Source organism: Nocardia sp. JMUB6875, assembly GCF_041154655.1.
In the GTDB taxonomy this organism is placed as follows: Bacteria; Actinomycetota; Actinomycetes; order Mycobacteriales; family Mycobacteriaceae; genus Nocardia.
The window spans coordinates 1-43,993 of the sequence record NZ_BAAFGR010000054.1; the positions used below are offsets into that span (position 1 = coordinate 1).

Here is a 43,993-nt window from a genome sequence, read left to right on the forward strand (position 1 = left end):
GTGGCTAGGCGGAGCCAGGTGGTGTGGAGCCAGGATTCGTAGGGGGTGGGGGTCCAGTTGAGGGTGCGGACGCCTAGGTTGTAGGTGTCGGCTTGGCCCAGGGGGCCGACCGTGGTGATGATCCAGTCGAGGTCGGCTTCGGGGTGAAGTAGGTTGTCGGCGCGCATTTTTCGCCAGATGTCGGCGATGTGCTGCTGGGTGGCGGCGCGGCCTGCCTGGGCTGCTTCGGCGATGAGGGGCTCGCTGGGCTCGGCTGCCGCCGCGACGGCGATCAGCGGGGCGGCGCGGGCCATCAGTTGGCTTGCGCCTCGGGCGTAGGCGGTGATCCGTTCCTCGAGGGTGGGGGCGGTGGCGGCGCGGACATGCCAGTCGCGGTGGGCCAGGTCGATGTCTTGGGTGTCGCCGACGATCGCGACGTCGATGGCGCGTTTGAGCAGTTCGGCCTTGGTGCCGAAGCGGAGGTAGACGGTGCGGGACCCGACCTCGGCGGCCTCGGCGACGGCGGCGAGGGAGGTGGCGGCGTAGCCGTCGGACAGGAACAGGCGGGTCGCGGCGTCGAGGATCTTCCGCTCGGTCTCGGCCTTGCGGGCGTCCCATAGGGGCGATGACTTCTTGACACCGCGGCTCATTCGCTGCATCCTTACTGCATCACTACAGTGATGCTGCACTATTACATCGGTACTGCAGAGGATACCAGCAATGATCCCCACTCTGTCCGGGGTACATCACCTCAAGCTTCCCGTTTCCGATCTGACCCGCTCCAGCGACTGGTACCGCACGCGGCTCGAGTACACGGTCGGGGTCGAATTCACCGAGCAGGGCGTCCTGAGGGGTGTCGCCCTGCATCATTCGAACGGCGGCCCCATGCTCGGGCTGCGCCTGGATCCTGAAAGGGCCGCGGCCACAGCAGGATTCGACTTCTTCTCGATCGGCGTGCCGGACCGCGCGGCCCTGGAGGCGCTCGCAGCGCACCTCACCGGCCTGGGTGAATCCCACGCCGGCGTGCACCGGGCCTCGCTCGGCTGGATCCTGCCCCACCTGCACGATCCCGACGGCCACGAAGTCCACTTCTACACAGAGGAATCCCACACCGAGCTCGGAGAAGATCCGCTCACCATCGACAACCCGCGCGAGACCGCAGCGGCCCGCGAGCGCGAAGAGGCGCGCTGACGCGCCGGTAGACTCGGAGTCATGACCGAGCGCAAACCGCCCGGAATGACCTACGAATCGTGGATCGACAAACAGGTTCGTGAAGCCACCGAGCGCGGCGAATTCGACAACCTGAAGGGTGCGGGGCAACCCATTCCGCCCGGCGCGGCCGATGAGGACTCCTGGCTGCGCGGCTATTTGAAACGCGAGGGCGCGAGCGCCGACGCTCTGTTGCCCGAATCCATCGTGCTGCGGCGAGAACGCGAACGTATGCCCGAGACCGTGCGAGACATGGTGTCGGAGAGGGAAGTTCGCGCCGCGGTTACCGACCTGAACGACCGCATCGTGCAATGGCTGCGTATGCCTTCGGGGCCGTACGTCCCTATCGGTCCGCTGAAAGTGGACGAGGTCGTCGAGAACTGGCGCGCGGAACGGGAGGCCGCCCGAGCCGCCCGCAAGCCGGTCCCGCCGCCACCTTCCGATCCTGAGCCCGCCGAACGCCCCTGGTGGCGGCGGATTTTCGGACGCTGACCCGGCCGCTGTCCATTCGAGGTCCCTTCGTTCGTCGCTTCGGTGACCGACGAAAGGGACTCCCGTGGATATCACCGACATTCAACCGAGGGCCGAGAAAGCCGGGCGGCGCGCATGGCTGGGACTGGCCGCGCTCGCGCTGCCCGTGCTGGTCATCTCGATCGACTTCAGCGTCCTGAACCTGGCGCTGCCGAAACTCGCGACGGACCTGTCGCCCACCAGCGCCGAACAGCTGTGGATCCTGGACATCTACGGCTTCATGATCGCCGGATTCCTGGTCACCATGGGAACACTCGGGGATCGGATCGGGCATCGCAGGCTGCTGCTGGCGGGCGCGGCGGCGTTCGCGGGGAGTTCGGTGCTGGCCGCGTTCGCGGTGAATCCGGCCATGCTGATCCTCGCGCGCGCCCTGCTGGGCATCGCCGGGGCGACGCTGGCGCCGTCGGGGCTGGCGCTGGTCACCGCCATGTTCCCGGACCCGGCCCAGCGGGCGGGTGCGGTAGCGGCGTTCACCGGCTGCTTCATGGGCGGAGCCATTCTCGGGCCGATCGCGGGTGGGCTGCTGCTCGCGCACTTCTGGTGGGGATCGGTGTTCCTGCTGGCCGTGCCGGTCATGGTGATGCTGCTGATCGCGGGGCCGATTCTCTTGCCGGAGAGCAGAACTCGTGACGCGGGGCGGCCGGACCCGATCAGTGTCGTCCTCTCGTTGGCCGCCGTGCTGCCCGCCGTCTACGGAATCACCGAATTGGCGCGCGACGGACGTAACCCTGGCGCGTGGGTGGCGCTCGTGGTCGGGGCTGTCGCCGGATTCGCGTTCGTGCGCCGCCAGCGCCGTCTGCCCGATCCGCTGATAGACGTGAGCCTGTTCGGCAATCGGATCTTTCGCGGCGCGTTCGGGTCCAGCCTGGTCACCGGCATGATGCAGGGCGGGGCGATCCTGATGATCAACCTGTTCCTGCAGTCGGTGCTGGGCCTGTCCACCCTGCGCGCCGGACTCTGGCTGGTCCCGCCCGCGCTCGCCATGCTCGTGACCATCGGCGCATCACCGGTCCTGGCACAGCGATTCCGACCCGCCTACATCATCGCCACCGGGATGGTGGTCTCGGCCGTCGGTTACGCCACCCTCACACTGGTCACGGCTGACGGCGGATTGCCTTTACTGGTAACCGGTTTCGCCGTCGCCATGGCGGGCATCGGCCCCGGCCTGGCCCTCGGCTACGACCTGGTGCTCGGAGCCGCGCCGCCCGAGCGAGCGGGTGCGGCCTCGGGGACGATGGAATCCGGCGGCCAGTTCGGCGTCGCCGCCGGGGTCGCGGTGCTCGGCAGTATCGGTGCGGCCGTGTACCGCAACGAGATTCAGTTACCGGACGGCCTGCCACCGGAAGCCGCCGCCCACGCGGGCGACAGCGTCACGGGTGCCGCCGCCGTGACGCCCGGCCTGCCGTCCGTGCTGGCCGACGGTGTGCGGTCCGCCGCGGACGCGGCCTTCACCGTCGGCCTGCACACCGTATCGGCCATCAGCGCAGTGGCTTTCGTGCTCCTCGCGGTGGTCGCCGTCGTCGCGTTCCGGGAGGTCGGGCCCCGCAAATAGTCAGCGCTCTGCCGCAAATAGTCAGCGCTGTGCCGCAACGGGAACGGGCTCGGCCTCGGGAATCTCGCAGCCGTGCAACGAAGTTCCCGCCGTCTCCCGCAGGAACGCGCAGGCGATCAGCCCGATCATGGAGGCCGCCACCATATAGGCCGCCGGGAACAGCGACCAGCCCGTCCGCTCGATCACCGCCTCGTTGACCAGCGGGGCGGTGCCGCCGAACAGGGCGGTGGATACGTTGTAGCCCAACGCGAATCCCGCGTAGCGCACATGGGTCGGGAAGATTGCCGGGAAGGTCGCGCTGATGGTCGACAGCTGCGGCACGTACAGCAGACCCAGCACGATGAATCCGATGACGGCCCACACGATGCCGCGCCCCATCAGCCAGTACATGGGTATCGCGAGCGCAGCCAGCCCGATCAGCGAGACCAGCCACATCGGCCGCCGCCCGACCCGATCGGAGAGCCGCCCGAAGAACGGCAGCGACACCATCATCACCACCTGGCCGATCAACATCATTGCGGTGGTGGTGGATTCGCCGACGTGCAGGGTGCGCTGCAGGTAGGTGGGTTGATAGGTGAGCAGCGTGTAGTTCACCACGTTGAGCGCCACCACCAGTCCGACCAGCGTGAGCACCTCACGCCGATAGGTGGTGAGCACCTCGCGCAACCCCGCCGGCGGAGTATCGCGATCACCCTGCTCGGACAGTTCGGTGAACACCGGCGACTCGTCCAGCTTGGCGCGCAGATACCACCCGGTCAGCCCAAGCGGCACGGCCAGCAGGAACGGAATTCGCCAGCCCCAGTCGTACATGGCTTCCGACCCGAGAATTACCTGGCAAGCCAGCACCACGGCCGATCCGCCGACAAACCCTGCCAGCGTGCCGAATTCTAGGAAACTACCCAGAAAACCGCGCTTGCGATCGCCCGCGCATTCCGCGAGATAAGTTGCCGCACCGCCATATTCACCACCTGTAGAGAACCCCTGCACAACCCGCAGCAGAATGAGTAGCACCGGCGCCAACACTCCGGCGGTGGCATGCGTCGGCAGAATCCCGATCGCCCCGGTAGCGGCCGACATCAACAGAATCGTGGTCGCCAGCACCGCCTTTCGCCCGATCCGGTCACCCAGCGGTCCCCACACCATCCCACCCAGCGGACGCAACACGAACGAAACCGCAAAGCCCAGCATGGTGCCGAGGGTGCCCAACTCACCCGGGAAAAAGGCAGATGTGAGGTATCCGGCCGTGGCGGCGTATACGCCGTAGTCGAACCACTCGGTGGCATTGCCCATCGCACTAGCGGCGACCGACCTCCGCAAAGGAAATTCGGCCCTGTCCGATTCCAACGAATCTCGCATGGAATAAATCGGTACCCATGCTCACGATTCGCAAACAGCGGCGCTCCCGCACGGGCCCGTCGGCACCCACTCCCACCAGTGCGGACAACCCGATTGTGAGCGTGGTCACAAACGTGGATAGCGGTCGGTTTGTGGGATGCTGACGCATAGCGCCGCGAGGGAGAGCACAAGGAACAGGATCTGGTGAATATGGTCCTTGGCCGGGGGCAGGTTGGCCAGAAAGTGGGTGAGCCAGAACGCGGGGTAGAACCAGAGGGCCCACCACGCCCAGGGTTGCCGGGCACGGAAGGCGAAGAGGCTGATCAGGAGGCCGAACAGGCCGGTGCCGATGGTGGCGAGGGAGTCGGCTCGCCAGAGGCCTCGATCGCCTGACGGGGGCGCGATCAGGGTTATGAGGCCGAAGGCGAGGGTGGCCGCGCCTATGGCGGACAAGGTGATCCACGACAGGCGGAACAGAGTGGGGTGGGTGTTCATGGCGTGGGGTGGGGTATCGAGGAGAGCTGGGAGTGGCAGGCGGACCAGGCGGCGGGGGTCAGGTGGGGGCGAACCCGGGTGAACAAGCCGTAGAGGGGTGCGCCGTGTTGGGTAGCCAGGTCGGAGTTCTGGGCCATGACATCGAGTTCGTTCGCGGCCGTGAGTTCCAGGAAGGCACGGAAGTCGGAGTCGTCGGGTTCGAACTCGTCGCCGGTGAAACGGTCCCGGAAAACGAGTGGGGTGGCGTCGATTCGGGGGTAGAGGGCCGTTCGATCGCAGGAGGCGTAGAAGTAGATCAGCGACTCGGCGCGCGGGCCGAGTAGATCGATAACCGTTGGGCGGTCGGATAGTTCGACGAGATAACGGTCGAAGCCGTCGGTGCCGTAGACGGCGTGGGCCAGACCGGCCAGTTGGAGATCCTCGTCGTGGCCCCAGGCGGCCAACACGTCGGCCACTCGGCGGAGGTGGGCGAGCAGGGTGCCGCCGGGGTGGTCGATGGTGTCCGCGCCGCGATCCCGCAGGAACCGCTCGACGCGGGTCCTGCGGGAGGCGAGGGAATCGGTGTCGGTCACCCTTCCAGTGTGGCGCGGCTCTGATGGCGGCGCAGGACCGTCGAGGCGAGCGAGCCCGCCAGCGAGAGGGCGGCCAGGGCCGCGAAGGCCAGCTGGTAGCCGGAGGTCAGGGACCAGTCGGATGCCGTTGCGCGGGAGAGGATTACGGCCACCAGCGCGACACCGACCGCGCCGCCGATGCGCTGCATGATGTTCACCAGGGCGGTGGCGTCGGGCAGCTGGTCACGGCGGACCGAGGCGTAGGCGGCCGAGGCCAGCGGCATCGCGGCCACACCCGTCGCCATACCCGCCACGAACAGCAGCAGCTGGATCAGCAGGCCGTTGGCGTCGGCGGCCAGGAAGGCGAACGGCAGGACCGCGGCCGCGACGGCGAGATTGCCGATCACCGCGACCCGTCCGCCGCCGAACCGGTCGGTGAGGCGGCCGCCCAGCGGGAGCATCACGATCCCGCCCAGCCCGTAGAGGAGCAGGTCGACGCCGGTACGGATGAGCCCGGTGCCGTGCAGGACCTGAAAGTACAAGGGCAGCAACACCATCACTCCGAACATGGCCCCGCCGGAGAAGAACCCGGCGATGTTCGCGGCCCGGAAGCTGGGGTTGCCGAACAGCCGCACATCCAGCACCGATCGCTCGGATCGCAGTGTGCGGGTGAGGAATCCGGCCAGCGCGGTCAGCCCCAGCACCACCGGCAGCCACACCGACGGCGAGGTCACCGACCCGGTCGTCCCGATCTCCGACAACCCGTAAACCACCGCGGACACACCGCCACCGGCGAGCACCACGCCGAGCACATCCAACCGCTCCATCGGCGTGCCGCTGGTCCGCGGCAGATACCGCAGCCCCAGCGCCAATCCCATCAGTCCGAACGGAATATTGATGAGGAACAACCACTCCCAGCTCCAGTGCGCCAGCATCAGCCCGCCGATGGTCGGCCCGATCGCGGGCGCGCCGACCACCGCGATGCCGACCACGCCCATGACGCGACCCATGCGCTGCGGCCCGGCCGCCTGACCCAGAATGGTCTGCCCGGCCGGAATCATGAGTCCGGCCGCGAGCCCTTGCAGGATGCGCATCGCGATCAGCCAGCCCGCGGTCGGCGCGAACGCACACGCCACCGAGGTCAGCGTGAACGCGACCAGCGCTCCCAACCACAGCCGCGTCACGCCGACCCGCCGCGCGAGCCACCCGCACACGGTCAGCGAAACCCCGAGCGCCAGCAGATAAGCGCTGGCCACCCACTGGATCGTCGCCAGTGACGCGCCCAGATCCGCGCCGATCGTGCGCAGCCCGATATTCACCAGCGAGGTGTCGAGCATCCCCATGACCGCGCCGAACACCACCACTCCGGCGGTGCGCCAGACATGCGCGGGAATTTTCTCGGAAGCAGCGGGCGCGGCGGGCACTCCCCCGCTGCCGGATACCTGTGTGTCCGAACGCATTTGCGTCACCGGACTCTCCTTCGATAGTTGATGAGCAACTCAATTGCAGACAGTATCAATGATTGAGCTACTCAACAATAGATATAATCAGCGGGTGACCGACGAACCGTGCACGACGGGCGACTTCCACCCCGCCGGCCTGCTGCGACACCCCACCTACGCGCTCGGCAAGCTGCACAAGGCCGTGCACGCGAAGATGGAAACCCCCCTGCGCGAGCACTGGGTGCTGACCTACCTCGCCGAGACCAGCGAGGTCTCCCAGCAGGACATGGCCAATGCCATGGACATCGATCGCAGCGAGGTGGTCCGGCTCATCGACAGCCTGGAGAAGGCGGGTCTGGTCACCCGCACCCGCGATCCCGAGGACCGCCGGAAATACCGTCTGGCTATCACCGCGGCGGGCAATCGCCTGCGCGAGGAGACCGACGCCAAGATCTTCGCCGCCACCGATAACCTGCTCGCTCGCCTCACGCCGGCGGAACGCGAGACGCTGCATCGTCTTTCGCTCAAGGCCCTCGGTTACGACGCCGACGAGATTTGACCCACACGACCTTCGTAATAGGCCACACAATCGGTCGTAACCAGTCGCGCGTCACGTCCCGCTCGGGCGACGGGCTAGGGTTGGGTCCGTGCCATCTCGCCCGCGTCTACCTCGCCTGCCCCAGCTCAACCCGCCCCTGGATGCCCGCCGCGGCTACTCCCAGCAGGAGATTCTCGGTGAATTGCGCCGGATGATCCTGGAGGGGAACCTGCCCCCGGGCACCGGTCTGCCGCTGGGTGAGATCGCGCGCGCGTTCACGGTGAGCGCGATTCCGGTGCGCGAGTCGCTGCAGACGCTGATCGGCGAGGGCCTGGTCGAGCATCGGCCCAACTTCGGCTACCAGGTCACCATGCTGACCGCCGACGAGCTGCGCGAGCTGTACGTCGTGCGCGAGCGGCTGGAGTCGGTGGCCATGGCCGCGGCCGTGCACAATGCCACCGAGGCCGATCACCAGCTGCTGCGCGAGATCCACGCCCGTCTCGAGCAGGCGGTGCTGACCGAGAACGCGGTGGCCTACCACCGCGAGACCCGCAATTTCCATCTCGCCCTGGTGCGCCCGTCGGGCATGCCGCGCGTGGTGCACATGCTCGAGTACGCGTGGAACATCACCGAGCCGGTGCAGCCCATGGTGCATGTGACGACCATGGACCGCGTGGTGCTGCACGCCGACCACAGCAAGCAGCTGCAGGCCTTCCTCGCGAGGGATGCTGAAGGTTTGCTGGCGGCCAGCGAGGGGCATCACGCACGGCTCAACGGTGTTCTGGAACACCTACCCACCGATACCGGTTTGTTCGCCGAACCCGCAGGTGAAGAAGATATATAACCGCTGAGCCAGGGGCTTTCGAACATATACGGTTCCAGCAACCCCGGAACTATTTCTGTTCGATAGCGTGGTCTCATGCGGATCCGGGTCATCAATCCCAACACCACCGCCGCGATGACGGCACTGATCGGGGAGAGCGCGCGTCTGGTCGCGGCCCCCGGCACGGTGATCGACGCCGTCAACCCCACGATGGGCCCGGCCTCCATCGAGAGCCACTACGACGAGGCGCTGTCGGTGCCCGGCCTGCTGGCCGAGATCGCCCGCGGCGAGGCCGAGGGCGTCGACGGCTACGTGATCGCCTGCTTCGGCGATCCCGGCCTGGACGCCGCGCGGGAACTGGCGCGCGGCCCGGTCATCGGCATCGCCGAGGCGGCCATGCAGTACGCCAGCCACCTGGGCCGCCGGTTCAGCGTCGTGACCACGCTCGGCCGCACCGCGGGCCGCGCCTGGGAGCTGGCGGAACGCTATGGGATGGAACGCTTCTGCGCGAACGTCCACGCCTGCGAGATCCCGGTGCTCGAGCTCGAGGATCCCAAGGCGCGCCAGACCATCGCCGACGCCTGCCGCGAGGCCGTGGCCGCCGACGATTCCGACGCCGTCGTGCTCGGCTGCGCCGGGATGGCGGATCTGTGTGAATTCCTGACCGAGGAGGTCGGGGTACCCGTGGTGGACGGCGTCGCCGCCGCCACGCTGACCGTGCAGTCGCTGGTCACCATGAAGTTGCGTAAGTCCGGCCGCGGGGAATTCGCGGCCCCACTACCGAAGAAGTACGTGGGATTGCTCGCCGATTTCGGCATCGAGGAACAGGAGGGCCAGGCGTGACGCTGGCACCGGAGACATTGAACGGGATCGAATCCCGTTTGCAGGCTGTGGATTCGGAGCTGTCGCGGCTCTACCCGGGTGACCGTCCCGGCCAGCCGATTCACACCGCGTACGTATCCGGCGCGGACGCCTCCGTCGACACCCCGCGCGAATGGGGTTCGGCCGCACTGGAACTCGCCGAGAATCAGCGTGAGCTGCTGGTGGAACTCGCCGGTGAGGAGACCGTGAACCGGGTCTTCGAGACCCTGCGCGAGCGCCCCATCCAGGACCTGCGCTTCGACTTCGAGGACGGCTACGGCACCCGCGGCGACGAGGTCGAGGACGCCGCCGCCCTCAACGCCGGTGCGGTGCTCAAAGCCCTTCCGGCCGAGGTCCGTTCGCGCGGCATCCGCACCAAGGGCCTGACCACCCTGGAGTGGGCGCGCGCCATCCGCACCCTGGAGAAGGTCCTCGAGGGCGCGGGCGGCGTGCCCGAGGGCTTCGTGTTCACCGTGCCCAAGATCCGCCACGTCGAGCAGGCCGATCTGACCGTGAACCTGTGCGAGGCACTGGAATCCGCGCACGGGCTGCCCGCCGGATCGCTGAAGTTCGAGCTGCAGATCGAATCCCCGCAGGCCATCATCGCCGCCGACGGCAGCTCCCCGGTGTCGCAGCTGATCCAGCGTTCGGCCGGGCGCGCCACCGGATTGCACTACGGCACTTACGATTACAGCGCCGCACTGGGCATCGCCCCGAAGTTCCAGTCGCTGGAGCACCCGGTCGCCGACCACGCCAAGGCCGTCATGCAGGCCGCGGCCGCCACCACCGGCGTGTGGGTGTGCGACGGCTCCACCCAGGTGCTGCCCATCGGCACCGAAGCCGAAGTGCGCGCGGCGGTTTCGCGGCACTTCCGCCTGGTCACCCGCTCGCTCGAGCGCGGCTACTACCAGGGCTGGGACATGGGCGCGGGCCACCTGGTCACCCGCTGGCTGGCCACCTTCGCCTTCTTCCGCGAGGGCCTGGGCGTGGCCGCCCCGCGCATCGGCCGCTACCTGGATCGCCAGGGCGGCGCGGTCATGGACGAACCCGCCACCGCGCAGGCGCTCGCGACCGTGGTGCTGCGCGGCCTGGAGTGCGGCGCGTTCGATCCCGCCGATGTCACCGCCATCGCCCCCAAAGCCTCTGTCGACGTACTGCATCAACTGCGAGAAAGGAAGATTCCGGCGCTATGAGCGACGACTTCACGCTGCTTCCGGACCTGGCCGTGCGCACCCTGGGTGGCGCCGTGCTGTGGGCCAACGACGAGTCCTTCGCCGAGCGGGAGAACCTGATCCGCCCGCAGGCGGCGACCTACTCCCCCGCCACCTTCGGCCACAAGGGCCAGGTGTACGACGGCTGGGAGACCCGCCGTCGCCGCGGTGAGAACGGCGATCACCCCGCCGGCGACGACCACGATTCGGCCATCATCCGCCTGGGCGTGCCCGGTGTGATCAAGGGCGTGGTCGTGGACACCGCCTGGTTCAAGGGCAACTACCCGCCCGAGGTCTCGGTGGAAGCCATTGCGGTGGAAGGCCATCCGTCGACCGAGGAACTGGTCGCCGCCGAGGGCTGGACCACCATCGTCGAGCGCGCCAAGGTCAACGGCGATTCCAAGAACCCGTTCGCGGTGGACTCGCCCAAGCGCTGGACCCACGTGCGGCTGCGCATGTTCCCCGACGGCGGCGTCGCCCGGCTGCGCGTGCACGGCATCGCCAAGCCGGATCTGGCCTGGCTGGAGTCGGGCCCGTTCGATCTGGCCGCGATCGAGAACGGCGGCCTGGTCGCCGACTGCTCGAACATCTTCTTCTCGCACCCGCAGAACATCCTGATGCCGGGCCGCGCCGCCAGCATGGGCGACGGCTGGGAGACCGCGCGCGGTCGCGACAAGTCCGTGAACGACTGGGTGCTGGTGCAGCTGGCCGCCGAGGGCGTCGTCACCGCCGCGGAGATCGACACCTCGTACTTCCTGTTCAACGCCCCGGGTGCGGGCGCGCTGACCGGTATCCGCGCCGACGGCTCCGAGGTGGAGTTGCTGCCGCGCACCCGCCTGCAGCCCGACACCCGCCACCGCTTCCTCATCGATGCCGCCGAGGCGGTCGTGCGGGTGCGCTTCGACGCCTACCCCGATGGCGGCATGGCGCGGCTGCGGCTGTTCGGCACCCTGACCGACGAAGCCCGGGCGCAGCTGCGCAACGAGCTGGAAAATGAACTGGCATGAGCGATTTCGACCTGAACTACCCGCGGGACATGGTTGGGTACGGCCCCAACCCGCCGCATCCCCACTGGCCCGGTGATGCGAACATCGCCATCAACTTCGTGCTCAACTACGAAGAGGGCGGCGAGAACAACCCGCTCGACGGCGACGAGGGCTCCGAGGCGTTCCTGACCCCGGATATCGTTCCGGGCGCGGCCTTCCCGAACCGGCACCAGAGTGTCGAGACCATGTACGAGTACGGCTCGCGGGCCGGACTCTGGCGGATCCTGCGGCTGTTCGAGCAGCGCGATATCCCGCTCACCATCTTCGGTGTGGCGCGGGCGCTGGAACGCAACCCGGAGGCTGTGGCGGCGTTCAAGCGGCTGGGCTACGACATCTGCTCGCACGGGCTGCGCTGGTTCACCTATCAGCTGGTGGACAAGGAGACCGAGCGAGCGCACATGGAAGAGGCCGTGCGCATCATCACCAAGCTCTTCGGTGAGGCGCCCAAGGGCTGGTACACCGGCCGCGATTCGCCCAACACCCGCGACCTGGTCGTGGAGCACGGCGGCTTCGTGTACGACTCGGACTCCTACGGCGACGACCTGCCCTACTGGGTGAAGGTCGGTGACAAGGACCAGCTGGTGCTGCCGTACACGTTGGAGACCAACGATATGCGGTTCGCCTCCCCCGCCGGGTTCGCCAATGGCGAGGAGTTCTTCTCGTACCTGAAGGACGCCTTCGACGTGCTCTACGCCGAGGGTGCCGCGGGTGCGCCGAAGATGCTGTCGATCGGCCTGCACAACCGCATCATCGGCAAGCCCGCCCGCTTCAAGTCCCTGGAGCGCTTCGTGGACTACGTGCAGTCGCACGACAAGGTGTGGCTGGCGCGGCGCATCGACATCGCCGAGCACTGGAAGAGCGTGCATCCCGCACCCTGATCCTCGGTGCATCACGAAAGCGGCCCGGAACCACCAGGTTCCGGGCCGCTTTTCGTTGTTCCGGTCGTAATCGCCTCAGAGCGTGCCGTTTTCGATGTCTTCCTTGACCGCCGCCTGCGACGCGCGGTGCGCGGCGACGCCATTGGTGACGGTGAAATCGATCAGCGGCTGATCGGCGAGGAAGGTCAGATGCTCGTTGACCGTGGTGGTGCCATCGCCATTGTCGGTGAACGTGATCAGCTGGTGGGTAGTGACATTCGGGACGTCCCAGCTGTCGGTCTCGTAGTAGTACTGACCCGGATGCAGCCGCGTCTCGGCCTGGGTGTGGCCGGGGAAGGTCGCCGATCCCATCGGAATGTCTTCCAGCGCGGTGAAATCGGTGATCTGCACCCCGTCCGCGTCACAGAGGCGATGCACGATGACGTCCTTGAGGAACGAGTGTCGTCCGATGCCGTTGCGGACGTCGGTGTACACCGACCACACCTTGTCGATCGGGGCGTCGATGGTGATCGGCAGATCCACCTCGGTCACCGCGCGCGCATCGACCGGATTCTGCTGCTCGGCCTGATAGACCGCCCAGCTGGCCTGCCATTCCAGCTTGTAGTCGTTCTCGAATTCCACGCAGGACGGCCCGGCCTCGGCGCGCGAAATCGGGGACTCCGCCCGTGCCACAGTCGATCCCGCCGCGGGTGACCCCATTGTCGCGCAGGCGATCGCCAGCGCGTAACCCACCATGAACTTCACCGGGCGGACTTTACTCCCGCTAAGAGTTACCGGCAGGTTTGTAGCGAAACCAGGGTTACTGTTTGCCCGAGCGCTCGCGGCGCTCCAATTCCACTGCGCGCTTCATCATTTCGCGGGCGCGGGTGCGGTCGCCCGCGTAGTCGTAGGCGCGGGCGGCGCGGTAGTTGCTGCGCCAGTTGTCCGGGTCGGCCTCGAACTCCTGCTTCACCTGCTCGAAAAGCGCGTCGGCGGCAGCCTTTTCGATGCGACCCGAGGCGCGGCGGGGCAGGTCGGAGGTGTCCAGCTCACCGCCCTCCTCGTGCATGCGGCGGGCCAGGTGCTGGTGGGCGAACGCCGCGCGGACGCTGGTCACGACCGCCCAGGCCCCCAGCAGCGGCAGGATGAGCACGCCGAGGCCGAGGGCGGCTCCGGCGGGTGTGCCGGAGGCGATGAGGCCGAGTCCGATGGTGCCCAGCAACGCGAAATAGAAGCAGAGGATCAGGACCAGGGCGGCGATGAAACCGACCCGCTTGTAGACCTCGCGGGCATTGTTCTCGGCTGGCGCGCTCACAGGTCGAGCAGCGGGTCGATGCCCACGGTCAGCCCGGGGCGCAGCGGGGTCTTGCGCACGCCCAGCAGCACGCCCGGCACGAACGAGGTGCGATCCAGGGAATCGTGGCGGATGGTCAGGGTCTCGCCCTGGGTGCCGAACAGCACCTCCTGGTGCGCGACCAGACCGGCCAGGCGGATCGAGTGCACGCGCACGCCGTCCACATCCGCGCCGCGCGCGCCCTCCAGCTCCTGGCTGGTGGCGTCGGGGCTGCGGCCCACCCCGGCCTTCTCCCGCGCGGCGGCGATGAGCCCGGCGGTGCGGAAGGCGGTGCCCGAGGGGGCGTCGGCCTTGTTCGGGTGGTGCAGTTCGATGACCTCGACCGAGTCGAAGAAGCGCGCGGCCTGCTCGGCGAAGCGCATGGACAGCACCGCGCCGATGGCGAAGTTCGGGGCGATCAGCACGCCGACCTCGGGCTTGGCGGCCAGCCAGCCCTTGACCTGGTCGAGGCGCTCGGCGTCGAAGCCGGTGGTGCCGACCACGGCGTGAATGCCGTTCTCCACCAGCCACTTCAGATTGGGCATCACCACGTCGGGATGGGTGAAGTCGACGACCACCTCGGCGCCGGCGGCGGTGAAGGCCTCCAGCGAGTCGCCCTTGTCGACCCGGGCCACCAGTTCCAGATCCGCGGCCGCCTCGACACCGGCGCAGATGGCCTGTCCGACCTTGCCGTGCGCACCGAGCACGCCAACGCGGATGCGGTTCGTGGTCACCTGGTCTCCTTCACTCGCCAATCAGGAACGGGTCGAGCCTATCGGGTCGGCGAAACGCCGGAACGAACGGTCGGACACGGTGTGATTCACAACGCGGGCGGACAGTATTCACGTGCTGGTCAACATTCGGTCGGATACGGCCTATAGGACAAGCCGGTGAGAATTCGTCCCGTTACCCGCCGCGCCGCCGTCGCCGCGGCCGTCTGCGCCGCCGCCGTCACCGCCGCCTGCTCGTCCGGCTCCGACTCCCCCGACTTCACCGCCACCGCCGGACAGCCGCTGGTGATCAGCCTCGACGACCTGCTGGCCAAGACCGGCGGCCACGCCGCGGTCGCGGTCGCGGACCCGCAGCACGGCACGTTGACCCGGCGCACCGACGGCGCGCTGGTGTACACCCCGGCCGCCGGGTACACCGGGTCGGACAGCATCACCGTCACCACCACCGACGCGGTGCGCTTGTTCACCACCGATATCGCGCCGCTCGGCGACTTCGGCGGCGTGCCGGTGCAGGCCAGCGCGTACGGTTCCGCGTTCACGCCGGTGCCCGGCTCGCACGACGAGTTCTACGGCCTCACCGACCGCGGCCCGAACGTGGACGGCAAGGCCAAGAACGAGAAGATCTCGCCCGTCCCGGGTTTCACCCCGCAGATCGCCAAGTTCAAGCTGGTCGGCAACAAGGCCGTGGTGGAATCGACCATCCCGCTGAAGAATCCGGCCGGGCAGCCGTTCAACGGCCTCGTCGACACCTCGGCCTCCACCGGTGAGACCATGCGCGACCTGAACGGAAACGTGCTGCCGCCCACCGATCACGGCATCGACAGCGAGGGCCTGGTCGCGCTGCCCGACGGCTCGTTCTGGGTCTCCGACGAATACGGCCCGTTCCTGGTGCATTTCGACGCCAAGGGCAGTGAGCTGGAGCGGCTCGCACCGGGACGCGGTCTGCCCAAGGAACTTTCGTTCCGCACCCCGAACCAGGGCATGGAGGGCCTGACCGTCACCCCCGACGGCAACACCCTGGTCGGCGTGATCCAGAGCGCGCTCAGCGAGCCGGGCGTCACCAACTCCAAGGAAACCCCCGTCACCCGCATCGTGACGGTGGATCTGAAGACCAAGGCCGTCAAGGAATTCGCGCTCCCGCTCGAGGATCCCAAGCAGAAGCTGGCCGTTTCGGAGATCACCGCCCTGTCCCCCACCACCTTCCTGATCGACGAGCGCGACGGCAACAAGTCCCCCAAGGCCAACAAGAAGATCTGGACCGTCGACATCTCCGGCGCCATCGACATCGGCCCCGACGCCAAAATCTCTGGCGCGCAATACGACCCGGAGAAGGGCATCCTGATCGACGGCAAGCCGCTCGAGGTCTACGTCGGCAACGTCACCACCGCCGACGGCATCGCCGCCCTGAAGAAGGCCGGCATCACCCCGGTCGAGAAGAAGTCCAACCTGGACCTGGGCGCACTCCTCGACGGCCTCAACCCCGACGGAAAGTTCTTCGGCCACGACAAGATCGAAGGCGTCGCCACCACCGACGGCGGCAAAACCCTCTACATCTCCAACGACAGCGACTTCGGCCTCGAAGCCCTAACCGGCGACCAGCCGCCCTACGGCCTGAAGGCCAAGATCCTCCCCAACGGCGTCCAGGACACCGGCGAGATCCTCGCGGTCGACACCACCAAGCTCCCCGCCAAGACCCAGACCAAGACGGTCACACTGACGGTCAAGTAGTCGCAGGAAGGTCGGAGAAGCGGACGGTGTGGGCTACGGCGGTTACGTGGAGGCCGTCCGGTTTGGGGGTGACGGCGGTCAGCTTCGCCCCCAAGGGGAGTTGTTGCAGGGGCACGGTGAAGGTGAGGGTCGGGCTCAGTAGGGCCAAGGGGATCGAGATGCCGCCTGATGCGGGCTGGACCGAGACCGGGGTGACCTCGATGCCGTTGTCGGTGGGGGCGACGGTGACGATGACTGTGGCGGGCACTTGAAGGCCCTGGACCGAGAAGGTTCCGGTGGCGCGCAAACCTTCCGGGCTGTCGGAAATCGATTCGATGCCCTCCGGCGCGTACTTCTGGACGACGTCGTAGGGGACCACCGCGGTCGCGGTCGCCGTGCCTGCAACGAGATTCGTGGTGCGCTTGTTGAGCAGGTCGTCCAGGCGGGCGGTGACGTCGTTCAAAGTGACGTCGAGGTCGTGGACGGTGATGTTCTGTTCGCTCCAGTCGCCCACGTCGATTCGGACGTCGTCGTAGGTTCCGTCGATCGCCTGGGTCAGGAACGGGAATCCGCGAATCTCGACCCGCGGCTGGTGCGGCAGCTTGTACTGCGCCGCGATCTCACGGGCGATCTCGTTCTGCGCCATCACCACCGCGACCCGGTCCCCCACCACCGCCGCGATGCCCAGCACCACGATCAGAATCAGCAATGTGCGCATATACCCACCCGTTCGTCCATACCCACCATCATGCTGAGATTCGGGCGGTGCGGGGGATCCGCTAGTTGATCTTTAAATTCTGATGTCAAACCCCCAGGGGGAGAACAATTTCCCGTTACGCTCTGCCGACACGCCGTATTCGGGAGAGATCATGAAGAGACGGACGCTCACCGCACTGTGCTTTGCGGCCCTGTTGGCCACCGGACCCGCGCTGGCGGGCTGTTCCTCCGGTGGCGGAGGAGGAGACGACTTCGTCGTCGTGAATGCCGGTGAACCGCAGAACCCGCTGGTTCCGAGCAATACCAATGAGAATCAGGGTGGACGTGTCGTCGACCGGCTGTTCGCGGGGCTGAAGTACTACGACGTCGACGGCAAGGCGTACAACGAGCTCGCGCAGTCCATCGAGTCGGCGGATCGCCAGCATTACAAGATCACGCTGAAGCCGGACTGGACCTTCACCGACGGCACGGCGGTGACGGCGAAGTCGTTCGTGGACGCGTGGAACTACGGGGCGCTGGGCACCAACGGGCAGCTGAGCAGCTGGGTGTTCTCCCCGATCGCCGGCTACGACGACGTCTCGGCGAATCCGCCGAAGGCGCAGACCATGAGCGGGCTGAAGGTCGTCGACGACCGCACCTTCACCGTCGATCTCACCCAGCCGTCGATGGATTTCGAACTGTCCCTTGGCTTCTCGCCGTTCTATCCGCTACCCGAGGTGGCCTACAAGGACATCAAGGCGTTCGGCGAACATCCGGTCGGCAACGGCCCCTACGAGCTGACCGCCTGGGAACACAATGTCAAGATCGAGGTGAAGCCGAATCCCGGCTATCACGGCGGGCGGCCCGCGAAGAACAAGGGCCTGCGGTTCATGATGTACCAGACCTTCGAGACCGCCTACGCCGATCTGCTCGCCGGTCATCTCGACGCCCTCGACACCGTTCCCGACGGCTCGCTCGCCCTCTACAAGAAGGAGCTCGGCGACCGCGCCATCGACCACCCCACCGCGCAGAACCTGCACATCGGATTCCCGAAGGATCTGCCGCACTTCGGCGGCGCGGAGGGCGTGCTGCGCCGCAAGGCCATCTCCATGTCGATCAACCGGGAACAGATCTGCGCCAATATCTTCCACGGCGCCCGCCTGCCCGCCCGCGACTTCACCGCCTCGACCCTGCCCGGATTCCGCGGTGACCTGCCCGGCGTGCAATGGCTGGCCTACAACCCCGACGAGGCCAAGAAGCTGTGGGCCCAGGCCGACGCCATCTCCCCGTGGGCGGGCGCACTGCAGATCGCCTACAACTCCGACGGCGGGCATCAGGCCGTCATCGAGGCCATCGCCAACAGCGTGAAGAACACCCTCGGCATCTCCGCCGAGCCCTTCCCGTACCCGACCTTCAAGAATCTGCGTGACGAGGTCACCCATCGCACCGTCGGCAAGGCCTTCCGCTACGCCTGGCAGGGCGACTACCCGTCGATGTTCGAATTCCTGACCTCGCAGTACCTGACGGGTTCGGAGACCAACGACATCGATTACGCCAACCCGGAATTCGACCGCCTGCTCAAGGCGGCGTTGGCCGCCCCCGCACCCGATCAGGCCTGGACGCTGCTCGCCCAGGCCCAGTCCCTGCTGCTCGCCGATATGGCCGACATCCCGGTGCTGGAATACAACGCCGCCTCGGCCCGCTCGGACCGGGTCAAGGCGCAGGTCACCTGGGCCGGGCTGTTCGACTTCGAGAACATCGAGGTCAAATAGCGGTCAGTCGAAGGTGATCACCTGGCGGAGGGCATGACCGGAGGCCAGTTCGTCCATGGCCTCGTTGATGTCCTCCAGCTGGATATGGGCGGAGATGAGGCGTTCCACCGGGAGCTTCCCGTCGCGCCACATGGCGACGAATTCGGGGATGTCCCGGGAAGGGACGGCCGAGCCCAGGTAGCTGCCGACGATCGAGCGGCCCTGGGCCACCAGGCCGAGCGGTGAGATGCTGGCGCGGGCGTCGGGGGCGGGCAGGCCGACGGTGACGGTGGTGCCGCCGGGAGCCGTTGCGGCGACGGCGGTTTCGAAGGCGCGGATATTGCCCGCGGCCTCGATCACCACCTCGGCCTGGATGTTCTCGGCGGCGATCTCCTGCGGCGTGTAGGCGGCGGTCGCGCCCAATTCCATGGCGGTCTTGAGCTTTTCGGGGACGGTGTCGACGGCGATCACCTCGCGCGCGGTGCCCGCCCGCAGGGCCGCGGCGACCAGGACGGCGGCCATACCCACGCCGCCCAGGCCCACGACCATGATGCGGTCGGAGGGTCCGGGTTTGGCGGAGTTGAGCAGCGCGCCACCGCCGGTCAGAACCGCGCAGCCGAGGACCGCCGCGACTTCCGGCGGGACGTCGTCGTCGACCGGGACGACCGAGTGGCGGTCCACGACGGCGTGCGTGGCGAAGCCCGAAACACCCAGGTGATGGTGGACTTCCTCGCCGTCGCGGAGCAGACGCCTGCCGCCGGAGAGCAATTCGCCCGCGTTGTTGGCCAGGCTGCCCGGCTCGCAGGGGGTGCGGCCGTCGGTGGCGCAACCCGCGCACTGGCCGCAGCGGGGCAGGAAGGTCATGACCACGCGCTGGCCGACCCGGATGTCGGTGTCGCCGGGGCCGAGGGCCTCGACGATGCCGGAGGCCTCGTGGCCCAGCAGCATGGGGACCGGGCGGACACGATTGCCGTCGACGACCGACAGGTCCGAATGGCACAGGCCCGCCGCCTCGATGCGGACCAGCAACTCACCGGGTCCCGGATCGCCCAGTTCCAGTTCGGAGACGACGATCGGCTTCGACTCGGCGAACGGCGTCTGCGCGCCGATGGTTTCCAGGACGGCACCACGAATCCTCATGCGCCCGACGCTACTCCATCAAACCTTCCCAGACAGTTGGAAATCTGCTTCGATGGAGATCGGACAGGAGCATCTATGAGCACATCGCTGACCACGGGCAATCGCGCCTTCAACCACGTGGTGACGCAGTTCTTCGGCAACGTCGCCCGCGCCTATGACACCGCCGCCCTGCAACACGTCGTCTACCGGCCGCCGCAGGACCAGGTGATCTCCGAACTCCGCCGCGCCGGTTCTCGACGGATCGCCGATATCGGTTGCGGCACCGGCATTCTCACCTCCCGCATCCAGCGCGAACTGCGGCCGGACGCGGTGTATGGCGTCGACGCCTCCGCGGGCATGCTGGCCCAGGCGCGCGCCCGCTCCCAGGCCGTGGAGTGGCGGCAGTCGGCTGCCGAGCATCTGCCGTTCGCGGACGGTGAGCTGGACGCCGTGGTCTCGACCAGTGCGTTCCATTTCTTCGATCATCCGGTCGCGCTGCGCGAATTCCATCGCGTGCTGTCCCCCGGCGGCCTGGTGGCCATCGCGACCATGCACCCCTCCGGCCGGACCTCGCGCCCGATTCAGCGGCTCACCCGCAGTCCCATGTTCCCGGCCCACGCGCCGTCACCGACCGAGACCCGGAAGCTGTTGCGGAACGCCGGTTTCGAGATCGTGGACCAGCGCAAGATCGCGCGGCCGCTGCCGTCCTGGCTGATTCCGGACGTCATCACCGTCGGCCGCAGCTAGCTCATTTGCCCGGATTGTCGGCGCCGCGGAAGCAGACGGTCAGCTCGAGCTTGCTCCAGACGACCCAGACGGCTCCGCGGCCGTCGCGGGGACAGCCCGCGCCCGAGGTGGAATTCTCGAAGACGGCGGTCGCCTGCACGATGTGATCGCCGGTCGTGGCGCAATCCACCTTGGACGGCACATCCATATTGGTGGTGTCGTAGCAGACGCCCGCGCGCCAGTCGAAGGTCAGGCACAGGTGGTATCGCACCTTGCCGGTCTTGTCCTTCGGGGCCGATTCGAGGGTGTAGAGCGGACCGGCACACGGCTCCGGACCGTTCTGCAGCACACGGTAATTCGCGTCGATCGATCTGCAATCAGAGGGTTCGGGGGTACCGGCCTTCCAGGTGGGGGCGCCCGAGGCATCCCGGGCCGACTGGATCGGCACCTCGGCGCAGTCGCCGGGCTTCAGCGCCGCCATCGGATCGGCCTTCGGTTTCACGGCGGTCGGCGCGAGGTCACCGGCCCGCACCAGTTCCGGCGGCGCGGCGACGGCGCGGCCCGCGATCGTGTCATGGTGCACGAACGGCAGATTCGAGCCCAGCGCGGCGAAAACCATTATCCAGCCGACGACGGCCAGCGCCGAGATCACGCCCTGCCTGCGCACCCCGACCCGCGGTGCCGCACCGGTCGGATCGGCGAACGCTCGATTCTGCTGACCGATCGCCTTGACGCCGAGCGCGGCCGCCGCGGACAGCAGGACGACCGCCATCCCGACCACAACCCACACGCGCTGAATCCCCTCAACCCCGACCTCGATCGATTGCAAGCTATCGCACCCGAGGACAACCGGGCAATCCGGCCGTCCGCCCGAACGCGCGGTGGAATGCTGGACACCGCCGGGGCATTCCCGGCGACAAACCCCTAGAACCGAAGGATTTCCAGTGCTCACCACCGATTTCGTCAACGGTTCCCCCAGCTGGCTCGATCTCGGCAGTCCCGAGCCCGGCGCGGCCGCCGCCTTCTACGCCGCGGTGTTCGGCTGGCAGTTCCAGTCCGCCGGGCCCGATGCCGGCGGTTACGGCATGTTCCAGCTCGACGGCAAGACCGTCGCGGGTCTCGGCCCGCTCACCGAGGAAGGCGCGCGCTCGGCCTGGACGGTCTACTTCCAGACGCCCGACGCCGACGCCACCGCCAAGGCCGCCGAACAGGCCGGGGGCACCATTCGCACCGAGGCCTTCGACATCCCCGGCGCGGGCCGCATGGCCAATCTGACCGGGCCGCTGGGCGCGCAGTTCGCGGTCTGGCAGCCGGGCGAATTCGCCGGATTCGAGATCGCCAACACCGCGGGCGCGCTGGTGTGGGTGGAACTGCACGTCTCCGATCCCGCGGCCGCGGCGGCGTTCTACACGACGGTGTTCGATTGGCGCGCAGCACAATCCGACATGCCGGATATGCCGTACACCATCCTGTCCCCCGGAGAGGGCGACCAGGACGCCACGAGCTTCGGCGGCATCGCCCCGCTGCAGCCGGGCGAGCACCCACACTGGCTGCCCTATTTCGGCGTCGAGGACGTCGACGGGCGGGTGGAGGCGGCCGCCGCCGCGTCCGGCACGATCATCGTGCCCGCCATGGACATTCCGACCGTGGGCCGTTTCGCCGTGCTCGCCGACCCGTTCGGCGCGCTCTTCGCCCTGCTGAAGCCCGAAGTTCCGGCCTAGTCGCGCACCCGCGTCAGGGATTCGGCCGGTGTCAGGCGGCCGAATCCTTGGCGGGTTCGGCCAGCGCCGGGGGCCAGAGCGCGGGGGTGATGTTCGCGGGTTTGGTGTTGGGGCTGGCGTCCCAGTCGAAGTGGACGCCGACCCAGGCCCGGGGGCGGTCGAAGGCGACGGCGCGGGCGTCGAAGGAGGCGCGGCGGAAGGAGATGTCGCCGAAGAAGTCTCCGCCGGCGAAGGTCACCGAGCGGCCGGAGAAGACGGCGTCGGCGAAGGACACCTTGCCGTGGTATTCGGCGCGGGCGAAGGACACCTCCTGGGTGCGGCCGGTGCGCCAGCGGACCTGCGCGCCCAGCTGGGCGCAGTCGAAGGAGCTGGAGTCGGTGTAGAAGCGGGAATCGGCGAAGGTGACTCGCGCACCGCGGAATTCGGCGCCGGTGAAGGTGGCTCGCTCCCCGTCGAAGACCGCCCGTTCGAAGGAGGTCAGTTCGGCGGCGAAGACCGCGTTGGCAAAGCTCGCCCGCTCGCCCGCGAAGGTGGTGCGGACGAAAGCGGTACGCGCGCCGCCGAATTGCGCGCCCTCGAAGCTGACGCCGCCGCCGAAGGTGGCCTCGGTGAAGGTCGTGCCCGTCTGCTCATGGTCGGCCCGGCCCACCTGGGTGTGGCCGAATACGGCGCGGTCGAAGCTGGCGGTGCTGCGGAAGATGGCCCCGCGGAATGTGACCCGCTTGCCGAGGAAGCGCACCTTCTCGAAGCTGACCGTGCGGCCGCTGAGGAACATGGCGTTGGTGAAGCGGGTATTGCGGCCCGCGAACACGGCGTACCGGAAGTCGGCGTCCTCGAAGACCGCGTCGGTGAAATCGAAATCGCAGTCGCACCATTGGGTTTCGGCGGAGGGCCGCAGGTGCTGGGCGATCACGCGCACGATGGTGTCGCGCACCTGCCGGTCGTTCTGGCGATAGGTGAACACCCGCTCCACCGCGGTGCCGTGGTCCTCGATGCGCTGCGATTTGGAGACCAGATGGCTGGCACCCTCCTCCGGTTGATACGGCAGCCGCAGGTAGCCGCACAGCACGTCCACGCACTGCTGGCGACGCCAGCGGGCGGAGAACTCGTCGGCCACTCCGGCCATGGCGTAGACCCCGGCGATGCGCACGGCCACATCGGGATCCCCGAGCTGGCGGGCGGCGGCCCCGAAGACCTCCGCGAAGCGGCCGCGCTCGGTATCGCGCTGGCGCCGGTAGGCCACCACCAGGGCGACCGCGCCGCCGACACCGGCCGCCACCGCGAGCGAGATCCGGCCCAGGTCTAGCTGATTCGGAGTCTCGGACTTGGCCCCGAGGAAATGCCACAGCGCCCACCAGGTGAGGCCCGCGATGGCGAGCCCACCCACCACGGCCGCCAGCACCGACATCATCAGGCCCGACCGATGTACCGTCCGGCTCACCACCCCACCGAACCTCCACCGCCGCATAGCCGAAGGATAGCGATCCGCGCCCGGTCACGCAGAGGATGCGGGGATCGGTTCGCAACTTCGCGCACCCCAAAAACGCGCCCTGTCAATCCGTTTCGCCTGAAATGCCGCGTCCGCCCGATGACAGTGGGTCACCGGGCGGACGCGAATCGGGCTATTCAGTAGAAACCAGGCGGTCAGGCCGCAACCGGAGCGGTCTCGGCCTTGCGGCGCAGGCCGATTCCCGCCGCGCCCAGGCAGGCCAGCGCCACCACGACCACGAACCACGGGAACACGGTGCTCAATCCCCAGGTGGTGGCCGCCCAGCCCGCCACGACGGTCGGAATCGCCATCGCCGAGTAGGCCAGCAGGTAGTAGGCCGACATGGTCTCGCCCCGCTTGTGTTGCGGCACAACATTGGACAGGTGCCGCAGCGATCCGCCGAAGCCGAGCCCGAAGGTCCCGCCCAGTGCGACACCGGCCAGCAGCACCAGCACCCAGTTGTGGGTGTTCAGCGCCGGAATGGTCAGCACCAGCGCGATCGCCATGCCGATATCACCGACGATGGCCGCGCGCCGGGCCGGAATCCCGCCCGCCACCGCCTGCGCCAGCGCACCCGCCGTGGCGGTCGAGGCCACCACCGCGCCGCCGAACACCAGATTGTGGATGCCGGTCTTGGCCGAGGCCAGCGACGGATACAGCGACAGCAGCACACCCAGCACCGACCACGCCGCCATCACACCCAGCGCCGAGAACCAGAAGTCACCGCGGATCTCCTGCGGCACAGCCGGTTTCGCAATGGTGATGCGCTGCCGCTGGCGTGCCCCGTGCGGTTCCCGCAGCAGCAGCACCCCGGCCGCGATGAGCACGCACACCACGGTGATCACCACGTACGGCGTGCGCAGCGGATGCGGCGCGTACTGCGCCAGCAGCGCCGAGCCCAAAATCGCCACGGCCATGCCGACATTGAAGGCGACACCGGACAGCTGCCCCGAACGCGCGCCCGCATGAGGCCGCAGATCCAGCAGCGCCGCCGCGCCCGCCACCACGGTCGCGCCGACCGCCGCGCCGTGCAGCGCGCGGGCCAGCAGCAGCATGGCCACGTTGTCGGCGAACAGGAATACGACCAGACCCAGGATCATGGTCGCGAAAGCGCCCAGCAGCACCGGCTTACGGCCCACCACGTCGGAGATGCGACCGGCCACCAGCACCGCACCCAGCGCCGCCACCGCATAGGCCGCGAACACGAAAGTCGTTGTGAGCGGCGAGAAGTGCCAGCTCTGCTGATAGATCCCATACAGCGGCGCGGGCGCCCCCGACACCCCCAGCGCCACCCCGCTGGCCGCGAGCACCAGCGCGTACGCCCAGGTCTGGCTGCCCTGCTCGGCTCGAGTCGCAACCATGGTTGCCGATGCCATCAAAGCCTCCATCAGGTAAGTTTGATTGATATCGAACTCGACCATACGTCAGGTTCGATGATTATCAAACTAGGCATCCGAGTGAGGTAAATCATGCCCGACACCGACGCGAAGCCCGCGGTGGCCCCGCTGCCCGCGGTGCTCGGCGCGCTACAAGACCCCGTCCGCCTGGAAGTCGTCCGCCGCCTCGCCAATGCCGGCGAACCCATGCGCTGCAGCCTCACCTACGAAAACATCAGCAAGTCCACCGCCGCCCACCACTTCAAAATCCTCCGCGAAGCAGGCGTCACCGAAAAGGTGATCATCGACGGCAACACCCACCTCCGCCTCCGCACCGAGGACCTCGACGCCACCCTCCCCGGCCTCCTCGACGCGGTGCTCGCCGCCGCGAACCGGGAACAAGACGCAGACGCCGCGGTCGACCACGGCGAGGCCGGTACTTACGGGGACTGAGCGACGGTTCACCCCGCGACGGTCCGGGCGGCGTCCAATTGGGCGCGGAGGGTGTCGTTCTCGCGGCGCAGCTCCTCGAGCTCGGCGGTGAGGCGTTGAAGTTCACGGGCGGCGTCGCGGCGTTCGAGGGCGATGGCCTCGTCGAGGCGGTCCTTGGTGAAGCGGGGGCGGATGTATTTGACGCAGTTCCAGTTGTGGGCCTCGACGGTGATGATGATCGCGCGCTCGGTGATCTTCTGGATCGCGCCGCTGTAGGCGGCGGCGACGCGGTCGACCAGGTCGGGGTCGTCGGCGCGTTCGACCATGCGGGCGCGGCCGTAGACCTTCAGGCGTTCGCGCAGCGGGTAGTCGATGAAGAACAGGGCTACGCGGTCGTTCTCGGTGAGATTGCCGACAGTGACGTACTGGCCGTTGCCGGACAGGTCGGCGAAGGCGACGGTCGATTCGTCGAGGACCTGGACGAAACCCTTGGGGCCGCCGCGATGTTGGATGTAGGGCCAGCCGTCGGGTGTCGCGGTGCCGAGGAAGAAGGAGTCCGCGCCGCGAATGAATCCCTGCTCACGCAACTCCAGCGGCTGCGGCTCATCGCGGCCATGCTCGAGCTGGGCGCCGTAGTCCCGATAGCTGCCCGCCAGCCGCTGCCGCTCCCGCGCCGCCGCCGAGAAGGCGATCCGCGCATACCGATTCGACATTGCGCTCCCTTCCGCATCCTCCGCCGAATCTACCAGTACGTCCGTACTGTATTCAGCGCACTGCGACGGCGATCACGATTGGGTGAGCGGCAAGGACTTCCACCAGTCGACGACGCCGCTGGGGGTGGCGGGGGTGCCGCGGGTGTACATGAGGAACTTGTCGCGCTTGGGGTCGTCGAAGAAGGTGGTGGCGAACGAGGTGGAGGGGACGTCGGGGAAGGAGTCGAAGCGGAAGTTGGTGTATTCCTTCGAGCCGCAGTACTCCTTGAACGCCAGGTTCTCGATGGTGCTGCCCGCCGGGTGGATTCGCTTGGCCACCGACTGGGCCGCCGCCGACGAGCTGTAGGCGAAGAGGACATATTCCTTGACGTCGTGGTTGGTCGCGGAATAGACGCAGTCCCAGGCCGCCAGCCAACCCTCGAAGGCCCAGGGCGGTAGGAAATCCTTCGAGTCGTGATCCGCGACCCGGCAGCTCGCGCCGGCGAATCCGGATCCGAGTTCGGGGGTGCGCGGGACCAGGCCCGGGAAAGCCGCACTGAGGTCACCGATTTCGGAGGCGGGCGGCTTCGGCTTGGCGGAGTTCCCGAACGGCGTGACGAGGAAGATTCCCAGCCCCAGCGCGGCCGCGAGGCAGACGCCCACCAGCAGCATGGCCCGCAGGCCCGTGCGCTTGGACGGTTTCGCCGCTGCCGCACCGGCTTTCGGGAACGAACCGGTGCGCGGTCTCGGTCCTTCGGGGCCGACGGGCACCCGGCCCGAACGCAAGGCCGCCGCGGGCACCTGTCCCGAACGCAATGCCGCCGGAGATACCCGGCCGGAACGCAGGGCCGCCGGGGGCACCCGTCCCGAACGCAGCGCCGCCGACTGCTGGTCACGACGCTGGGCCGCGCCCGCGGCACGCGCATCCTGCGGCGACGGCCGCACCGGAGTCGCACCCGAATCCGCCCGCCGACCGGCGGTCGCGGAATTCGCCCGCCGCACAGGCGTTTCCGGACTCTTCGCCCGAGCCGGAGGCGGCGCGATCACCGCCTCGCCCGCGGCGCCCAGCGCCCGCCGGGCGGCCACCGCGAAGTCGGTGCACGACGGGTACCGATCCTCCGGCCGCTTCGCCAGGGCCCGCGCCAGCACCGAATCCAAGGCCGAGGGCAGTCCGGTCCGATAGCTCGCCACCGGGGGCGGATTGTCGTAGAGGTGGGACTTCACGATCGCGCCGAGGTCGGTCGACGGGAACAGCGGTATCCCGGTCAACAGCCGAAACAGCGTGCAGGCCAGCGAATATTGATCGGAGTACGGGCCGATCGGATGATTCTGCAGTTGCTCCGGCGAGGCGTAGGCCAGCGTCGCCATCACCGAGCCGGACCCGGTGAGCCGTCCGGTGTCGCCCTGTAGTCGCGCGATCCCGAAATCGGTGAGCAGCACCCCGGCCTGCTGTTCGCGGGTCTCGCGGGCGAGCAGGATGTTGGCGGGCTTGACATCTCGATGCAGGACCCCGACCCGATGCGCGTAATCGAGCGCGTCGGCGGTGGCGGCGACGATCTCCACGGCCTGCGCGGGCGTGATGTCGGGCACCGCCTCGGCCTCGACGCCGTCGACGTATTGCATGGCGATCCACAGTCGCCCGTGCTCGACGCCGCGGTCATAGACCGTGACCACGCACGGATGGTTCAAGCGCGCGGCCAGATCCGCCTCGCGCTCGAATCGCGCATGAGTCTCACTGTCGCCGTGGTATTCCGAGCTGAGCACCTTCAACGCGATCCAGCGCGGCAGGCGCGGGTGCCGAGCCAGATACACAGCGCCCATCCCACCGCGTCCGAGCTCACGTTCGATGACATACCCGGCGAAGTTCTCACCTGGTTGAAGCACAACCCCTCCCGTTCCGGCGAGGTGATCATAGCCACAAACGGGCATACCTCACAGGGCTAGTGGGGCTACCGTCGAGTAGCCGTCTCAGTCAGCGAGACGGCTACTCCTCGGTAGAACATGGGCACCCTGTTCAGGGCATGAAACGACCTGGTTCAGGGCACCAGACGGCGAACCGCGGCGGGCAGATCGCGGGTGCGGCGGTAGGGTCCCGCGACCGCCACGCCGAAGGGGCGCGACAGCAGGGTCGCGGCGATCTTCGAGACCTCGTCGGTGGTGACTTCGTCTATGCGGGCGAGGGTTTCGGAGACGCTGCGGTGGTTGCCGTAGCTCAGTTCGGAGCGGCCGATGCGGTTCATGCGGGAGCCGGAATCCTCAAGGCCGAGGACCAGGCCGCCGCGCAGCGAACCCTTGGCGCGGGCGCATTCGGCGTCGGAGATGCCGTTGGCCGCGACCTCCTCGAGCACCCCGCGCGCCAATGTGGCGACGTGGCCGAGGTTTTCGGGCTGGCAGCCGATGTAGACCGAGAACGCGCCGGTGTCGGCGAAGGTGTCGACGCTGGAGTACACCGAGTACGCCAGGCCGCGCTCCTCCCGAATGCGCTGGAACAGCCGCGAACTCAGGCCGCCGCCCAGCACGGTGTTGAGGACCGAGAGCGGCCAGCGCTTCTCGCCCTCGTGCCGTCCGAAGGCGCGGGTGCCGAACACCAGGTGCGCCTGCTCGCTGTCGCGCTGAATGCGCAGCAGTTCCGGGTTGCCGCGCGGGCGGAACTTGCCCTCGCGCCGCCCGGCCGGTTCCAGCCCGGGCTCGAGCCGATTCTCGAAGGCGCGGTAGACCAATTCGACGACGTGGTCGTGCTCGATATTGCCCGCGACCGCGACGACCATACGGTCCGGTCGGTATCGACGGAGGTGGAACGAGCGCAGCTGATGGGCCTGCATGGATTCGATGGTCTCGATGCTGCCGATCACCGGCCGTCCGATCGGATGATCACCGAACAGCGCGGTCAGAAACGCGTCGCCGACCATGTCCTCCGGATCGTCGTCGCGCATGGAGATCTCCTCCAGCACCACCTGACGCTCCACCGCCACGTCATCGGCGCGGCACAGACCGTTGAGCACGACATCGGAGACCAGATCCACCGCCAGCGGCAGATCCTCGTCCAGCACGTGCGCGTAGTAGCAGGTCTGCTCCTTGGCGGTGAACGCATTCAGTTCGCCGCCAACGGCATCCATGGCCTGCGCGATCTCCAGCGCCGAGCGCGTGGGCGTGGCCTTGAACAGCAGATGCTCGAGGAAGTGCGCGGCGCCCGCGACCGTCGGGCCCTCGTCGCGCGAGCCGACCCCGACCCAGACGCCGACCGAGGCCGAGCGCACGCCGGGCACATGCTCGGTGACCACGCGTAGCCCGCCGGGCAGCACGGTGCGGCGTACGCCGACATCGGTTGCCTGGGAACCGTTCTGGGTGATCACCAGTGAAGAGCCCCCCTGCTCCAGATTCCGGAGCAGAGGGGCATTGTCCTTCGCACCGAGCGCGTTCTTGGCGGCGGGCGCGGAGTCTGTCGCGGTGCGCGCGGAACCCGCGCGCACCGCGGACTGCTTCTTCGTCACAGAGAAATAATTACTCTGCGTTGGCCTCGACCGCAGCCGAGGCTTCGGAGTTGTCCGAATCCTCGTCCACCGGCACCAGCGAGATCTTGCCGCGGTTGTCGATGTCGGCGATCTCGACGCGCAGCTTGTCGCCCACGTTGACCACGTCCTCGACCTTGGCGACGCGCTTGCCGTTGCCCAGCTTCGAGATGTGGACCAGACCGTCGCGGCCCGGCAGCAGCGAGACGAACGCGCCGAAGGCGGTGGTCTTGACGACCGTGCCCAGGAAGCGCTCGCCGACCTTCGGCAGCTGCGGGTTGGCGATGGCGTTGATCGCGTCGATCGCGGCCTGCGCCGACGGGCCGTCGGTCGCGCCGACGAACACGGTGCCGTCATCCTCGATGGAGATGTTGGCGCCGGTGTCCTCGGTGATCTGGTTGATGACCTTGCCCTTGGGCCCGATCACCTCGCCGATCTTGTCGACCGGGATCTTGATGGCGGTGACGCGCGGAGCGTAGGGGCTCATCTCGTCCGGGGTGGCGATGGCCTCGGCCATCACGTCCAGGATGGTGTAGCGGGCGTCCTTGGCCTGGTTCAGCGCACCGGCCAGCACCTGCGACGGGATGCCGTCGAGCTTGGTGTCCAGCTGCAGCGCGGTCACGAACTCGCGGGTGCCGGCGACCTTGAAGTCCATGTCGCCGAAGGCATCCTCGGCGCCCAGGATGTCGGTGAGGGCCACGTAGCGGACCTCGTCCTCACCCTTGTCGTTCTTCACGGTGTCGGACACCAGGCCCATGGCGATACCGGCGACGGGGGCCTTCAGCGGCACACCGGCGTTCAGCAGCGACAGGGTCGAGGCGCAGACCGAGCCCATCGAGGTGGAACCGTTGGAGCCCAGCGCTTCCGAGACCTGACGGATGGCGTAGGGGAACTCCTCCTGCGACGGCAGCACCGGCACCAGGGCACGCTCGGCGAGCGCGCCGTGGCCGATCTCGCGGCGCTTGGGCGAGCCCACGCGACCGGTCTCACCGGTGGAGAACGGCGGGAAGTTGTAGTGGTGCATGTAGCGCTTGGAGGTCTCCGGGCCGAGCGAGTCGACCTGCTGCGCCATCTTCACCATGTCGAGGGTGGTGACGCCCAGGATCTGGGTCTCGCCACGCTCGAACAGCGCCGAACCGTGGGCGCGGGGCACCACGGCGACCTCGGCGGACAGCGCGCGGATGTCGGCCAGGCCGCGGCCGTCGATGCGGAAGCTGTCGGTCAGGATGCGCTGGCGGACCAGCTTCTTGGTGACCGAGCGGAAGGCCGCGCCGATCTCCTTCTCGCGGCCCTCGAAGTCCTCGGCCAGCGCCGAGAGCACCTCGAGCTTGATCTCGTCGATCCGCGCCTCGCGCTCCTGCTTGTCCGCGATGGACAGCGCGGCGTTCAGCGGGGTCTTGGCGGTGCCTTCGACGGCGGTGAACGCGTCGTCCTGGTACGGCAGGAAGATCGGGAACTCTTCGGTCGGCTTGGCGGCCAGGGCAGCCAGGTCGGCCTGCGCCTTGCACAGGCGGGCGATGAACGGCTTGGCGGCCTCGAGGCCCTCGGCCACAACGGTTTCCGTCGGCGCGGTGGCGCCGTCGGCGATCAGGGCCAGCACCTTGTCGGTGGCCTCGGCCTCGACCATCATGATGGCGACGTCACCGTCGACCACGCGGCCCGCGACGACCATGTCGAACACGGCGCCCTCGAGCTGCTCGACGGTCGGGAACGCGACCCACTGGCCCTCGATCAGCGCGACGCGCACGCCGCCGACGGGGCCGGAGAACGGCAGACCCGCGATCTGGGTGGACGCCGAGGCGGCGTTGATCGCGACCACGTCGTAGAGATCCTTCGGATCCAGCGACATGACGGTCACGACGACCTGGATCTCGTTGCGCAGGCCGTCGACGAAGGACGGGCGCAGCGGCCGGTCGATCAGGCGGCAGGTCAGGATCGCGTCGGTGGAGGGACGGCCCTCGCGACGGAAGAACGAGCCGGGGATGCGGCCCGCGGCGTACATGCGCTCCTCGACATCCACCGTCAGCGGGAAGAAGTCGAACTGATCCTTGGGCTGCTTGGAGGCGGTGGTCGCCGACAGCAGCATGGTCTCGTCATCGAGGTAGGCGACCACGGAACCCGCGGCCTGCTTGGCCAGCCGGCCGGTCTCGAAGCGGATGGTGCGAGTTCCGTAGCTGCCGTTGTCGATCAGGGCGACGGACTCGAAAACGCCGGGCTCGACCTCGGCGGCGGAACTGGTCTGGGTGTCAGACATGTGTTTTATCTCAACCTCTCGTCTTCGCCGGGGTTCGCACATTCCTCTCGTGCGATCCGGCTCGCGGCCGTACCCGATATGGGCGCGCGGCAACCCTCGTGGTCACTGCACGCACACCCGGCCCCATCCCCTTGGATACGGCGACGCGGAGGCGGTCATCGATCGAAGCCCTCCGGGCGCGCATGGTTCATCTCAATTCGCGCCCCGAAAAGCCACTACCGAAGACCGACGCCACGCGGCGGGTGCATACGGCTCCTGTTGGCGTATACGCGTCTCGACCTCCCCCTCGTGGGGAAATCGGACACATATACGAAAGGCCAACGAGGAGATTCTATGCCTCCTCGCTGGCCGGATCGTCAACTACCTCTCTGGCGAGAGATATGTCGCTGAAATCAGCGACGCAGGCCCAGACGCTCGATGAGCGAACGGTAGCGGTTGATGTCGTTGGCCTGCAGGTACTTCGACAGGCGACGACGACGACCGATCAGCGCGAGCAGACCGTGCCGGGTGTGGTGGTCGTGCTTGTGCACCTTGAGGTGCTCGGTGAGATCGGCGATCCGCTTGGACAGCAGCGCGATCTGAGCCTCCGGGGAACCGGTGTCAGTCGGGTGCAGGCCGTACTCGGCCAGAATGGCCTTCTTCTGCTCAGTGGTCAGAGCCACAGATAACTCCCTGTGTTTCAGTCCGTGCGCGAGGGTGTCCGGATGATCCGGTGGGTGCCGCCACGGACCGCAGCAAACCCAACGGGCCAGCTTACCGGACCGGTGGACGGTCGCGGAAATCGGCCCTATTCGTCGGTGCCATCGGTGAGGACCTTGCGGGCCTGGTCGACGTCCTTGCCGATGGCCTCGATCAGATCCTCGATGGAGTCGAATTTGCGCATGCCGCGCAGCTGTTCGACGAAATCGACCGCGACGTGCTTGCCGTAGAGGTCGCCGTCGAAATCGAGCAGGTGCGGCTCGACCGTGCGATTGCGACCGTCGAAGGTGGGGTTGGTGCCCACCGAGATGGCGGCCATGTGGTACTGCCCGGCCAGTGGGTCGCCGGGTTCGAGGACGGTGAACCAGCCCGCGTACACCCCGTCGGCGGGGATCGCGCCGTGCATGGTCGGCGCCACATTGGCGGTCGGGAATCCGAGTCCCTTGCCGCGGCCGTCGCCGTGCACGACCACGCCCTCGACGCGGTGCGGGCGGCCCAGCGCCTCGGCGGCCGCGCCCACATCGCCCTCGGCCAGGCAGCCGCGAATGTAGGTAGAGGAGAAGGTGACCGCGTGCTCGCCGAGCAGCTGCACGCCGTCGACGTCGAAGCCGTACTGGCGGCCCAGCTCGCGCATGGTGTCGAGGGTGCCGGCGGCCTGCTTGCCGAAGGTGAAGTTGTCGCCGACCACGACCTCGGACACGTGCAGGCGGTCCACCAGCAGGTCCTGGACGTACTCCTCGGGAGTGAGCTTCATGAAGTCACGGGTGAAAGGCATCACCACGAATACGTCGATGCCGAGTTCCTCGACCAGTTCCGCGCGCCGGTCCAGGGTGGACAGCTGCGCCGGATGCGAACCGGGCCGCACCACGTCCAGCGGGTGCGGGTCGAAGGTCATGAGCACCGACGGAACGCCCCGCACCGCAGCGGATTTCACCGCACGGCCGATGAGCTGGGCGTGGCCGCGGTGCACGCCGTCGAACACCCCGATCGTGAGGACACACCGGCCCCAGTCCGCGGGCATCTCCTCGAGGCTTCGCCATCTCTGCACAGAGGAAGCCTACTGAAAGGGCGTTACCGACCATATTCGGCGGTCCGGAACTTCACGGGTGGAAGCCTGGTCGTCACCGTGTGTTCACCGGGCCGGGCGTCGGCTCTACCAGCGAGCGCGCCGATGTGTGAAACCGCGACAGGTGTGCCTAAGCTCGAGTCGTGCCCGGAAAACGAGACATCGCCACCCGCCGCGAGCTGGCCGATCCGTCCGCACCTTCCGAACCCCTCGGGACCACCACTGTCGCGCCGGTGTTGTCCTCGGTCGCGCAGGATTATCTGAAAGTGATCTGGACCGCGCAGGAGTGGTCGCAGGAGAAGGTGTCGACCAAGCTGCTGGCCGAGAAGATCGGCGTCTCGGCGTCGACGGTGTCCGAGGCGGTGCGCAAGCTGGCCGATCAGGGGCTGGTCGAGCACGCGCGGTACGGGTCCATCACGCTCACCGAGGACGGGCGGCGCGCCGCCATCGCCATGGTGCGGCGGCATCGGCTCATCGAGACCTTCCTCGTCAATGAGCTGGGCTACGGCTGGGACGAGGTGCACGACGAGGCCGAGGTGCTCGAGCACGCGGTCTCGGAGACGCTGGTGGAGCGGATCGACGCCAAGCTCGGCCACCCGGACCGGGATCCGCACGGGGATCCGATTCCGTCGGTGGACGGTGCGGTGCCCACTCCCCCGGCGCGGCAGCTCAGCGATTTCGACGCGGGTGAATCCGGGCGGGTGGCACGGATTTCCGATTCGGATCCGGCGATGCTGCGCTACTTCGATTCGCTGGGGATCGCGCTGGACACGCCGATCGCGGTGGTGGAGCGGCGCGACTTCGCGGGGACCATCGCGGTGCGGGTGGACGAGCGCACCATCGACCTCGGCAGCATCGCCGCCGAGGCCATCTGGTTGAGCGACGCCCACTGAGGGCTTTCCTACACACACCGAGATTCCTCATGCACAAAGGAATTCCGGACAAAACCCCCATGATCGATGGGCTCCCGGCGCTGCCGCCGGTGCCGTAGCTTGGCGCGCACGCCGGCGATCGACCGGCTGCACCACCTCGTTGCGGAGTCTTCATGAAGCGTTCCCTCACCACCCTCGCGGTGGCCGCCGCACTCGCCATCGGCACCGCGGGCGCGGCTGCCGCCGCAGCGCTGCCCCTCGAAAACGGCGGCCCGGTGGCCGATACGAACACCGGGTCGTCATTCACCGGTTCCGCCCAAGGGATCGGCCTCTTGGTGATCAATTGCCTGCTGCCTTCGCTGTCGGGCTCCGCGCCGAATTCGATTCCACCGGGTACACCGGGAAGCTGCAATTGGTTCTGATCCCCGGACCCGGGCGCCGTCACACCAGGCGGTGCCCGCCGTCCACGTGCAGCACCGTGCCGGTGACGAAGGTACTCTTCAGTAGCGAACTCACCACCGCCGCAACGTCTTCCGGCCTGCCGAGCCGCCGGGCGGGCAGCTTTTCACCCATGGCGCGCAGCCGCTCGTCCTTGTCCTCCCAGGGCATCTGATCCCAGATGCCGGTCATGATCCAGCCCGGCGAGACCGCGTTCACGCGGATCGGGGCCAGCTCCACGGCGAGTGCGCGGGCCAGGCCCTCCAACGCGGCGTTCACCGACGCGACCATGGCCCCGCCCACCGCCGGGCGGTAGGCGGCGATGCCGGAAATGAAGGTGAGCGAACCGTTTTCCGTCAGCCGCGCATGCTTGGCCAGCAGCATCGACCCGATGAGCTTGGTCTCGATGAACCCGCGGCCGTGCTCGAAATCGAAGGTCTTGACCGGTCCATACGCACCCGCCAGATCCGCCGCCGTGCTGATCACATGATCGACCGTGCCGACGGTCTCGAACAGCCGCGAAACCTGGTCCTCCTCGGTCACATCCGCCGCCACGGCGGTGAGCTTCCCGTCTCCCAACTCCCGCACCGCATCGGCCAGCCGCTCCTCCGACCTGCCGACAATGATCACCTCGTACCCCTCACCCAGCAGCGCGTCCGCGATCGCCTGCCCCATCCCGGAGCCGCCGCCGACCACCACTACCCGTCCGGCCTGTGCCGTAAATCCCTTGTCCGTCATGCCTTTCAGCCAACCCGTCGTGCGGACCGCGGTCCACGACGCGCGTTCGAACACGTGTGAGGCTGGAGCTAACACCGCGTACTGTCGCTCTCATGGCCTGCAAGATCACCGAACTCGTCATCGACTGCGCCGATCCCGCACGGCTGGCGGACTTCTGGTGCGAGGTCCTCGGCTACGTCGAACTCGAACGCGACGAGGAGGACCGTCGTATCGGCCCGCCCGGATCAACCTTCGGCGGCCCGCATCCCACCCTGTTGTTCAGCCGCAGCGACGACCCGCGGCGCGGAAAGCTGCCGATGCACCTCGACGTGAACGCCACCGACCGCGACCAGGACGCCGAACTCGAACGCCTACTCGCCGCCGGTGCCCGCCCGGTCGACATCGGCCAGACCGGCAACGAGTCCTGGCACGTCCTGGCCGACCCGGAAGGCAACGAATTCTGCCTACTCCGCCAGCGCATGGCCCCGACGGAGTACTTCTAGAATCCCGGCGTGACTCTCGCTCTCGCCGACCTCGTCGGCTATGTCGATCGCGACCTGGATGCCGATCTGATGCGCTGGTTCCCGGACGCGGAATTCGTGCAGATACCGGCGGAAACCCGTTCCGTGACACCGTTTCTCGATCTCCTCGACCCCGAGGAGGCGGCCGCTCTGGCCGCCTTCGACCGCCGTGTGCGTTCGGGGCGGATGCCGCAGTTCCTGGACATCTTCGACTGGTCCTACGGCTTCGATTTCGCCGGAAACGATTGCGGCATCATCGATCAGGACTACGAGACCCACCTGACCGACGACGAGGTGTACTCCATCGGCGCGGACGGGTCCGGCAACCTGTTCGTCGTGCTCGACAACGGCGAAGTGGCCGTTTGGCTACACGAGGAGTTCGTGGTCGAGGGCCACACCCGCTTCCACAACCTCGAGGTATTCCTCTGGTCCTACGTGCGCTACCGGGCGGTACGCGCCGGACGGCTCACCTTCGAGCAGGTCGAGGCGGATTTCCTGGCCCTGGGCCAGGATGGGGCCCTCGCACCGGAACTGGGCCTACTCCACCTGATGCGCTAGCGCTCGGCGTCGGGAGCGGGGCAGGGGTCAACCAAGCAGCGCGCTCACATATTTCCCCTGTCGCCCGCAACCCATCATTCAAGATAGCCGCGGAGAAGGTCGAAGTCAGAGGTCGGGCGCTGGGGGCTGTCGTACTCACCGACGAGGTCAGGGCCGGCTGCCCGGTAGGCTCGATGCGGCATTGCAGGCGGCGAGCAGGAGGCGGGTCATCGAGGAGCGGGCAGTCGCGGCGGATCGGAATCCCTCGGGAAACACGGGGTCGGCGCGCATTCTCGGCAGGATTCTTCCCAACGGGGTGGCCGCGGCGGAGCTGACGGTGTACCCGGAGGACCTCAAAGCCCACCCCGGCGAGGAACACCTGATCGCCCGCGCGGTGGAGAAGCGGCGGCGTGATTTCATCGGCGCGCGGTACTGCGCGCGGGAGGCACTCGGCCAGCTGGGCGAGCCCGCCGTGGCCATCGGCAAGACCGAGGGCGGTGCGCCCGCGTGGCCGCGCGGCATTGTCGGCAGCCTGACCCACTGCGACGGCTATCGGGCCGCGGCTTTGGCACACCGGCTGCGCTACCGGTCCATCGGTATCGATGCCGAACCGCACGCGCAGCTGCCCGACGGCGTCTTGGATTCGGTGAGCCTGCCCGCCGAACGCGAATGGCTGAGCGCGGTGCTGCCCGGCACCGGGCTGCACCTGGATCGACTGCTGTTCTGCGCCAAGGAGGCCACCTACAAGGCGTGGAATCCGCTGACCGGCCGCTGGCTGGGTTTCGAGGACGCGCACATCACCTTCACCGTGGACGAGGAGTCCGCAGCGGGCGGCACCGGCACCTTCCACAGCGACCTGCTGGTTCCCGGCCACACCAATGACGGTGGCGCACCGCTGAAGTCGTTCGACGGCCGCTGGCTGATCTCCGACGGCCTCATCCTGACCGCGATCGTGGAGGGCTGATGACCGAGGAACCCGGTACCGCGCGTACCGAATCCGGCACCACGACGACCGGCGCGGTGCAGACCCAGGAGCGTACGAAGACCAAGCGCGATAAGCAGAACGCGCCCCGGCGCGAGAAGCTGCCGCCGCGGGTGGATGCGTTCGGCGGGCTGCTCATTGTCGACAAAGATGCGGGCTGGACCAGCCACGATGTGGTTGCCAAGTGCCGGGGGCTGTTGCGCACCAAGAAGGTCGGGCATGCGGGCACGCTGGATCCGATGGCCACCGGCGTGCTGGTGCTGGGCGTGGAGCGGGCCACCAAGCTGCTCGGGCAGCTCATCCTGACCACCAAGGCCTACACCGCCACCATTCGGCTGGGGCAGGCCACCATCACCGACGATGCCGAGGGCGAGGTCACCGCCACCACGGCGGCCGGGCATCTCACCGATGCCGAGATCGCCGCGCACGTCGCCGAATTGACCGGCGATATCCAGCAGGTGCCCGCCACCGTCAGTGCCATCAAGATCAATGGTGAGCGTGCCTACGCCCGCGCCCGCGCCGGGGAGGACGTCGAGCTGGCCGCCCGCCCCGTCACGGTGAGCCGCTTCGAGATCCTGGCCCGCCGCGATGTCGACACCGGCGCAACCCAATTCGTCGACCTCGATGTCGAGGTGGAGTGCTCGTCGGGCACCTACATCCGCGCCCTGGCCCGCGACCTGGGCGAAAAGCTCGGCGTCGGAGGCCATCTCACCGCGCTGCGCCGCACCCGGGTCGGCCCGTTCACCCTCGAGCACGCCCGCACCCTGGATCAGCTGGCCGCCTCCGCCGCGGCCGACGAGCCGATGCTGAACCTCGACATCGACGCCGCCGTCCGCACCGCCTTCCCGACCCGCGACATCACCGACGCCCAGGCCGGTGACCTTCGCAACGGCCGCTGGCTGGAACCGATTGGTCTGCAAGGCGTCTACGCCGCCATCGACCCCTCGGGTCAAGCCATCGCCCTCATCAAGGAATCCGGCAAACGCGCCTCCTCGATCCTGGTCATCCGCCCCGCCAACCTCTAACTCCCCGCCCTTCCGCCGAGTGGCACACCGCTGAGGGGATTTGCCCGTTTCGGCCACGCTGGTGTGCCACTCAGCGATACGCGGCGTAGGCACTCGCGCGATTCCGAATGTCGGCGGCGCTGCTCGCTCGGCGGTAGGCGGGGATCGCGAATGTCGGCGGGGCACTGCCCATCCGCCGACAACCCGCTGCCAAAGCCCCGCGCACGCCAGTGCAGCGGGCGCACCATGGAAAGGTCGTTCGGCCGCGCAGAGGAGGCGATGATGCCCACCGACCTGTCCCTCGAATCCATGAAGCAGTTCGTCGCCGACCACTTCGAGCAGTTCGTGAACCGGCGCAATGCCGCCGTCATCCATCGCAATATGACCCCGGACTTCCTCGACCACGACGGCCCCGGCGGCCAACCCACCGACCTGATCGGCGACGAGAAGATGATGCTCGGCATGTACGAGGCCATGCCCGACCTCCACGTCACCATCGTCGACATGCTCGCCGAAGGCGACAAGGTCATGTGCCGCAACATCTGGCGCTGGACCGACCGCACCACCGGCCAACCCATGACCTTCCAGGGCTTCGTCCTCTGGCGCTTCCAAGGCCGCCGCATAGCCGAACGCTGGGCCACCGTGACCCAACCCTCCACCCACCCGGGCTGGGCTTAGAACCACCGCTCGAGGGTTGTGGGTTTCGGCGGGGGCGGCCGGGCCGCTTACTCTTCAAAGGTGGAATTGCGGCAGTTGCGGTACTTCGTGGCGGTGGCGGAGGAGCTGCATTTTCGGCGGGCGGCGGAGCGGTTGTTCATTTCGACGCCTACGTTGAGTCAGCAGATTCGGGCCATCGAGCGGGAGGTGGGTGGGCCGCTGCTGATTCGGGGGAATCATGGGGTGGAGTTGACGGCGGCGGGGGAAGTGTTGTTGAAGACGGCTCGGAATGTGTTGGAGGCGGCGGAGGTCGCGTTGCGGGAGACGCGAGCGGTGGCGCAACCCGGGAACGCGGTGTTTCGGTTGGGGGTGGTGAATGGGGCGCCGCAGTGGTTGCCGGGGCGGATCGAGGCGTTGTTGAAGGCGCGGCAGCCGGGGGTGCGGGTGGCGTTGACGACGGGGAGCAGTGGGGAACAGGCGCGGCTGCTGGATCGGGACGAGGTGGATCTGGCGGTGCTGCGGTTGCCGGTGCGGCTGGCGGAGCATCTCACCTATACGGCGGTTGCGGAGGAGGAGTTGGGGATCGTCATGTCGCGTGAGAATCCGCTCGCCGCCGCGGGTTCGGTGGAGGCGGGGTGCATCGGGGACCACGAGCTGATCATGTTCGCCCGCGACAGCGCGCCGGAGGTGCACGATTCGGTGCTCGAGCAGTTGCGGGAGCGCGGCGCCTCGGTGGTGCTCAGCGCCAGCGCGATGAGCCACGCCCAAATGCTGCAACTGCTGCCACTCCGCCCCGAGGCGATCGGCGTCGGGTCCGCCCGCACCGCCTCGATGCCCGGGCTGGTGTGGCGGCCGCTCCAGCCGCGGCCGCTCGTCATCACCTACGCCGCGGCCTGGCGCGCAACCACTCGGAATCCCTTGCTGCACACCATGGCCGACGCATTGGCGGGTGGCCTGCGGCTGTCCTCGGACTGATCTAGGACGGCACCGATACCGGGCGCAGGCAGCTCTCCAGCGGCAGGATGATGGAGCAGAAAGCGGGCTTGCGGGTGGGGCGGTAGTCGGCGGGGACGCCGCCCTGGGCGGTGATGGTTTTGAATGCCGGGACCGCGTCGGTGGGCCGCCGGGTCAGGGTCGGGTCGGTCTTGGCGTCGACGGTGTAGAGGCCGAAACGCGGTGCGTAGCTGCCCCATTCGTAGTTGTCGGTGAGGCTCCAGTAGTTGTAGCCCATCACCGGGATGCCGTCGGCCTTGGCGCGCTGGATCCAGTAGACGGTGTCGCGCAGGTGGTCGGCGCGGGTGTAGCCGTCGCTGCGCGGGGTTGCGTTCTCGGTGGGAAGTCCGTTCTCCACCACGTAGATCGGCAGGCCGGGGAACTTCTCGGTGTAGGTGCGCAGGTCGTAGTAGATGCCCTCGGGCTCGATGGCGTTCTTCCACAGTTCGTCGCCCAGCAGCGCGGTCGTGGGCAAATGGGTAAGGGACGCACCGTAATAGAAGTCGATGCCGATGTAATCCATCTTGTCTTTGATGCGGTCGGCGAAGAGCATGTCGGTCAGTTCCTGGACGATCGGGTACTGGGCGACATTGCTGGTCACCTTCGCGCCGGGCTGACGCTGGTGGATGTAGTCGTAGATCCCGTCGTGCGCCTGCACCAGCCGGTCGAACATGGGCAGTGCGTCGCCCAGCCCGATGTCGCCGATCTGGATTGATTGCGCCACATAGCCCATGGGCTCGTTGATGGTCACCCACAGCGGGTCATCGGCGGCGTACCGGTCGACGACCTTGCGCATATTGGTGAGCCAGTCGGCCACCATGCCCTGGTTCTTCCAGCCGCCGCGATCGGCCTCCCAGCCGGGGATCACCCAGTGGTCCAGGGTGAGCATGGGCCGCATCCCGGCCGCACGGATCTTCCGGATCACCTTGTCGTAGAACTGGAATCCGGCCTCGTCCCAGGTTCCGGGCTGCGGCTGCACGCGGGCCCATTCGATGCTGAGCCGGAACACCTTCAGGCCCATGCCCGCCGCGAGGTCGATGTCCTCGGCGTAGCGGTCGTAGAAGTCGACGGAGTTGCCGTAGCGGTCGGGGGCCTTGCCGGAGTTGGCGTAGCGGCTCCAATTGCTGTCGGGCGCACGGCCTTCGGATTGGAAGCCGGCCATGGCCACGCCCCAGAGGAAGTCCGGGCCGAGCGAGGGCACGGTAGTCGGCGCGCCGGAACTACCCGTCCCGGAGCCGCTGGCGCTACCCGAACCACTGCCGGAGCCCGAACCGCTGGAGCTGCCCGAGCCCCCGGCGATATCCGCCGGACCCGCCCCGGCCACCGCCGACCCGCCGGCGACGATCGCCGCCGCGGACAGCAGCGAGCACAGGATTCGTGTACGTCTCATCTCGGCGGACTCCCAGCTGGTTCGGGTACGGTCGATCGCCCCAAACTGGGCGGCCGTCCAGACATTACTGGTCACACGTCCAACAAGGGGTGAAATCCCGTAATTTCCTGGGTACGAGCGGACTACGCGATCACCCTACAAGCCGAAACCAGCGTTATCAGGCCTGGCCACGCCGCCGATCGACGGTTTCCTTCATCTTCAGCGCGGCGGCCCGCATTTCCGGAGTGATCTTGAAGTGGCCACCCCACTCGTTGAGGGTGTCGCCGTAATCCGGCACCGGCAGGATCTGGCGCAGCAGCTTGTCCGGCAGGCCGCGGCGCTGCCACTCGCGCGGGTAGCCCAGCGACACTTCCTCGAAGCGAACCCCGTCGTACCAGGTGGTCCGGGGAATGTGCAGGTGCCCGTAGACCGCACACACCACGTTGTAGGTGGTGTGCCAGTCGGAGGTCAGGTCGGTGCCGCACCACAGCGCGAACTCCGGGTACCACATCATGTCGACCGGCTGGCGGACCAGCGGCCAGTGGTTGATGAGCACCAGCGGCGTCTCGGCGGGCAGCGCGTCGAGGCGGCGCTGGGTGTACTGGACGCGGGCGTGGCTCCACGCGTCGCGCGTCAGGTACGGCTCGGCCGAGAGCAGGAACTCGTCGGTGGCGACCACATTGCGGTCCTTGGCGATCGCCAACCCCTCGGCCTTGGTTTTCGCGCCCGCGGGCAGCCAGGAGTAGTCGTAGAGGGTGAACATCGGGGCCAGGGTCACCTTGCCGCCGTAGTGTTCCGCGCCCGCGCCCTCCCATACCGGGAACGGGTCCTCGGGGGTGAGCACGTCCAGATCCCGGCACAGCGAGACCAGGTAGTCGTAGCGGGCCGCACCGTGCATCTGCACGGGATCCTTTGCGGTGGTCCACAATTCGTGGTTGCCCGGCACCCAGATGAGCTTCGCGAAGCGGCCCCGCAGGGTTTCCAGCGCCCAGCGGATGTCATCGGTCTTCTCGCCGACGTCACCGGCCAGGATCAGCCAGTCCTCGGGGGAATCCGCGCGGATCGCCTCGACCACCGGCTTGTTGCCCTGATGACCGACATGGATGTCGCTCACCGCCATCAACTTCGGAGTCACCCAGTTCCGCCTCTCTGATCATGACCGGTCCTCGCACCAACAGCCCCGATCCCCACCAGATTCCCATGCGTGATCGCGGAGGTTCCGGGCGCATCCGGGAAGCAGCGCTCAGCCGACCCAGCGGATGCGGGCCGCGGGGGCGAATCCGGCGGCGACGGTGAGGGTTCCGGCCGGGTCGCGGCGGCAGGAAGCGACGGCGACATGGCACGGGCGCGGGATCTCGGCGGGGATGCGGACACCGCCGTCGATCTCGTAGCGCATATTGGTGACTTTCCAGCGCCGGGCCTGCGGATCCTCCGGATCGACCGGGGGCGCGTCGGGGCGGGCCACCACCATGACCTCGGTGATGCCGGTGGGCCATTCGAAGACGAGCAGGCCGCGCTGTTCGGCGAGGCCGCGCACCGTGGGCATGCCGCTGATCTCGCCGGATTCCGCCTCGGCCTCGGCTTCCTTGGTGTCCGGATTGCCATCGGACCGCGCCATTTCGGAGGTGCGCCCCGAGACCGACGCGACCACCCCGTACACGGGCACCGCCCCGGTCAGCGCTCCGCCGTCCTCCAGCGCGGTGCCACGCGTGCGTCCGACCACCCGCCAGGAGCCGTCCGCCAGCAGCCGCGTCACCCGGTACTCGACCTGCTCGGTCACCGACGGTACCCAGGCGATCACCACGGTTCCGTCCGGTTTCCGGGTCGCCGTCACCTCGCCAGGCGCACCGATCCGCAGTTCGTCCAGCACGGCCAGCGCCTCAGGATGATCCGCACACACCTCCAACACCGCCCGCACCGCCGCCAAGCGCAGCCCCGGATCGGAAGGCAGCGCATCGAACAGCCGCCCCGCCTCGATCACCGCCGCCTTGGCCCGCCCGATCAACAACTCCCGGCTGGCCCCGCGCGGATCCGGATTCGCCACATCCTTCGCCCGCCGATCCAGGAAATCCAGATGCTCCGCCAACGCCTCCACGAACCGCCGCCCCGCACAACACGACACGGCCCCGCGCCAGTGCCGGTCCGCCGCGGCCAGCACCCGCTCGACCTCCT

Annotated in this window: 44 protein-coding genes and 1 pseudogene; 22 read left to right on the forward strand and 23 right to left on the reverse strand. The window is 68.0% G+C overall.

The genetic code is table 11. The features are described from left to right. Positions 1-629 (reverse strand): TetR/AcrR family transcriptional regulator (locus ACAM49_RS16050; RefSeq protein ID WP_369636305.1); only part of this gene is annotated, 629 nt, incomplete at its 3' end. A 70-nt stretch (positions 630-699) separates the two neighbouring features. Here ACAM49_RS16050 and ACAM49_RS16055 point away from each other — a divergent pair. From ACAM49_RS16055 to ACAM49_RS16065, 3 genes are all read left to right on the forward strand, one after another. Beyond that, positions 700-1,170 (forward strand): VOC family protein, encoded by a 471-nt coding sequence (locus tag ACAM49_RS16055; protein ID WP_369636306.1) that lies wholly within the window; start codon positions 700-702, stop codon positions 1,168-1,170. A gap of 21 nt (positions 1,171-1,191) precedes the next feature. Further along, positions 1,192-1,680: a DUF1992 domain-containing protein gene (locus ACAM49_RS16060; RefSeq protein ID WP_369636307.1), complete on the forward strand. Its 489-nt coding sequence runs from the start codon at positions 1,192-1,194 to the stop codon at positions 1,678-1,680. Positions 1,681-1,744: 64 nt separating this feature from the next. After that, a complete protein-coding gene (locus tag ACAM49_RS16065) occupies positions 1,745-3,271 on the forward strand; it encodes an MFS transporter (protein WP_369636308.1) in 1,527 nt (508 codons plus the stop codon). Between the two features lie 21 nt (positions 3,272-3,292). On the opposite strand, the gene ACAM49_RS16070 is transcribed toward ACAM49_RS16065, so the two are convergent. The 4 genes from ACAM49_RS16070 to ACAM49_RS16085 all read right to left on the reverse strand — a co-directional run bounded on the left by ACAM49_RS16070 (position 3,293) and on the right by ACAM49_RS16085 (position 7,112). After that, positions 3,293-4,627, reverse strand: coding sequence for an MFS transporter (locus ACAM49_RS16070; protein WP_369636309.1), 1,335 nt, complete (start codon positions 4,625-4,627; stop codon positions 3,293-3,295). A gap of 105 nt (positions 4,628-4,732) precedes the next feature. Continuing rightward, positions 4,733-5,101: a hypothetical protein gene (locus ACAM49_RS16075; RefSeq protein ID WP_369636310.1), complete on the reverse strand. Its 369-nt coding sequence runs from the start codon at positions 5,099-5,101 to the stop codon at positions 4,733-4,735. After that, on the reverse strand, positions 5,098-5,673 hold the full coding sequence (locus ACAM49_RS16080; RefSeq protein ID WP_369636311.1) for a DUF6817 domain-containing protein: 576 nt from the start codon (positions 5,671-5,673) through the stop codon (positions 5,098-5,100). The genes ACAM49_RS16075 and ACAM49_RS16080 overlap by 4 nt, the downstream gene beginning before the upstream one ends. Beyond that, positions 5,670-7,112: a DHA2 family efflux MFS transporter permease subunit gene (locus tag ACAM49_RS16085; RefSeq protein ID WP_369636342.1), complete on the reverse strand. Its 1,443-nt coding sequence runs from the start codon at positions 7,110-7,112 to the stop codon at positions 5,670-5,672. The genes ACAM49_RS16080 and ACAM49_RS16085 overlap by 4 nt, the downstream gene beginning before the upstream one ends. Positions 7,113-7,206: 94 nt before the next feature. Here ACAM49_RS16085 and ACAM49_RS16090 point away from each other — a divergent pair, with 94 nt between their 5' ends. From ACAM49_RS16090 to puuE, 6 genes are all read left to right on the forward strand, one after another. Beyond that, positions 7,207-7,653 (forward strand): MarR family winged helix-turn-helix transcriptional regulator, encoded by a 447-nt coding sequence (locus ACAM49_RS16090; RefSeq protein WP_369636312.1) that lies wholly within the window; start codon positions 7,207-7,209, stop codon positions 7,651-7,653. 115 nt (positions 7,654-7,768) lie between these two features. Next, positions 7,769-8,476: a GntR family transcriptional regulator gene (locus tag ACAM49_RS16095; protein ID WP_245568701.1), complete on the forward strand. Its 708-nt coding sequence runs from the start codon at positions 7,769-7,771 to the stop codon at positions 8,474-8,476. A 75-nt stretch (positions 8,477-8,551) separates the two neighbouring features. Continuing rightward, on the forward strand, positions 8,552-9,298 hold the full coding sequence (locus ACAM49_RS16100) for an aspartate/glutamate racemase family protein (RefSeq protein WP_369636313.1): 747 nt from the start codon (positions 8,552-8,554) through the stop codon (positions 9,296-9,298). Further along, positions 9,295-10,509, forward strand: coding sequence for an aldolase (locus ACAM49_RS16105; RefSeq protein ID WP_369636314.1), 1,215 nt, complete (start codon positions 9,295-9,297; stop codon positions 10,507-10,509). The genes ACAM49_RS16100 and ACAM49_RS16105 overlap by 4 nt, the downstream gene beginning before the upstream one ends. Then, positions 10,506-11,534 carry an allantoicase gene (alc, locus tag ACAM49_RS16110; protein WP_369636315.1) on the forward strand — a complete coding sequence of 343 codons (1,029 nt, stop codon included), beginning with the start codon at positions 10,506-10,508 and terminating at the stop codon, positions 11,532-11,534. Before ACAM49_RS16105 ends, alc begins: the two co-directional genes overlap by 4 nt. Further along, complete coding sequence (gene puuE, locus ACAM49_RS16115) at positions 11,531-12,451, forward strand: allantoinase PuuE (RefSeq protein ID WP_369636316.1); 921 nt, start codon at positions 11,531-11,533, stop codon at positions 12,449-12,451. Before alc ends, puuE begins: the two co-directional genes overlap by 4 nt. Positions 12,452-12,526: 75 nt before the next feature. Here the strand turns inward: puuE and ACAM49_RS16120 are convergent, their stop codons facing one another. Genes ACAM49_RS16120 through dapB form a run of 3 tightly spaced genes read right to left on the reverse strand, consistent with a single transcriptional unit; the run spans position 12,527 to position 14,482 of the window. Then, on the reverse strand, positions 12,527-13,195 hold the full coding sequence (locus tag ACAM49_RS16120; protein ID WP_369636317.1) for an SRPBCC family protein: 669 nt from the start codon (positions 13,193-13,195) through the stop codon (positions 12,527-12,529). A 55-nt stretch (positions 13,196-13,250) separates the two neighbouring features. Next, a complete protein-coding gene (locus tag ACAM49_RS16125) occupies positions 13,251-13,745 on the reverse strand; it encodes a hypothetical protein (protein ID WP_369636318.1) in 495 nt (164 codons plus the stop codon). Next, positions 13,742-14,482 (reverse strand): 4-hydroxy-tetrahydrodipicolinate reductase, encoded by a 741-nt coding sequence (gene dapB / locus ACAM49_RS16130; protein ID WP_369636343.1) that lies wholly within the window; start codon positions 14,480-14,482, stop codon positions 13,742-13,744. Before dapB ends, ACAM49_RS16125 begins: the two co-directional genes overlap by 4 nt. A gap of 171 nt (positions 14,483-14,653) precedes the next feature. On the opposite strand from dapB, the gene ACAM49_RS16135 reads away from it, so the two are divergent. Continuing rightward, a complete protein-coding gene (locus ACAM49_RS16135; RefSeq protein ID WP_369636319.1) occupies positions 14,654-16,222 on the forward strand; it encodes an esterase-like activity of phytase family protein in 1,569 nt (522 codons plus the stop codon). Here ACAM49_RS16135 and ACAM49_RS16140 read toward each other — a convergent pair. Then, positions 16,215-16,919: a DUF2993 domain-containing protein gene (locus ACAM49_RS16140; RefSeq protein WP_369636320.1), complete on the reverse strand. Its 705-nt coding sequence runs from the start codon at positions 16,917-16,919 to the stop codon at positions 16,215-16,217. The two genes, ACAM49_RS16135 and ACAM49_RS16140, sit on opposite strands and share 8 nt — an antisense overlap. 151 nt (positions 16,920-17,070) lie before the next feature. Here ACAM49_RS16140 and ACAM49_RS16145 point away from each other — a divergent pair, with 151 nt between their 5' ends. Beyond that, positions 17,071-18,669, forward strand: a complete 1,599-nt coding sequence (locus tag ACAM49_RS16145; protein WP_369636321.1) for an ABC transporter substrate-binding protein — start codon at positions 17,071-17,073, stop codon at positions 18,667-18,669. Positions 18,670-18,672: 3 nt separating this feature from the next. Here the strand turns inward: ACAM49_RS16145 and ACAM49_RS16150 are convergent, their stop codons facing one another. Continuing rightward, complete coding sequence (locus ACAM49_RS16150; RefSeq protein ID WP_369636322.1) at positions 18,673-19,788, reverse strand: alcohol dehydrogenase catalytic domain-containing protein; 1,116 nt, start codon at positions 19,786-19,788, stop codon at positions 18,673-18,675. Between the two features lie 75 nt (positions 19,789-19,863). Here ACAM49_RS16150 and ACAM49_RS16155 point away from each other — a divergent pair, with 75 nt between their 5' ends. After that, positions 19,864-20,514: a class I SAM-dependent methyltransferase gene (locus ACAM49_RS16155; RefSeq protein ID WP_369636323.1), complete on the forward strand. Its 651-nt coding sequence runs from the start codon at positions 19,864-19,866 to the stop codon at positions 20,512-20,514. A 1-nt stretch (position 20,515) separates the two neighbouring features. Here the strand turns inward: ACAM49_RS16155 and ACAM49_RS16160 are convergent, their stop codons facing one another. Continuing rightward, positions 20,516-21,283, reverse strand: coding sequence for a hypothetical protein (locus ACAM49_RS16160; protein ID WP_369636324.1), 768 nt, complete (start codon positions 21,281-21,283; stop codon positions 20,516-20,518). 154 nt (positions 21,284-21,437) lie between these two features. Here ACAM49_RS16160 and ACAM49_RS16165 point away from each other — a divergent pair, with 154 nt between their 5' ends. Further along, positions 21,438-22,214 carry a VOC family protein gene (locus ACAM49_RS16165; RefSeq protein WP_369636325.1) on the forward strand — a complete coding sequence of 259 codons (777 nt, stop codon included), beginning with the start codon at positions 21,438-21,440 and terminating at the stop codon, positions 22,212-22,214. Between the two features lie 31 nt (positions 22,215-22,245). Here ACAM49_RS16165 and ACAM49_RS16170 read toward each other — a convergent pair whose 3' ends face one another. Continuing rightward, positions 22,246-23,655, reverse strand: coding sequence for a pentapeptide repeat-containing protein (locus ACAM49_RS16170; RefSeq protein WP_369636326.1), 1,410 nt, complete (start codon positions 23,653-23,655; stop codon positions 22,246-22,248). Between the two features lie 203 nt (positions 23,656-23,858). Then, a complete protein-coding gene (locus ACAM49_RS16175) occupies positions 23,859-25,064 on the reverse strand; it encodes an MFS transporter (protein WP_369636327.1) in 1,206 nt (401 codons plus the stop codon). A gap of 108 nt (positions 25,065-25,172) precedes the next feature. Here ACAM49_RS16175 and ACAM49_RS16180 point away from each other — a divergent pair, with 108 nt between their 5' ends. Continuing rightward, positions 25,173-25,532 (forward strand): ArsR/SmtB family transcription factor, encoded by a 360-nt coding sequence (locus ACAM49_RS16180; protein WP_369636328.1) that lies wholly within the window; start codon positions 25,173-25,175, stop codon positions 25,530-25,532. An 8-nt stretch (positions 25,533-25,540) separates the two neighbouring features. Here the strand turns inward: ACAM49_RS16180 and ACAM49_RS16185 are convergent, their stop codons facing one another. The 6 genes from ACAM49_RS16185 to ACAM49_RS16210 all read right to left on the reverse strand — a co-directional run bounded on the left by ACAM49_RS16185 (position 25,541) and on the right by ACAM49_RS16210 (position 33,713). Continuing rightward, complete coding sequence (locus tag ACAM49_RS16185) at positions 25,541-26,224, reverse strand: pyridoxamine 5'-phosphate oxidase family protein (protein ID WP_369636329.1); 684 nt, start codon at positions 26,222-26,224, stop codon at positions 25,541-25,543. A gap of 72 nt (positions 26,225-26,296) precedes the next feature. Beyond that, entirely contained in the window at positions 26,297-28,087 is a 1,791-nt protein-coding gene (locus ACAM49_RS16190; RefSeq protein WP_369636330.1) for a protein kinase, read from the reverse strand. A 152-nt stretch (positions 28,088-28,239) separates the two neighbouring features. Beyond that, complete coding sequence (locus ACAM49_RS16195) at positions 28,240-29,559, reverse strand: M16 family metallopeptidase (protein WP_369636344.1); 1,320 nt, start codon at positions 29,557-29,559, stop codon at positions 28,240-28,242. A gap of 145 nt (positions 29,560-29,704) precedes the next feature. Beyond that, positions 29,705-31,966: a polyribonucleotide nucleotidyltransferase gene (locus tag ACAM49_RS16200; RefSeq protein ID WP_369636331.1), complete on the reverse strand. Its 2,262-nt coding sequence runs from the start codon at positions 31,964-31,966 to the stop codon at positions 29,705-29,707. Positions 31,967-32,358: 392 nt separating this feature from the next. After that, positions 32,359-32,628, reverse strand: coding sequence for a 30S ribosomal protein S15 (gene rpsO / locus ACAM49_RS16205; RefSeq protein WP_040810622.1), 270 nt, complete (start codon positions 32,626-32,628; stop codon positions 32,359-32,361). Between the two features lie 125 nt (positions 32,629-32,753). Further along, positions 32,754-33,713 (reverse strand): bifunctional riboflavin kinase/FAD synthetase, encoded by a 960-nt coding sequence (locus tag ACAM49_RS16210; protein ID WP_369636332.1) that lies wholly within the window; start codon positions 33,711-33,713, stop codon positions 32,754-32,756. Positions 33,714-33,967: 254 nt separating this feature from the next. Between ACAM49_RS16210 and ACAM49_RS16215 the strand changes: the two genes are divergently transcribed. Both ACAM49_RS16215 and ACAM49_RS16220 read left to right on the forward strand, forming a co-directional pair. After that, positions 33,968-34,624: a metal-dependent transcriptional regulator gene (locus tag ACAM49_RS16215; protein ID WP_369636345.1), complete on the forward strand. Its 657-nt coding sequence runs from the start codon at positions 33,968-33,970 to the stop codon at positions 34,622-34,624. Between the two features lie 152 nt (positions 34,625-34,776). Further along, positions 34,777-35,025 carry a hypothetical protein gene (locus tag ACAM49_RS16220; RefSeq protein WP_369636333.1) on the forward strand — a complete coding sequence of 83 codons (249 nt, stop codon included), beginning with the start codon at positions 34,777-34,779 and terminating at the stop codon, positions 35,023-35,025. A gap of 19 nt (positions 35,026-35,044) precedes the next feature. Here ACAM49_RS16220 and ACAM49_RS16225 read toward each other — a convergent pair whose 3' ends face one another. After that, positions 35,045-35,779, reverse strand: a complete 735-nt coding sequence (locus tag ACAM49_RS16225) for an SDR family oxidoreductase (protein WP_369636334.1) — start codon at positions 35,777-35,779, stop codon at positions 35,045-35,047. 92 nt (positions 35,780-35,871) lie between these two features. On the opposite strand from ACAM49_RS16225, the gene ACAM49_RS16230 reads away from it, so the two are divergent. From ACAM49_RS16230 to ACAM49_RS16255, 6 genes are all read left to right on the forward strand, one after another. Next, complete coding sequence (locus ACAM49_RS16230; RefSeq protein WP_369636335.1) at positions 35,872-36,261, forward strand: VOC family protein; 390 nt, start codon at positions 35,872-35,874, stop codon at positions 36,259-36,261. Between the two features lie 9 nt (positions 36,262-36,270). Then, on the forward strand, positions 36,271-36,837 hold the full coding sequence (locus tag ACAM49_RS16235) for a hypothetical protein (RefSeq protein ID WP_369636336.1): 567 nt from the start codon (positions 36,271-36,273) through the stop codon (positions 36,835-36,837). A gap of 268 nt (positions 36,838-37,105) precedes the next feature. Next, positions 37,106-37,780 carry a 4'-phosphopantetheinyl transferase Npt gene (npt, locus tag ACAM49_RS16240; protein ID WP_369636346.1) on the forward strand — a complete coding sequence of 225 codons (675 nt, stop codon included), beginning with the start codon at positions 37,106-37,108 and terminating at the stop codon, positions 37,778-37,780. Beyond that, positions 37,780-38,823 carry a tRNA pseudouridine(55) synthase TruB gene (gene truB / locus ACAM49_RS16245; RefSeq protein WP_369636337.1) on the forward strand — a complete coding sequence of 348 codons (1,044 nt, stop codon included), beginning with the start codon at positions 37,780-37,782 and terminating at the stop codon, positions 38,821-38,823. The genes npt and truB overlap by 1 nt, the downstream gene beginning before the upstream one ends. 261 nt (positions 38,824-39,084) lie before the next feature. Further along, positions 39,085-39,480: an ester cyclase gene (locus tag ACAM49_RS16250; RefSeq protein WP_369636338.1), complete on the forward strand. Its 396-nt coding sequence runs from the start codon at positions 39,085-39,087 to the stop codon at positions 39,478-39,480. A 60-nt stretch (positions 39,481-39,540) separates the two neighbouring features. Continuing rightward, a complete protein-coding gene (locus tag ACAM49_RS16255) occupies positions 39,541-40,434 on the forward strand; it encodes a LysR substrate-binding domain-containing protein (RefSeq protein WP_369636339.1) in 894 nt (297 codons plus the stop codon). Position 40,435: 1 nt separating this feature from the next. On the opposite strand, the gene ACAM49_RS16260 is transcribed toward ACAM49_RS16255, so the two are convergent. The 3 genes and pseudogenes from ACAM49_RS16260 to ACAM49_RS16270 all read right to left on the reverse strand — a co-directional run. Then, positions 40,436-41,842, reverse strand: coding sequence for a family 1 glycosylhydrolase (locus ACAM49_RS16260; protein ID WP_369636340.1), 1,407 nt, complete (start codon positions 41,840-41,842; stop codon positions 40,436-40,438). Positions 41,843-41,999: 157 nt separating this feature from the next. Further along, positions 42,000-42,956: a metallophosphoesterase gene (locus ACAM49_RS16265; protein WP_369636341.1), complete on the reverse strand. Its 957-nt coding sequence runs from the start codon at positions 42,954-42,956 to the stop codon at positions 42,000-42,002. A 108-nt stretch (positions 42,957-43,064) separates the two neighbouring features. After that, positions 43,065-43,993 (reverse strand): annotated as a pseudogene (locus tag ACAM49_RS16270) (Ig-like domain repeat protein); the annotation flags it as partial.

Bases quoted from the DNA above. Each gene is read 5' to 3' on its own strand.
- ACAM49_RS16055 (WP_369636306.1), top strand. From the start codon at position 700: ATGATCCCCACTCTGTCCGGGGTACATCACCTCAAGCTTCCCGTTTCC.
- ACAM49_RS16060 (WP_369636307.1), top strand. From the start codon at position 1,192: ATGACCGAGCGCAAACCGCCCGGAATGACCTACGAATCGTGGATCGAC.
- ACAM49_RS16070 (WP_369636309.1), bottom strand. From the start codon at position 4,627: ATGCGAGATTCGTTGGAATCGGACAGGGCCGAATTTCCTTTGCGGAGG.
- ACAM49_RS16075 (WP_369636310.1), bottom strand. From the start codon at position 5,101: ATGAACACCCACCCCACTCTGTTCCGCCTGTCGTGGATCACCTTGTCC.
- ACAM49_RS16085 (WP_369636342.1), bottom strand. From the start codon at position 7,112: ATGCGTTCGGACACACAGGTATCCGGCAGCGGGGGAGTGCCCGCCGCG.
- ACAM49_RS16100 (WP_369636313.1), top strand. From the start codon at position 8,552: ATGCGGATCCGGGTCATCAATCCCAACACCACCGCCGCGATGACGGCA.
- alc (WP_369636315.1), top strand. From the start codon at position 10,506: ATGAGCGACGACTTCACGCTGCTTCCGGACCTGGCCGTGCGCACCCTG.
- puuE (WP_369636316.1), top strand. From the start codon at position 11,531: ATGAGCGATTTCGACCTGAACTACCCGCGGGACATGGTTGGGTACGGC.
- ACAM49_RS16140 (WP_369636320.1), bottom strand. From the start codon at position 16,919: ATGCGCACATTGCTGATTCTGATCGTGGTGCTGGGCATCGCGGCGGTG.
- ACAM49_RS16145 (WP_369636321.1), top strand. From the start codon at position 17,071: ATGAAGAGACGGACGCTCACCGCACTGTGCTTTGCGGCCCTGTTGGCC.
- ACAM49_RS16150 (WP_369636322.1), bottom strand. From the start codon at position 19,788: ATGAGGATTCGTGGTGCCGTCCTGGAAACCATCGGCGCGCAGACGCCG.
- ACAM49_RS16155 (WP_369636323.1), top strand. From the start codon at position 19,864: ATGAGCACATCGCTGACCACGGGCAATCGCGCCTTCAACCACGTGGTG.
- ACAM49_RS16175 (WP_369636327.1), bottom strand. From the start codon at position 25,064: ATGGTTGCGACTCGAGCCGAGCAGGGCAGCCAGACCTGGGCGTACGCG.
- ACAM49_RS16180 (WP_369636328.1), top strand. From the start codon at position 25,173: ATGCCCGACACCGACGCGAAGCCCGCGGTGGCCCCGCTGCCCGCGGTG.
- ACAM49_RS16185 (WP_369636329.1), bottom strand. From the start codon at position 26,224: ATGTCGAATCGGTATGCGCGGATCGCCTTCTCGGCGGCGGCGCGGGAG.
- ACAM49_RS16200 (WP_369636331.1), bottom strand. From the start codon at position 31,966: ATGTCTGACACCCAGACCAGTTCCGCCGCCGAGGTCGAGCCCGGCGTT.
- ACAM49_RS16220 (WP_369636333.1), top strand. From the start codon at position 34,777: ATGAAGCGTTCCCTCACCACCCTCGCGGTGGCCGCCGCACTCGCCATC.
- ACAM49_RS16225 (WP_369636334.1), bottom strand. From the start codon at position 35,779: ATGACGGACAAGGGATTTACGGCACAGGCCGGACGGGTAGTGGTGGTC.
- ACAM49_RS16230 (WP_369636335.1), top strand. From the start codon at position 35,872: ATGGCCTGCAAGATCACCGAACTCGTCATCGACTGCGCCGATCCCGCA.
- truB (WP_369636337.1), top strand. From the start codon at position 37,780: ATGACCGAGGAACCCGGTACCGCGCGTACCGAATCCGGCACCACGACG.
- ACAM49_RS16250 (WP_369636338.1), top strand. From the start codon at position 39,085: ATGCCCACCGACCTGTCCCTCGAATCCATGAAGCAGTTCGTCGCCGAC.
- ACAM49_RS16260 (WP_369636340.1), bottom strand. From the start codon at position 41,842: ATGAGACGTACACGAATCCTGTGCTCGCTGCTGTCCGCGGCGGCGATC.